The sequence below is a fragment of the Streptomyces sp. NPDC047706 genome (assembly GCF_043204795.1).
In the GTDB taxonomy this organism is placed as follows: Bacteria; Actinomycetota; Actinomycetes; order Streptomycetales; family Streptomycetaceae; genus Streptomyces.
The window spans coordinates 1-55168 of record NZ_JBIDCW010000028.1 but is presented as its reverse complement, the minus strand read 5'-3'; the positions used below and the strand labels follow the sequence as shown (position 1 = coordinate 55168).

General features: G+C 70.8%; 59 protein-coding genes and 1 pseudogene (1 of these 60 cut by a window edge). 32 read left to right on the top strand and 28 right to left on the bottom strand.

What is annotated here, in order from left to right; translation table 11 throughout:
* Positions 1-410: the 5' portion of a GNAT family N-acetyltransferase gene (locus ACGF8A_RS28230; protein WP_393112963.1), read on the bottom strand. The gene continues 841 nt to the left of window position 1, outside the view; 410 of the gene's 1251 nt are visible here — the first part of the coding sequence; its start codon is at positions 408-410; its stop codon lies off the left edge, out of view.
* A 230-nt stretch (positions 411-640) separates the two neighbouring features.
* Entirely contained in the window at positions 641-1264 is a 624-nt protein-coding gene (locus ACGF8A_RS28225) for an aerial mycelium formation protein (protein ID WP_393112961.1), read from the bottom strand.
* Between the two features lie 169 nt (positions 1265-1433).
* Here ACGF8A_RS28225 and dtd point away from each other — a divergent pair, with 169 nt between their 5' ends.
* On the top strand, positions 1434-1859 hold the full coding sequence (dtd, locus tag ACGF8A_RS28220; RefSeq protein WP_393112959.1) for a D-aminoacyl-tRNA deacylase: 426 nt from the start codon (positions 1434-1436) through the stop codon (positions 1857-1859).
* 3 nt (positions 1860-1862) lie between these two features.
* Here dtd and ACGF8A_RS28215 read toward each other — a convergent pair whose 3' ends face one another.
* The 5 genes and pseudogenes from ACGF8A_RS28215 to ACGF8A_RS28195 all read right to left on the bottom strand — a co-directional run.
* Positions 1863-2828 carry a YgfZ/GcvT domain-containing protein gene (locus ACGF8A_RS28215; protein WP_393112957.1) on the bottom strand — a complete coding sequence of 322 codons (966 nt, stop codon included), beginning with the start codon at positions 2826-2828 and terminating at the stop codon, positions 1863-1865.
* A gap of 9 nt (positions 2829-2837) precedes the next feature.
* Entirely contained in the window at positions 2838-3308 is a 471-nt protein-coding gene (locus ACGF8A_RS28210) for a Fur family transcriptional regulator (protein WP_393112955.1), read from the bottom strand.
* A gap of 16 nt (positions 3309-3324) precedes the next feature.
* Complete coding sequence (locus ACGF8A_RS28205) at positions 3325-3900, bottom strand: FABP family protein (protein WP_393112953.1); 576 nt, start codon at positions 3898-3900, stop codon at positions 3325-3327.
* A gap of 226 nt (positions 3901-4126) precedes the next feature.
* The gene (locus ACGF8A_RS28200) at positions 4127-4984 is read right to left on the bottom strand and encodes a hypothetical protein (RefSeq protein WP_393112951.1); all 858 of its coding nucleotides are present in this window, start codon (positions 4982-4984) and stop codon (positions 4127-4129) included.
* Positions 4985-4995: 11 nt separating this feature from the next.
* Positions 4996-5298: pseudogene (locus ACGF8A_RS28195) on the bottom strand (hypothetical protein); the annotation flags it as partial.
* A gap of 150 nt (positions 5299-5448) precedes the next feature.
* Here ACGF8A_RS28195 and ACGF8A_RS28190 point away from each other — a divergent pair.
* Positions 5449-5811: a DsrE family protein gene (locus tag ACGF8A_RS28190; RefSeq protein WP_365444633.1), complete on the top strand. Its 363-nt coding sequence runs from the start codon at positions 5449-5451 to the stop codon at positions 5809-5811.
* Between the two features lie 13 nt (positions 5812-5824).
* On the opposite strand, the gene ACGF8A_RS28185 is transcribed toward ACGF8A_RS28190, so the two are convergent.
* From ACGF8A_RS28185 to ACGF8A_RS28145, 9 genes are all read right to left on the bottom strand, one after another.
* Positions 5825-6208, bottom strand: a complete 384-nt coding sequence (locus ACGF8A_RS28185; protein ID WP_393112949.1) for a VOC family protein — start codon at positions 6206-6208, stop codon at positions 5825-5827.
* Between the two features lie 10 nt (positions 6209-6218).
* Positions 6219-6479 (bottom strand): DUF3099 domain-containing protein, encoded by a 261-nt coding sequence (locus tag ACGF8A_RS28180; protein WP_393112947.1) that lies wholly within the window; start codon positions 6477-6479, stop codon positions 6219-6221.
* Positions 6480-6578: 99 nt separating this feature from the next.
* Positions 6579-6869 (bottom strand): DUF1416 domain-containing protein, encoded by a 291-nt coding sequence (locus ACGF8A_RS28175; protein ID WP_365444639.1) that lies wholly within the window; start codon positions 6867-6869, stop codon positions 6579-6581.
* A 34-nt stretch (positions 6870-6903) separates the two neighbouring features.
* The gene (locus ACGF8A_RS28170; RefSeq protein WP_393112945.1) at positions 6904-7743 is read right to left on the bottom strand and encodes a sulfurtransferase; all 840 of its coding nucleotides are present in this window, start codon (positions 7741-7743) and stop codon (positions 6904-6906) included.
* A 122-nt stretch (positions 7744-7865) separates the two neighbouring features.
* A complete protein-coding gene (locus ACGF8A_RS28165; RefSeq protein ID WP_350310325.1) occupies positions 7866-7946 on the bottom strand; it encodes a putative leader peptide in 81 nt (26 codons plus the stop codon).
* Positions 7947-8177: 231 nt separating this feature from the next.
* Positions 8178-8909, bottom strand: coding sequence for a DUF2993 domain-containing protein (locus tag ACGF8A_RS28160; RefSeq protein ID WP_393112943.1), 732 nt, complete (start codon positions 8907-8909; stop codon positions 8178-8180).
* A 97-nt stretch (positions 8910-9006) separates the two neighbouring features.
* Positions 9007-10278, bottom strand: a complete 1272-nt coding sequence (locus ACGF8A_RS28155; RefSeq protein ID WP_393112941.1) for a hypothetical protein — start codon at positions 10276-10278, stop codon at positions 9007-9009.
* Between the two features lie 8 nt (positions 10279-10286).
* Entirely contained in the window at positions 10287-10541 is a 255-nt protein-coding gene (locus tag ACGF8A_RS28150; protein WP_393112939.1) for a MoaD/ThiS family protein, read from the bottom strand.
* Between the two features lie 47 nt (positions 10542-10588).
* Positions 10589-11440, bottom strand: coding sequence for an alpha/beta hydrolase (locus ACGF8A_RS28145; protein WP_393112937.1), 852 nt, complete (start codon positions 11438-11440; stop codon positions 10589-10591).
* 180 nt (positions 11441-11620) lie between these two features.
* On the opposite strand from ACGF8A_RS28145, the gene ACGF8A_RS28140 reads away from it, so the two are divergent.
* The 5 genes from ACGF8A_RS28140 (at position 11621) to ACGF8A_RS28120 (ending at position 16923) form a co-directional block, all read left to right on the top strand.
* Positions 11621-12400 carry a winged-helix domain-containing protein gene (locus ACGF8A_RS28140; protein WP_393112935.1) on the top strand — a complete coding sequence of 260 codons (780 nt, stop codon included), beginning with the start codon at positions 11621-11623 and terminating at the stop codon, positions 12398-12400.
* A 105-nt stretch (positions 12401-12505) separates the two neighbouring features.
* The gene (locus ACGF8A_RS28135) at positions 12506-13525 is read left to right on the top strand and encodes a LacI family DNA-binding transcriptional regulator (RefSeq protein WP_393112933.1); all 1020 of its coding nucleotides are present in this window, start codon (positions 12506-12508) and stop codon (positions 13523-13525) included.
* A gap of 91 nt (positions 13526-13616) precedes the next feature.
* On the top strand, positions 13617-14639 hold the full coding sequence (locus ACGF8A_RS28130) for a S1C family serine protease (RefSeq protein WP_393112931.1): 1023 nt from the start codon (positions 13617-13619) through the stop codon (positions 14637-14639).
* An 86-nt stretch (positions 14640-14725) separates the two neighbouring features.
* Positions 14726-15460, top strand: a complete 735-nt coding sequence (locus ACGF8A_RS28125; protein ID WP_393112929.1) for a response regulator transcription factor — start codon at positions 14726-14728, stop codon at positions 15458-15460.
* Entirely contained in the window at positions 15457-16923 is a 1467-nt protein-coding gene (locus ACGF8A_RS28120; RefSeq protein WP_393112927.1) for a sensor histidine kinase, read from the top strand. Before ACGF8A_RS28125 ends, ACGF8A_RS28120 begins: the two co-directional genes overlap by 4 nt.
* A 535-nt stretch (positions 16924-17458) precedes the next feature.
* Here ACGF8A_RS28120 and ACGF8A_RS28115 read toward each other — a convergent pair.
* Complete coding sequence (locus tag ACGF8A_RS28115; protein ID WP_393112925.1) at positions 17459-19258, bottom strand: bifunctional metallophosphatase/5'-nucleotidase; 1800 nt, start codon at positions 19256-19258, stop codon at positions 17459-17461.
* A gap of 179 nt (positions 19259-19437) precedes the next feature.
* On the opposite strand from ACGF8A_RS28115, the gene mshD reads away from it, so the two are divergent.
* The 7 genes from mshD (at position 19438) to ACGF8A_RS28080 (ending at position 26862) form a co-directional block, all read left to right on the top strand.
* Positions 19438-20370 carry a mycothiol synthase gene (gene mshD / locus ACGF8A_RS28110; protein WP_393112923.1) on the top strand — a complete coding sequence of 311 codons (933 nt, stop codon included), beginning with the start codon at positions 19438-19440 and terminating at the stop codon, positions 20368-20370.
* A gap of 103 nt (positions 20371-20473) precedes the next feature.
* On the top strand, positions 20474-20878 hold the full coding sequence (locus tag ACGF8A_RS28105) for a GntR family transcriptional regulator (RefSeq protein WP_393112921.1): 405 nt from the start codon (positions 20474-20476) through the stop codon (positions 20876-20878).
* Positions 20875-21762: an ABC transporter ATP-binding protein gene (locus tag ACGF8A_RS28100; protein WP_393112919.1), complete on the top strand. Its 888-nt coding sequence runs from the start codon at positions 20875-20877 to the stop codon at positions 21760-21762. Before ACGF8A_RS28105 ends, ACGF8A_RS28100 begins: the two co-directional genes overlap by 4 nt.
* Complete coding sequence (locus ACGF8A_RS28095; protein ID WP_393112917.1) at positions 21759-22724, top strand: ABC transporter permease; 966 nt, start codon at positions 21759-21761, stop codon at positions 22722-22724. The genes ACGF8A_RS28100 and ACGF8A_RS28095 overlap by 4 nt, the downstream gene beginning before the upstream one ends.
* A gap of 360 nt (positions 22725-23084) precedes the next feature.
* Positions 23085-25316 (top strand): RNA degradosome polyphosphate kinase, encoded by a 2232-nt coding sequence (locus ACGF8A_RS28090; protein WP_393112915.1) that lies wholly within the window; start codon positions 23085-23087, stop codon positions 25314-25316.
* Positions 25297-26406: a CHAD domain-containing protein gene (locus ACGF8A_RS28085; RefSeq protein ID WP_393112913.1), complete on the top strand. Its 1110-nt coding sequence runs from the start codon at positions 25297-25299 to the stop codon at positions 26404-26406. The genes ACGF8A_RS28090 and ACGF8A_RS28085 overlap by 20 nt, the downstream gene beginning before the upstream one ends.
* Before the next feature lie 24 nt (positions 26407-26430).
* Complete coding sequence (locus ACGF8A_RS28080) at positions 26431-26862, top strand: NUDIX hydrolase (protein WP_393112911.1); 432 nt, start codon at positions 26431-26433, stop codon at positions 26860-26862.
* 17 nt (positions 26863-26879) lie between these two features.
* Here the strand turns inward: ACGF8A_RS28080 and ACGF8A_RS28075 are convergent, their stop codons facing one another.
* The gene (locus ACGF8A_RS28075; protein ID WP_393112909.1) at positions 26880-27053 is read right to left on the bottom strand and encodes a hypothetical protein; all 174 of its coding nucleotides are present in this window, start codon (positions 27051-27053) and stop codon (positions 26880-26882) included.
* 207 nt (positions 27054-27260) lie between these two features.
* Here ACGF8A_RS28075 and ACGF8A_RS28070 point away from each other — a divergent pair, with 207 nt between their 5' ends.
* Both ACGF8A_RS28070 and ACGF8A_RS28065 read left to right on the top strand, forming a co-directional pair.
* Complete coding sequence (locus ACGF8A_RS28070) at positions 27261-28097, top strand: hypothetical protein (RefSeq protein WP_393112907.1); 837 nt, start codon at positions 27261-27263, stop codon at positions 28095-28097.
* 85 nt (positions 28098-28182) lie between these two features.
* On the top strand, positions 28183-28365 hold the full coding sequence (locus ACGF8A_RS28065; RefSeq protein WP_393112905.1) for a hypothetical protein: 183 nt from the start codon (positions 28183-28185) through the stop codon (positions 28363-28365).
* 35 nt (positions 28366-28400) lie between these two features.
* Here ACGF8A_RS28065 and ACGF8A_RS28060 read toward each other — a convergent pair whose 3' ends face one another.
* Positions 28401-28733: a metal-sensitive transcriptional regulator gene (locus tag ACGF8A_RS28060; protein WP_230885534.1), complete on the bottom strand. Its 333-nt coding sequence runs from the start codon at positions 28731-28733 to the stop codon at positions 28401-28403.
* A 214-nt stretch (positions 28734-28947) separates the two neighbouring features.
* On the opposite strand from ACGF8A_RS28060, the gene ACGF8A_RS28055 reads away from it, so the two are divergent.
* Both ACGF8A_RS28055 and ACGF8A_RS28050 read left to right on the top strand, forming a co-directional pair.
* Positions 28948-29568 carry a DUF47 domain-containing protein gene (locus ACGF8A_RS28055; RefSeq protein ID WP_393112903.1) on the top strand — a complete coding sequence of 207 codons (621 nt, stop codon included), beginning with the start codon at positions 28948-28950 and terminating at the stop codon, positions 29566-29568.
* Between the two features lie 7 nt (positions 29569-29575).
* Positions 29576-30574, top strand: coding sequence for an anion permease (locus ACGF8A_RS28050; protein WP_393112901.1), 999 nt, complete (start codon positions 29576-29578; stop codon positions 30572-30574).
* 619 nt (positions 30575-31193) lie between these two features.
* Here the strand turns inward: ACGF8A_RS28050 and pstB are convergent.
* The 4 genes from pstB to pstS form a co-directional block, all read right to left on the bottom strand.
* On the bottom strand, positions 31194-31970 hold the full coding sequence (pstB, locus tag ACGF8A_RS28045; RefSeq protein ID WP_393112899.1) for a phosphate ABC transporter ATP-binding protein PstB: 777 nt from the start codon (positions 31968-31970) through the stop codon (positions 31194-31196).
* Positions 31971-32015: 45 nt separating this feature from the next.
* Positions 32016-33074 carry a phosphate ABC transporter permease PstA gene (gene pstA / locus ACGF8A_RS28040; RefSeq protein WP_393112897.1) on the bottom strand — a complete coding sequence of 353 codons (1059 nt, stop codon included), beginning with the start codon at positions 33072-33074 and terminating at the stop codon, positions 32016-32018.
* Positions 33071-34078, bottom strand: a complete 1008-nt coding sequence (pstC, locus tag ACGF8A_RS28035) for a phosphate ABC transporter permease subunit PstC (RefSeq protein ID WP_393112895.1) — start codon at positions 34076-34078, stop codon at positions 33071-33073. The genes pstA and pstC overlap by 4 nt, the downstream gene beginning before the upstream one ends.
* A 111-nt stretch (positions 34079-34189) precedes the next feature.
* Positions 34190-35311 carry a phosphate ABC transporter substrate-binding protein PstS gene (pstS, locus tag ACGF8A_RS28030; RefSeq protein ID WP_393112893.1) on the bottom strand — a complete coding sequence of 374 codons (1122 nt, stop codon included), beginning with the start codon at positions 35309-35311 and terminating at the stop codon, positions 34190-34192.
* A gap of 457 nt (positions 35312-35768) precedes the next feature.
* On the opposite strand from pstS, the gene ACGF8A_RS28025 reads away from it, so the two are divergent.
* Positions 35769-37361: an FAD-binding oxidoreductase gene (locus tag ACGF8A_RS28025; RefSeq protein WP_393112891.1), complete on the top strand. Its 1593-nt coding sequence runs from the start codon at positions 35769-35771 to the stop codon at positions 37359-37361.
* A 269-nt stretch (positions 37362-37630) separates the two neighbouring features.
* On the opposite strand, the gene ACGF8A_RS28020 is transcribed toward ACGF8A_RS28025, so the two are convergent.
* The 3 genes from ACGF8A_RS28020 to ACGF8A_RS28010 form a co-directional block, all read right to left on the bottom strand.
* Positions 37631-38344 (bottom strand): phosphatase PAP2 family protein, encoded by a 714-nt coding sequence (locus ACGF8A_RS28020; protein WP_393112889.1) that lies wholly within the window; start codon positions 38342-38344, stop codon positions 37631-37633.
* Positions 38345-38625: 281 nt separating this feature from the next.
* Positions 38626-39633: an NlpC/P60 family protein gene (locus ACGF8A_RS28015; protein WP_393112887.1), complete on the bottom strand. Its 1008-nt coding sequence runs from the start codon at positions 39631-39633 to the stop codon at positions 38626-38628.
* Between the two features lie 178 nt (positions 39634-39811).
* Positions 39812-40246 (bottom strand): hypothetical protein, encoded by a 435-nt coding sequence (locus ACGF8A_RS28010; protein WP_393113056.1) that lies wholly within the window; start codon positions 40244-40246, stop codon positions 39812-39814.
* Positions 40247-40828: 582 nt separating this feature from the next.
* Between ACGF8A_RS28010 and ACGF8A_RS28005 the strand changes: the two genes are divergently transcribed.
* Genes ACGF8A_RS28005 through ACGF8A_RS27980 form a run of 6 tightly spaced genes read left to right on the top strand, consistent with a single transcriptional unit; the run spans position 40829 to position 45298 of the window.
* Entirely contained in the window at positions 40829-41227 is a 399-nt protein-coding gene (locus tag ACGF8A_RS28005) for a DUF6507 family protein (protein ID WP_393112885.1), read from the top strand.
* 5 nt (positions 41228-41232) lie between these two features.
* Positions 41233-42009, top strand: coding sequence for a hypothetical protein (locus tag ACGF8A_RS28000; RefSeq protein WP_393112883.1), 777 nt, complete (start codon positions 41233-41235; stop codon positions 42007-42009).
* Between the two features lie 3 nt (positions 42010-42012).
* On the top strand, positions 42013-43578 hold the full coding sequence (locus ACGF8A_RS27995; RefSeq protein ID WP_393112881.1) for a hypothetical protein: 1566 nt from the start codon (positions 42013-42015) through the stop codon (positions 43576-43578).
* 8 nt (positions 43579-43586) lie between these two features.
* Positions 43587-44231: a hypothetical protein gene (locus ACGF8A_RS27990; protein WP_393112879.1), complete on the top strand. Its 645-nt coding sequence runs from the start codon at positions 43587-43589 to the stop codon at positions 44229-44231.
* Positions 44232-44247: 16 nt separating this feature from the next.
* Entirely contained in the window at positions 44248-44997 is a 750-nt protein-coding gene (locus ACGF8A_RS27985; RefSeq protein WP_393112877.1) for a DUF6177 family protein, read from the top strand.
* A 52-nt stretch (positions 44998-45049) separates the two neighbouring features.
* A complete protein-coding gene (locus ACGF8A_RS27980) occupies positions 45050-45298 on the top strand; it encodes a hypothetical protein (protein ID WP_393112875.1) in 249 nt (82 codons plus the stop codon).
* Positions 45299-45343: 45 nt separating this feature from the next.
* On the opposite strand, the gene ACGF8A_RS27975 is transcribed toward ACGF8A_RS27980, so the two are convergent.
* Entirely contained in the window at positions 45344-46264 is a 921-nt protein-coding gene (locus ACGF8A_RS27975; RefSeq protein ID WP_393112873.1) for an oxidoreductase, read from the bottom strand.
* A gap of 89 nt (positions 46265-46353) precedes the next feature.
* On the opposite strand from ACGF8A_RS27975, the gene ACGF8A_RS27970 reads away from it, so the two are divergent.
* From ACGF8A_RS27970 to ACGF8A_RS27940, 7 genes are all read left to right on the top strand, one after another.
* The gene (locus ACGF8A_RS27970; RefSeq protein ID WP_393112871.1) at positions 46354-46956 is read left to right on the top strand and encodes a TetR/AcrR family transcriptional regulator; all 603 of its coding nucleotides are present in this window, start codon (positions 46354-46356) and stop codon (positions 46954-46956) included.
* A gap of 297 nt (positions 46957-47253) precedes the next feature.
* A complete protein-coding gene (locus tag ACGF8A_RS27965) occupies positions 47254-47562 on the top strand; it encodes a hypothetical protein (protein WP_006136301.1) in 309 nt (102 codons plus the stop codon).
* A 209-nt stretch (positions 47563-47771) separates the two neighbouring features.
* Complete coding sequence (locus ACGF8A_RS27960) at positions 47772-48596, top strand: hypothetical protein (protein ID WP_393112869.1); 825 nt, start codon at positions 47772-47774, stop codon at positions 48594-48596.
* Positions 48586-49914, top strand: a complete 1329-nt coding sequence (locus ACGF8A_RS27955) for a hypothetical protein (RefSeq protein ID WP_393112867.1) — start codon at positions 48586-48588, stop codon at positions 49912-49914. The genes ACGF8A_RS27960 and ACGF8A_RS27955 overlap by 11 nt, the downstream gene beginning before the upstream one ends.
* The gene (locus ACGF8A_RS27950; RefSeq protein WP_393112865.1) at positions 49911-51467 is read left to right on the top strand and encodes an SCO6880 family protein; all 1557 of its coding nucleotides are present in this window, start codon (positions 49911-49913) and stop codon (positions 51465-51467) included. The genes ACGF8A_RS27955 and ACGF8A_RS27950 overlap by 4 nt, the downstream gene beginning before the upstream one ends.
* A 14-nt stretch (positions 51468-51481) precedes the next feature.
* Complete coding sequence (locus ACGF8A_RS27945; RefSeq protein ID WP_393112863.1) at positions 51482-52891, top strand: ATP-binding protein; 1410 nt, start codon at positions 51482-51484, stop codon at positions 52889-52891.
* 22 nt (positions 52892-52913) lie between these two features.
* Entirely contained in the window at positions 52914-54458 is a 1545-nt protein-coding gene (locus tag ACGF8A_RS27940) for a type VI secretion protein (protein ID WP_393112861.1), read from the top strand.
* A 2-nt stretch (positions 54459-54460) separates the two neighbouring features.
* Here the strand turns inward: ACGF8A_RS27940 and ACGF8A_RS27935 are convergent, their stop codons facing one another.
* Positions 54461-55024 carry a GNAT family N-acetyltransferase gene (locus ACGF8A_RS27935; protein WP_393112859.1) on the bottom strand — a complete coding sequence of 188 codons (564 nt, stop codon included), beginning with the start codon at positions 55022-55024 and terminating at the stop codon, positions 54461-54463.
* Between the last annotated feature and the right edge of the window lie 144 nt (positions 55025-55168).

The following is a 55168-nucleotide window of genomic DNA, read 5'->3' as shown; positions in this document are numbered from 1 at the left end:
GTGGCGGGGCCGAAGCCGTAGCGGCCGTAGATCGGGTACTCCGCGGCGACGAGCGTCGCGACGACGTCCCCGCGCTCCTTGGCCGCCGTCAGGTCCTCGGTCATCATGCGGCTGAGCAGGCCACGGCGGCGGTGCGTCGGGCTGACGGTGACGTTCGAGACGGCGTCGGCCGGCACGAAGGCGCCGCCCACGGCCGTGACCTCCTGCGCGAAGGAGCGGAACGTCGCCACGCACCGGTCCCCGTCGAACGCCCCGAGCAGCCGCCCCGGCACGAACTGGGCACGCCGTGCCTGAAGCTGTTCCTCGGCCAGCGTGGGCCGTTGCAGGAAGCCGACGCTCATGGCGCGATGCCAGTCCGCCAGCTCCTCTTCGGTGATCGGACGTATGGGCAGCTCGTCGCGGCGCGTCATGAGTGCACCGTAGGCATACGAGGGCGCGGGTGTCGCGGAGTTTTCCGGCGGGGAGGCGCGGCGGGGCACCGCCCGGCGCGCCCACCGCAGCCGCACCGGGCCCACCGCAGCGCACCCGGCCCACCGTAGCCGCACCGCGCCCACCGCAGCGCGCCCGGCCCACCGGAGCCCGCACCGGGCGCAAGCCCGCCCTGACGGGACCGGGCGCCCCGCCCGAGCGGGGCCCCGCGTCACATCAGCAGGTCGTCCACCTGCGCCTCCCCCTCCCGGTACCGCCGCGCGATCTCCGCGCTGCACTCGTCGGCCGTCCGCTGCAACCGCTGCCGGCGCCGGGACACCTGCTGCTCGTAGCGCACGAGCCGTCCCATGGCGGTGGTCAGTTCCACGTCGGTGCGGGCGTCCAGCGCGGACAGTTCGACCTCGGCCAGCATCTCCGCCGCCAGCCGCCGGTACTCCTCGTTGTGCGGCGTCCCCAGCGTGACGTGGCGCGCGGAGGAGCGGTGCCGGGCCGGGGCGTCCTTGAGGATCTCCGGCAGCCGCTGGACGACGGACGCCTCGGCGGGGCCGGGGTCCACCAGGGACGCCGGCCCCCGGCGCGCCAGCTCGGCGCGCAGGATGTCGATACGGCCCTGGAGCAGGCGTCGTACGTAACTGAGGTCCGCCTCGTCGCGCTGGGAGTCCCGGCGCAGGGAGCGCAATTCGGCCAGGCTCAGCGTGGTCAGATCGTGCGCGGGCGGATCCGGCGGCAGCTGTGGACTGTCCGTGCGTTGCACGGGTGGCCGGAGTGACTCCCCGGCTCCCGCTCGGGTCAACGAGACAGCCCCGGGCGGCTGCCCGGTACTCGGTGTTCTCATGTGCCTCTACCGTCCCCTCGACCGGCGTGTGGCGCCATCGTGCCACCCCAAGTGGCCCGTATGTGACCGAGTGCCCCCGAACGGCCCCAGATGGGGGGTTAGGGATCAAAAAGAGCGCCGGTACGGACCACCCGCGAAGCCCGGCGACGCGGCCCGGCATGATGGCCGTATGCGTGCAGTGGTGCAGAGGGTGGACGGCGCGAGCGTCGTCGTCGACGGCGAGACCGTGGGGGAGATCACCGGCGAGGGGCTGTGCGTCCTGGTCGGGGTGACGCACGAGGACACCGCGGAGAAGGCGGCCCAGCTCGCCCGCAAGCTGTGGTCGCTGCGGATGCTGCACGACGAGAAGTCGTGCAGCGACACCGGCGCCCCGCTCCTGGTGATCAGCCAGTTCACCCTTTACGGCGACGCCCGCAAGGGCCGCCGTCCCACCTGGAACGCCGCCGCGCCCGGTGACGTGGCCGAGCCGCTGGTCGACGAGGTGGTCGCGCGGCTGCGCGCGCTGGGCGCGACGGTGGGGACGGGCCGGTTCGGCGCCCGGATGCGGGTGGGGCTGACGAACGACGGCCCGTTCACGGTCCTGCTGGAGATCTGAGCCTCAGGGCTCGACGACGACTTCCTGGGCCGCGGCCGTCGAGTCCGCCACCAGGCGGGCGTCCACCGGCACGTTCCGCTTCACCAGCGCCAGCGCCACCGGACCGAGCTCGTGGTGGCGCACGGACGTCGTCACGAAGCCGACCCTGCGGCCGTCGGGGCCCTCGTCGGCGAGCCGGAGCTCGGTGCCGTGCGGCGGCAGGTGCACCTCGCTGCCGTCGAGGTGGAGGAAGACCAGCCGGCGCGGCGGCTTGCCCAGGTTCTGCACCCGGGCGACCGTCTCCTGCCCCCGGTAACAGCCCTTCTGCAGATGCACCGCGGTGCCGATCCAGCCCAGCTCGTGCGGGATGGTGCGGTGGTCGGTCTCGAAGCCGAGCCGGGGCCGGTGCTGCTCGACGCGCAGCGCCTCGTACGCCAGAATCCCGGCCGCGGGTCCCGACTTCGCTGTGAATGCCTCCAGCTCGGCACGCGGCAGGAAGAGATCACGGCCGTGCGCCGTCTCCCTGACGACGGCCTTGTCGGGCACCTCGGCGATGGAACCGGCCGGGAGGTGGACGACGGCGATGTCGGCGGTGCGGTCGGCGACCTCGACCCGGTAGAAGAACTTCATCGACTCCAGGTACGCGATCAGGGCGCCCTGGGTGCCGGGTTCGACGTGCGCCCAGACGGTCGTGCCGTCGTCCACCAGATAGAGCGCGTGCTCGATGTGCCCGTTCGCGGAGAGGACCAGCGCCTCGGTGGCCTCACCCACGGGCAGTTCGCTGACGTGCTGGGTGAGCAGCAGGTGCAGCCAGCTCAGCCGGTCGTCGCCGGTGACGGTGACGACCCCGCGGTGCGAGAGGTCGACGAAACCGGTGCCGTCGGCGAGGGCGCGCTGCTCGCGGAACAGGTCGCCGTAGTGAGCGGCGACTCCTTCGTCCAGCCCTTCGGCGGGGACGGCGCCGGGCAGGGACAGCAGAGGGCTCTTCATACGCTAAGCCTACGACCCGGTACTTGAACCCTTGCCGGTCGCGCTGCCGCCTTCCGGGGCCCCGCTCGCCGCGCAGTCCGCGCACCGGCCGAAGATCGCGAAGTGCTTCATGTCGGTGTCGAAACCGAAGGTCTCGCGCAGCTTGGCGGTGAACTCGGCGGCCACGGAGACGTCCGCCTCGATCACGTCGGTGCAGTCACGGCAGACCAGGTGGAGATGGTGGTGCCGGTCGGCGAGGTGGTACGTGGGCGCGCCGTGCCCCAGGTGGGCATGGCTGACCAGGCCCAGTTCCTCCAGGAGCTCCAGCGTCCGGTAGACGGTGGAGATGTTGACCCCCGACGCCGTCTTCCGCACTTCCGCGAGGATGTCGTCGGGGGTCGCGTGCTCCAGGGTGTCCACGGCTTCGAGCACGAGTTGCCGCTGCGGCGTCAGCCGGTAGCCGCGCTGCCTGAGGTCGCTCTTCCAGTCGGTGCTCACCACACCCACGAGTCTATGGCTACTTGAAGAAAGCGATCCCGTCGTCGGGCAGGTCGCCAGGCAGGGCCTTCGCCCAGCGCTCGACGTCCTCCGGGGTGACGACCTTCTTCAGCTGCGCCGACATGTACGGGCGCAGCTCGACCTCCGGGGTCTGCTTCTCGCCGACCCACATCAGGTCGCTCCTGACGTAGCCGTACAACCGCTTTCCGCCGCTGTACGGGCGGGAGGCCGCGGTGCGCGCGACGGCGTCCGTGACCAGGTCGATCTGCGGCTTCTGGTCGGCCAGCTCGCCGTACCAGATCTCGATGACGCCGTCGTCGCGGGTCATCGTGACCTCGACCTTGCGGGCGGCGTCGATGCGCCAGAAGCCGTGCTCGGACTCCAGCGGCCCGACCTTGTTGCCGTCCTGGTCGAGCACCCAGCTGTGGGAGTGGTACTCCAGGAAGTCCCGGCCGTCGTGCGTGAAGGTGACCTCCTGCCCGAAGTTGCACTTCTGCGCACCGGGGAAGTCGTGCACGCCCGCGCCCGCCCAGTTGCCGAGCAGGAAGGCGAGGGGGACGAGGTCCTTGTGGAGGTCGGACGGGATCTCGATCATGAGCAGCTCAGACGTCTCGTACGGGTAGGGGGAAAATCAGCGCTGGCCCTGGTACAGCTTCTTCACGACCAGACCGGTGAAGGCGAGGACACCGACGCAGACCAGGATCAGCAGGATTTCGAAGAAGAGGATCACGGGATGCTCCTTGGTGAGCGGGGTGCGTGGTACACAAGGCCGGGCCCCAGCTTACGCGGCTGCGACCCGGCCCTCCTTGTGAGGTACGCCCTCAGCCCAGCAGCTGGCTCTGCAGGATCACGGTCTGCTGGAAGGGCACGTCCGGCACCCCGCCCTTGCGGGACTGCACGATCACCGCGTAGACGTCGCCGGCCGCGAGATAGGCCTGGCGGACCTGCTCGGCGCCGTACGGCTTCGGTTCGGCGTAGGCGGTGCGGGCGATCCCGCGGACCGTGGCCGACTCGGGGAACGTCTCGTCGTACTCGGTGTCGGGGGCGCCACGCAGCGGGTACGTGGGCCAGGCGAACGCCAGGGCCTCGGGTGCCATCTCGGTGTCCACGACCTGTGCGGTGTCGAACCGGAGCAGGTAGATCCGGGTCCGGATGCCGTCCGGCGTCGTCCAGCCGCGGGCGGCGATGTGCCGCAGGCCGGTGTCGACGAGTTTCTGCCGCAGCAGTTCCCGGTTCTCCTCGGCGTACTCCGCCAGGTAGTCCTTCGTCGCCAGCCAGCCGTCCGCGCCGCGCAGCGCCGTGGCCTCCCGCGCACCGGCGGGGGCGGGCAGCACGAGGGCGCGCAGGTCGGCGTGGTGGGCGCCGGCCGTGTTGCCGTCGGCGAAGGGGCCCGGGCTGCCGGCGGGCAGCGGCGGCCTGGTCAGCTCGGGGTAGTCCCAGCGGCCGTCAGCCTCCGTGGCGAGGCCGGGAACGTCCGTGCGCGCCAGGGTGGTGATCCCGTACGCCGTGCCGGTGCCGACGGCCGCGAACACGGTCACGGCGGCGGTCCAGCGCGAGACAGCGCGCAGGACGCGGCGGTCCCGGGGCGCGGGGGCCGGAGCCGCGGGGGGAGCCGCCGGCTGCGGCGGTTCGGTGACCCGCTGGTCGAGCGGCGGGGCCTGCGTGGTGCTGTCGGTCATATCGCCTTCCCGGCCTCCTTCGCCCCGGCCGGCTTCTTCAGCAGCAGCTTGCGCAGGTCGCCATCGGTGCGCACCCTGCGGTCCTGCGCGGCCGACAGCGGCTCCGGGGCCGGCCCGGTCGCCTGCGGCAGCACCGGCTGGGACAGCGGCGGCAGCGGTTCGGGCGCGCGGCCGGCCTGTACCTGGTATCCGGCGCAGGTGCCCGCGACGACGCCGAGAACGGCCGCGCCGGTGATCAGAAGGGCGGTACGGCCACGACGGCGGGGCCGGGTCCGAGGCGGCTCCGGCGAGGCCGCCGCGGCCTCAGGGGTCACGTCCGTATCGGCGGTGTCCGGTGTTCCCGGTCTTTCAGAGTCTTCCACTACGTCCCCCACAGGACATGAAGCGCGGATTCCGTTGCCGCGCCCCACAGGAGACCCATGACCGGGGCACCCGGTTGTAGCGATCTTGATTACGATTCAGCCATGGCGAAGAAGCTGGTGATCAAGGTGACGGCGGGAGCCGACGCTCCCGAGCGCTGTTCGCAGGCGTTCACGGTCGCGGCCGTGGCCGTGGCCAGTGGGGTGGATGTATCCGTCTGGCTGACCGGTGAGTCCGCGTGGTTCGCGCTGCCGGGGCGGGCCGCCGAGTTCGAGCTGCCGCACGCCGCACCGCTGCCCGACCTGATCGACTCCGTGCTGGCCGCCGGGCGTCTCACGCTGTGCACGCAGTGCGCCGCCCGCCGGGACATCACGGAGAAGGACGTCATCGAGGGCGTGCGGATCGCGGGGGCGCAGGTCTTTGTGCAGGAGGCGCTCGCGGAGGACACGCAGGCGCTGGTCTACTGACGCACGCCTATCGTCAAGGGGTCTCGGTCCAGAGGCAGAACGGGTGGCCCGCCGGGTCGAACAGGACGCGCACATCGGCCTGGGGCTGGTACCCGGCGATCGTGGCGCCCTCGGCGACCGCCCGCGCCGTCTCCGCCTCCAGATCGTCGACCTCGACATCGAGGTGGAGCATCATCTGCTGGTCACCGGGGTGCCGGGAGGGCCAGACCGGGCGTACGTACCCGGGCTCGGTCTCGAACGCCAGGGCCGTGCCCTCCGTGCCGGGCGGCGGGCCGATCAGCACCCAGTGAGGCTCCTCGCGGCGCACCTCGTAACCCAGCAGGCGCCGGTAGAAGCCGGCCAGTTCATGCGCGTCGTGCGCGTCCAGCACCACGGTGGACAGTCTCGCGGGCGACATGGCCGCCTTCCTACCGCGGCTTCTTCCTGCCGTCCAGTTCGTCCCACCACTCGTCGGACTGCGGATCGCCGGACGGGTCGTCCCACCAGCGGTCGTCCGGGCCACGGCGGTTGGCGACCATCGCGGCGACGGGAGGGATCACCATGGCGACCACGCACATGCCCACGGCCGCCGCCGTCGACCACAGACGCACGACCGCCCAGGCCAGGACGAAGAGCCCGACGCAGATGCCCATCATGGCGAAGTAGACGTGCCGCCGGCGCGCGTACATACCTCCAGCGTAGGTCCGTGTCCGGGATGCGCACGCGAAAGGGCCGCGCCCCAGGTGTCCAACCCACGGGACGCGGCCCCTGCGCTCGGCGCCGGGTCGTCAGACCGCGATCGCGACCTCCGCGAGGCCGCCCTGCTGGGCGACGACCGTACGGTCGGCAGTGGCACCGCCGGGCACGAGGGCGCGGAGCGTCCAGGTGCCCTCGGCCGCGTAGAAGCGGAACTGACCCGTCGCGGAGGTCGGCACCTCTGCCGTGAACTCACCGGTCGAGTCCAGCAGACGGACGTAGCCCGTCACCGGCTCGCCGTCGCGGGTCACCTGACCCTGGATCGTGGTCTCACCGGGCTTGATCGTCGAGGCGTCGGGGCCGCCGGCCTTCGCTCCGCACATGTCGAATCTCCTGAGGGGTCTTGAAGGCCGGGGCTTACTTGTTGGCGCCGAGCTCGATCGGCACGCCGACGAGGGAGCCGTACTCGGTCCAGGAGCCGTCGTAGTTCTTGACGTTCTCCACGCCGAGCAGCTCGTGCAGGACGAACCAGGTCAGCGCGGAGCGCTCACCGATACGGCAGTAGGCGATGGTGTCCTTGGCGAGGTCCACCTGCTCCTCGGCGTAGAGCTCCTTGAGCTCCTCGTCAGACTTGAAGGTGCCGTCGTCGTTGGCGTTCTTCGACCACGGGATGTTGCGGGCGGTCGGGACGTGGCCCGGGCGCTGCGACTGCTCCTGCGGCAGGTGCGCGGGGGCGAGCAGCTTGCCCGAGAACTCGTCGGGCGAGCGGACGTCGACCAGGTTCTGCGCGCCGATGGCGGCGACCACGTCGTCGCGGAAGGCGCGGATCGAGGTGTCCTGCGGCTTGGCCGTGTAGGCGGTGGCCGTGCGCTCCGGCACCTCCTCGACCAGCTCGCGGGCGTCCAGCTCCCACTTCTTGCGGCCACCGTCGAGAAGCTTGACGTTGTCGTGGCCGTAGAGCTTGAAGTACCAGTAGGCGTACGAGGCGAACCAGTTGTTGTTGCCGCCGTAGAGGATCACCAGCGTGTCGTTGGCGATGCCCTTCGCCGACAGGAGCTTCTCGAAGCCCTCCTGGTCGATGAAGTCACGGCGGACCGGGTCCTGGAGGTCCTTGGTCCAGTCGATCCGGATGGCGTTCCTGATGTGGTTCTTCTCGTACGCGGAGGTGTCCTCGTCGACCTCGACAACGGCGATGTTCGGGTCGTCCAGGTGCTCCTGCAGCCAGTCGGCGTCTACCAGGACGTCGCTGCGGCTCATGCTTTCTCCTCCGGGGCAGTTGCGGCGGGGCGTGCGAGTGCGAAGGGGTGCGCGTGCCGGGTGCGGCGTGGCGCACGAGTGCCCTGAGCAGGGCAGGGGAACGCGGAAGTCGGAGCTTCCGCTCAGAAGGTGCGACAGAGCATGGCGGCAACGCGGCACAGGTCTACTGCCCGCCGCTTCGTGAGGTCCGCCTGTCGCTTCATGCCGTCGAGCTTAGGGACGGACCGGCGGGCGTGTCACCGGTGTGTCGTATCGTGAGACACGATCGTCCGGCATACGGGAATACAGAGGCGCCCGGCCAGCCGCGGGACGACTTCCGGGCGCCTGCGCACGTTCTCTCATCTGCGGTACGGACGAGGCGTCTCGCCTGTCGGACCACCGACCGTCCCCCGCCGTCCGGCCCGGCCCGCCACCCGCTCGAACCCCGCCTCGTCCTAGCCGGCCAGCCGCACGTCCGAACCCCTCACCGAGATCTCCACGCCGTTGCGCGCCGCCTCGACCTTGTCGAGCTTGACGCCGCCGGGCAGGTCGTCGATGGCCTGCTGGAAGTCGGTGATCTCACGGACCGAGTTCTCGGCGAGATCGAGGCCCGCCAGGTCCGGCAGGGAATCGGTGCGCACCTCGACGTTGTCGCCCTTGACGCTGACCGTGCTGAGCACGGAGAGCTGCCTGGTGCCGATCACCGGGGCCTCCACCTCCACCCCGACCTCGATCTTTCCGTCGCCACCGTCGGAGAGGCTCACCACGCGGGCCGTGATGCCGGGGGCGACCTGCGTGGGCTCCGACTTGGCGGCCTTGAGCAGCTCGTCGTACGCGATGGTCGCCGTGCCGGTCGCGGAGGCGGCCGTGGCGGAGCTGAAGTCGCCGGAGAAGCCGACGCCCTTCAGGTTCGCCCGCAGGTCGTCGATGCGGATCCGCTCACCGTCGCCCGCGGCCGCCTCGTAGTCCTGGATGCCGATCTCGACGTCGTCCAGCGTGCCGCCGGCCACCTGGGTGAGGAACGGGAAACCGTTGATCGCCACCTCGGGGGTGCCGGTCAGGCCCTCGTTCGTCCGCATCCGGTCCGCGACCTCGCCCTCGGCGAAGTTCACCGCGAGCCGGTCGGCGGCCACGAACAGGCCGCCCAGGATCACGACGACGATCAGAAGTATTCGCAGCGCGCGCATTTTTCCCTACCCAGGCGGTCGGTCTCGGACGACGGTCACCGTAACCCCAAAGGCGACACCGGCCGCGCAATTGTCGATCACCTGTGACAGGCGAACCTCAGACCAGCGCGCGTCCCAGCACCCACACCACCGGCGCCGCGGCGCTCAGCGGCAGGGCCACACCGGCGGTGAAGTGGACGAACCGGGAGGGATAGTCGTAGCTCGCCGCCCGGTGGCCGATCAGGGCGCACACCCCGGCCGCCACGCCGAGCAGGGCGCCCCCGCCGTTCCCCACGCCGGTCATCTGACCGGCCGCGATGCCGGCCCCCGCCGCCGCGAGCAGCGCGACGACCACGGAGGCGGGTGTCGGCAGCGGCAGCGCGCGCGCCGGCACGGCCACGGCCACCGCGACGGCGCCGAGGACGACCGCGTCCGGCTCGGCGGCCAGATAGCCGGTCGCGACGACGGCCAGCGCGGCCGAGACGACGGTCGCCGTCAGGCCGTACATCCGGGTGTCCGGGTCGGCGTGCGAGCGCAGCTGAAGCACGAGGGTGAGCAGGACCCACACCCCGAGCGTGCCGAGGATCGCGGCGGGCGCCTGCTCGCGGCCCGCGACCAGCAGCGCCACGTCCGCGGTCAGCGCGCCCGCGAACGCGAGCGCGATGCCCTGGCGGGCCGGCCACATGCCGTTCAGCCGGAACCAGCCCGCCGCAGTGACGGCCTGGAGCAGGATCAGCGGCACGAGCAGGCCCCACGCGCCGAGCGCGGCGCCGCCGGCCATCAGCAGTCCGAGCACCGCGGTGAGCGCGGCCGGCTGCGACCCGGGCTCGATGATGGGCGAGCGCCCCTCCAGCCGGGCCCGCTGCGCGGCCGTGAGCGGCGCTTCGGGGGCCGCGGGGGGCTGGTGGGGCTGCCCGTGCGGCTCCTGCGCCCACTGCCCGTTCTCCGGCTGCTGCTGCGGAACGTACGCCGGGGTGGCCTGCTGGGCCTGCGTGTCCCAGGTCCGGCCCTCCCACTCCTGGGTGTACGGACCGCCCCCGTACGGCTCCTGCCGGTACTGGGGCTGCTGGTGCTGGGTCTGCTGGTGCTGCGCGGACTGCTGGTACTGGGCGGCCTGCTGGTACTGGGCGGCCTGCTGGTACCGGGGTCGGCCCTGCTGGTGCGAGGTCTGTCCCTGCTCGTAGTGGCTCCGCCCCTGCTGGTACTGCGGGGGCTGTCCCTGCTGGTACTGCGGGGGCTGTCCCTGCTGGTACTGCGGGGGCTGTCCCTGATCGTGCCGCGGTTCCCCCTGCTGCTGGCGGGGAGCCCGTCCCTGCTGGTACTCGGGCTGCCCCTGCCGGTAGGGGTCGTACCCGGCGTCGTACGCGCCCTCGTACGGCTGGTTGCTCATCGGTGTGGTCACCCTCCTGCGAACGGCGGGAGCACCTCGACCGTGCCGCCCTCGGCCAGCCGTACCGTCTCATGCCCGCGGGTGCCCACGGGATCACCGTCGACGAGGAACGAGCATCGCTGCAGCACGCGCACCAGTTCACCGGGGTGTCGCCCGCGCACCGCGTCGAGCGCCTCGGCGAGCGTCGCCGCGTCGAGGCGCTCCTCGGCGATCCCGGCCGCGGCCTTCGCGGCCGCCCAGTAGCGCACCGTGACCTCTGCCATCTCGTCCTCAAGTCGGTCGGCGGAACCTGGCTGTGAATACCGTCAGGCTAGCCCGCCGCGCGAGCGGCCCAGCCGCCGATACGGGCCAGGAGGCCGTCGGTGGCCGCGTGCTCGGCATGGCCCATGCCGGGCTCCAGCCAGAGTTCGCCGTGGTCACCGGCGGCCTCGGCCAGCATGCGGGGGTGGTCGACCGGGAAGTAGCCGTCGCGGTCGCCGTGGACGATGAGCAGCGGCGTCGGCGCGATCCGGGGTACTGCCTCGACCGGCGAGAGCGGGACGGGGTTCCAGCCGCGGTGGTGGATGCGGGTGCGCAGGCCGTAGCGGCCGAGGAGCCGGCCCTCGGGCCGGGTGACCAGCCAGTGGACGCGACGCATGGGTGCCGTACCCCGGTAGTACCAGCGGGCCGGGGCGCTGACCGACACCACCGCCTCGGTCTGCCGGGCGTTGAGCGCGGCGTGCCGGAGCACCACCGAGCCGCCCATGGAGAAGCCGACGGTCACCACGCGCGCGTGCCCCTGTTCACGCGCCCACGCCACCGCCGCCGCCAGGTCGAAGACCTCGCGGTCGCCGACGGTCGAACGCCCGCCGGAGGCCCCGTGGCCCCGGAAGGAGAACGTGATCACGGCGCCGTACCGCCCGAACGCCGTGGCGACCCGTCGCACGTGCGGCTTGTCGACATCGCCGGTGAAGCCGTGGGCGACGACGAACACCGGGTGGCCAGCAGGTGGCGGCGGCGTTTCGTATACGACCCCGCCCGGTTCGTACAGCGCGTCGACGCGCACACCGTCGGCGGTCTGCAGAAACGTCCGCGACGGCGCGGGTCTGCCCGCCCCCGGCGTCTCACACTGCGGACGGACGGTGGTGGAACGTGCCACTTGGCCTGCCGGACCGTTGCTCATGTGGGCTATTCTGCTGTGCAGAGGACTCGGGCAGCGTTGCCCCCGGGTCCTTTTGTGCTTTCGGAAGCGTTGTATACGAGGCGGAGAACCACAGGTGACCGCCGGTGTACGGGCCCCGGGATCGCAGAGCGGTGCCGCATCGCACAACGTCCTCGCAGGGACCGAGGAGGAACCAGACGTATGAGTTCTCTGCTGCTCCTGACCAACGCCCTCCAGCCGTCGGCGGAAGTACTGCCCGCGCTCGGCCTGCTGCTGCACAACGTGCGTGTGGCTCCGGCGGAGGGCCCCGCCCTCGTCGACACCCCCGGTGCCGACGTCATCCTCGTCGACGGCCGGCGCGACCTCCCCCAGGTCCGCAGCCTCTGCCAGCTGCTCCGCTCCACCGGGCCCGGCTGCCCGCTCGTCCTCGTGGTGACCGAGGGCGGGCTCGCCGCCGTCACCGCCGACTGGGGCATCGACGACGTCCTGCTCGACACCGCGGGGCCCGCCGAGGTCGAGGCCCGCCTGCGGCTCGCGATGGGCCGGCAGCAGATCGTCAACGACGACTCCCCGATGGAGATCCGCAACGGCGACCTGTCGGTGGACGAGGCCACGTACAGCGCCAAGCTCAAGGGGCGCGTGCTCGACCTCACGTTCAAGGAGTTCGAGCTCCTGAAGTACCTCGCGCAGCACCCGGGCCGGGTCTTCACCCGCGCCCAGCTGCTCCAGGAGGTCTGGGGCTACGACTACTTCGGCGGCACCCGCACGGTCGACGTCCACGTACGGCGGCTGCGCGCCAAGCTCGGACCCGAGCACGAGTCGCTGATCGGGACCGTCCGGAACGTCGGTTACCGATTCGTTACGCCGGAGAAGGTGGACCGCGCCGCGGACGAGACGAAGGCCGGGGCGGCCCGGCCGAAGCCGGAGGATGCGGGCGAGACGGCCTCGCCGGCCGTCGCCGAGGTTCCCGCGGACGCGTAGCGGGGGCGTGGGCGCGCCCCCGGCGGTGCGCCCCGCCCGCGCCCGGGTTCGCACAACGCTCCGTACGCCCTGCCCAGCGGGGGTCCATCCGCGTAGACTCCGCGCGTGGCCAAGGTGACTCGGGATGATGTGGCGCGGCTGGCGGGAACCTCCACCGCCGTGGTCAGTTACGTCATCAACAACGGACCCCGGCCGGTCGCCCCGGCCACGCGCGAGCGTGTCCTCGCCGCCATCAAGGAGCTGGGCTACCGGCCCGACCGGGTGGCCCAGGCGATGGCCTCACGGCGCACCGACCTCATAGGCCTGATCGTCCCCGACGCCCGCCAGCCCTTCTTCGGGGAGATGGCGCACGCGGTGGAGTGGGCGGCAGCCGAGCGCGGAAAGATGGTCCTGGTCGGGAACTCCGACTACGTCGGCGAGCGCGAGGTCCACTATCTGCGGGCCTTCCTCGGGATGCGGGTCTCCGGGCTGATCCTGGTCAGCCACGCGCTGAACGACCTGGCCGCCGCCGAGATCGAGGCCTGGGACGCCCGGGTCGTCCTTCTCCACGAGCGCCCCGAGGCCATCGACGACGTCGCCGTCGTCACGGACGACCTGGGCGGCGCCCAGCTCGCCGTACGCCATCTGCTGGAGCACGGCTACGAATACGTCGCCTGTATGGGCGGCACCGCCGAGACGCCCGCCGTCGGCGACCCGGTCTCCGACCACGTCGAGGGCTGGCGGCGCGCCATGGCCGAGGCCGGGCTGCCCACGGAGGGACGTCTCTTCGAGGCGCCGTACAACCGCTACGACGCCTACCGCGTCGCCCTGGAGTTCCTCTCCGGCCCCGACCGGCCGCCCGCCGTCTTCTGCTCCACCGACGACCAGGCCATCGGCCTGCTGCGGGCGGCGCGCGAGCTGCGGATCGACGTGCCCGGGAAGCTGGCGGTGGCCGGCTTCGACGACATCAAGGAGGCGGCGCTCGCGGACCCGCCGCTGACCACGATCGCCTCCGACCGCTCGGCGATGGCGCGGGCGGCGGTGGACCTCGTCCTCGACGACGGGCTGCGGGTGGCGGGCTCGCGCCGGGAGCGGCTGAAGGTGTTCCCCTCGCGGCTGGTGGTGCGCAGCTCCTGCGGCTGCTAGCACCTGGCCTTATATCGGGCATACAAGGTTCTGCCGGGCTTCTCAGGCAGCACTCAGGGTGCTCTCATGGTCGGGCGACAGGCTCATGGACATGACCGAGAGCTTCCGCCGCGACGGCGAGTACGAGAACCACGGGAACCCGTACCAGGGCGGGCATCAGCACGCCTCCTCTCCTGTCGACCCCCAGTGGCCACCGCCGCCCGCCCACCAGCCGACGGCGCTGCAGGCCGAGCCCTTCGCCGCGCCGCGCGGGCGCGGGAAGCGCACCCGCGGGAGCGTCGCCCTGCTGGCCGCCGTGGCGATCGTCGCCGCGGCCGTCGGCGGCGGCACGGCCTACGGCTTCCAGGAGCTCGCCGGTGGCGGCACGGTGGCCTCGGCCGGCACCGGCACCAACGTCGTGCCGTCGAGTCAGCGGGGCACCGTCGCCGGCGTGGCCAAGGCGGTCAGCCCGAGCATCGTCGAGATCAGCGCCGCCACGAACGCCGGGTCGTCCACCGGCTCCGGCGTGATCATCACCGGTGACGGCGAGATCGTCACCAACAACCACGTGGTCTCCGGCGCCTCCCAGGTCAAGGTGACCACCAGCGACGGCAAGGAGTACACCGCGCAGGTCGTCGGCACCGACAGCAGCAAGGACCTCGCCCTGATCAAACTGGACGACGCCGCCGGACTGAAGGCGGCGACCCTGGGCGACTCCGACGGTGTGCAGGTCGGTGACGAGGTCGTGGCGATCGGCTCGCCCGAGGGTCTGACCGGCACGGTGACGAGCGGCATCGTCTCCGCGCTCGACCGTGACGTGACCGTGTCCACCGAGGAGGGCCGGCAGCAGCCGGGCGGCGGCTGGCCGTTCGAGTTCGACGGCAGGGAGTTCAACGGCGACACCGGGTCGTCCACGACGACGTACAAGGCGCTCCAGACCGACGCGTCCCTCAATCCCGGCAACTCCGGCGGCGCGCTGATCGACATGAACGGCGACATCATCGGGATCAATTCCGCGATGTACTCGGCGGCGGGCTCGTCGTCCGACGCGGGCAGCGTGGGCCTCGGATTCGCGATCCCGGTCAACACCGTCAAGGCCGACCTGGCCGAGCTGCGGGCGGGTGCGACGGACTGAGGCCGGCGGACCGGCGGCCGTCCGCAGACATGCGAGGCTGGCAGCGTCAGCCTCCGCCTCCCCATCGCACCCGAGGAATCCGAGCCATGAGCCCCGCCGAAGGCGACCGTGACCCCCAGCGCATCCTCATCGTCGACGACGAGCCGGCGGTGCGCGAAGCACTCCAGCGCAGCCTCGCCTTCGAGGGGTACGACACGCAGGTCGCGGTCGACGGCGCGGACGCCCTGGAGAAGGCGGCCGCGTACCGGCCCGACCTGGTCGTCCTCGACATCCAGATGCCCCGCATGGACGGCCTGACCGCCGCACGCCGCATCCGGGGCACCGGGGACACGACCCCCATCCTGATGCTGACGGCCCGCGACACGGTCGGTGACCGGGTGACGGGACTGGACGCCGGGGCGGACGACTACCTGGTCAAGCCCTTCGAGCTGGACGAGCTGTTCGCCCGTATCCGCGCCCTGCTGCGGCGCAGCTCCTACGCGGCCGCGCAGGCGGCGGCCGGTGCCCAGGACGAGGCACTGGCCTTCGCCGACCTGCGCATGGACGTCGGGACGCGGGAAGTGACGCGGGGCGGGCGGCCGGTGGAGCTGACGCGCACCGAGTTCACGCTCCTGGAGATGTTCATGGCCCATCCGCGGCAGGTCCTCACCCGGGAGCAGATCCTGAAGGCGGTGTGGGGCTTCGACTTCGAGCCGTCGTCCAACTCCCTGGACGTGTACGTGATGTACCTGCGCCGCAAGACGGAGGCCGGGGGCGAGCCGCGGCTGGTGCACACGGTGCGGGGCGTGGGGTACGTGCTGCGGCAGGGCGGCGCGGAGTGAACAGGGTGACCCGCCGCTTCCGTGCCCTGCCCCTCCGCTCCCGGCTGGCGCTGCTGGTGGCGGCGGCGGTGGCGTTCGCGGTGGCGGCGGTGTCCGTGAGCTGCTGGTTCGTGGTGCGCAACAAGCTGTACGACGAGATCGACGACGACCTGCAGGCGTCCATCGGCTCCGTGTCACGCATCGAGGTCGCGGCCGCGCTCGGTGCCTGCGGCCAGGCACCGGCGACCGGTCCGCTCGGGCCCCGGTCGGACAGCTACGTCCAGATCGTGCGGTCGGACGGCGAGGCCTGCCCGTTCGCCGGTTCGGCGGGCACGATCAAGGTCGCCGACGCCGACACGGCCATGGCCAAGGCTCCGCAGGAACGCAACGGCACGCTGCGCACCGGCCAGGACAGCGACGGCGACCCGGTGCGCGTACTGACCACGGCGCTCGTGGTCAAGGTCAGCCCCGGCGAGCAGTACGTCGCCGGGGACTCCGCGCTGGTCCTCGGCATCTCCCTCAACGGCACCCGGCGCACCCTCAACGAACTCGCCCTGCTGCTGCTCATCGTCTCCGGCGTCGGAGTCGTGGGTGCCGGGGCCGCCGGTCTGGCGGTGGCGCGCGCGGGTCTGCGCCCCGTCGACAAGCTCACCGAGGCCGTGGAGCACGTCGCCCGCACCGAGGACCTCCGCATCCGCATCCCCGTGGAGGACGACAACGAGGACGAGGTCGCCCGGCTCTCGCGGTCGTTCAACTCCATGACCTCCGCCCTGGCCAGCTCCCGCGACCTGCAACAGCAGCTCATCGCCGACGCCGGTCACGAGCTGCGGACGCCGCTGACCTCGCTGCGCACCAACATCGAGCTGCTCACGCGCAGCGAGGAGACCGGCCGCCCCCTGCCCGAGGGGGACCGCAAGGCGCTGCTGGCCTCGGTGAAGGCCCAGATGACGGAGCTGGCCGCGCTGATCGGCGACCTCCAGGAACTGTCCCGGCCGGACGTCGACCAGCACGCCGGCAGGGCGCAGGTGATCGCCCTGCACGACACCGTCGGGTCCGCACTGCGCCGCGCCCGCCTGCGTGGCCCGGAGCTGACCATCACGGCCGACCTGCGGCCGTGGTACGTACGCGCGGAGCCGTCGGCGCTGGAGCGGGCGGTGGTCAACATCCTCGACAACGCGGTGAAGTTCAGCCCCGGCGGCGGCGCCGTCGAGGTCGTGCTGAACGACGGGATCCTCACCGTCCGCGACCACGGCCCCGGCATCCCCGCCGACGAACTCCCCCACGTCTTCGACCGCTTCTGGCGTTCACCCACCGCACGCGCACTGCCCGGCTCCGGGCTCGGCCTGTCCATCGTGGCCCGCACGGTGCAGCAGTCGGGCGGCGAGGTGACCCTGAGCCCGGCGGAGGGCGGCGGCACGGTGGTGACCGTACGGCTGCCGGGGGCACCGACGCCACCGCCGGAGGCCGTGCAGGCCTCCCGCTGAGTACCCTGGCCGGCCCTCTCCTCGAAGCTGCGTCTCCCGGCGGGCCCTGCCGTGATCGGCCGCCCTTCTCGTGGAGCGACCGGTTCGCCGAACACCCGAACACCGGCCCGGCCGCCGGCCCCGCGCGCGCCGGCCGGCCGCCGGCTCACCGACGCATGGGCCACCGGCCAAGAGGTGGCCGGCCGGCTGGACGCCTACGGAGTCCCGACAGATCCGTCCGCCGGGCGCAGGTGATCGACAAGTGCCCGGAACCGGCCCCACACCTCAGCAGGCGTCCCGTCGCCCCACCGGTAGTGCAGCGCGGGGCCGGCGGCGTGGGCCGCGGCGGCGGTGGCTGGGCGGGGCCCACGGCTCGTCCTCATCGGTCCGGCCGGGACCGAGGGGGCCCGTCGGGGGATGCGTCAAGGTGTGGTGGGGGGCTACGCATCGATCCATCCGAACATGCGTACCAGCCCCACCCGCAACCTGAATCGGAGGTATGCGATCCAGTTCACTGCGGACTCCCGCCGCAGTGAACTGGTCGCGGTCCTTGCCGCTACCGCACGACCGTGATGCGGTTCGCCGCAGGCGGCGCCATCGGGTCGGCCGCGGAGGAGTTGGCCGTCAGGTACTTCTCCAGGGCCGTCAGGTCGTCCTCGCCGACGAGGTCGTCGGTGCCCTGGGCGAGCGTCGGGAAGCCGTCGCCGCCGCCCGCGAGGAAGCTGTTGCTCGCGACACGGTAGACGGCCGTCGGGTCGATCGCCGCGCCGTTCAGCCTGATGGAGTCCGTGACCACCCGGTCGGCGCCGCTCTTGGTCAGGTCCAGGGTGTACGTCAGTCCGGCGGACGGCTGGAGCACCTTCGGGGCGGCCTCGTTGGCGCCGCTCACCTGCTCCTTGAGGACCTGGATCAGCTGGGCGCCGGTGAGGTCCTGGAGGTTGACGGTGTTGGCGAACGGCTGGACCGTGAAGCCCTCCGCGTACGTCACCACGCCGTCGCCCTCACCGGCCTTCGCCGCGTAGGTGAGCGGCGCGCGGATACCGCCGGGGTTCATCAGTGCCAGGTCGGTCTCCGGGTCCAGTTCCTTGCCGTAGGCGAGCTGGGCGTCGGCGATCAGGTCGCCGAGCGGGGACTCGGTGCCCGTGTTCGTGATGTCGGCGGAGATGTGGCCGACGGCCCGGCTGCCGATGGGCGCGGCGAGGGTGTTCCACCTGTCGATCAGGCGGGTCATGTCCGGCGCCTTGGGGACGTCCCGGGTGACCACGTGGTTGGCCGACTTCACGGCCGTACGGGCGATGTCACCCGTCCACCGGTCGTAGGTGAGGGTGGTGTCCGTGTACAGCCGGCCGAACGAGGCGGCCGAGGTGACCATGCGGGGCTTGCCCGCCGGGTCGTCGATGGTGCACACGTACGGCGCGTGGGTGTGGCCGGTGACGAGCGCGTCGACCTGCGGGGTGACGTTCTTGGCGATGTCGACGATCGGGCCGGAGATGCCGTCGCCCGCGCCCGGGGAGTCGCAGTCGTGGTTGTACGCGGTCCCGGCCGGGAAGCCGCCCTCGTGGATCAGGGCGACGATGGACTTCACGCCCTGCCGCTGGAGGACCTTCGCGTACTTGTCGATCGTCTCGACCTCGTCCTTGAAGACGAGGCCCTTGACGCCCTCGGCGGAGACGATGTCCGGGGTGGCCTCCAGTGTCACGCCGATGAAGCCGACCTTGACGCCGTTCTTCTTCCAGACCCAGTAGGGCTTGAGGAGAGGCTTCCCGGTCTTCTCCTTGAGGACGTTCGCGGCGAGGTAGGGGAAGTCGGCGCCCTTGAACTTCTTGTCCGTGTAGCAGCCGTCGGTGGGGTGGCAGCCGCCGTTCTGGAGGCGGGCCAGCTCCTTGGCGCCCTCGTCGAACTCGTGGTTGCCGACGCTCGTCACATCCAGGTCGAGCTTGTTCAGCGCCTCGATGGTGGGCTCGTCGTGGAAGAGACCGGAGATCAGCGGGGAGGCGCCGACCATGTCGCCGCCGGCCGCGGTGATCGAGTACCGGTTGCCCTCGCGGGCCTCGCGCAGATGCGTGGCCAGGTACTCGACGCCGCCCGCGTCGATGGTCTTCGTGGTGCCGTCGGGCTGGAGTTCGGTGACGCGGCCGGAGGAGCCGGCCGGCGGTTCCAGGTTGCCGTGCAGATCGTTGAAGGACAGCAGCTGCACATCCTGGTAGCGACTCGGCCGGTGGCCGCCGTGGCTGTCGTGCGCGCTCGCGTTCGACGGCATCGCGGCGGCCAGCGCGCCGACGGTGGTGAGTCCGGCGGCCGCGGCGAGCAGTCGGGGGGTACGGCGTCTGCGGTGCGGCTCGGGTGTGACCGGCATGTGCTCCCCTGTGGGTCGTCTCAGGCCTTTGTTCGATCGCCCGAAGCCTAGAGTCAACGCGCGTAGCGGCACAGGGGGTTCATGGTTACATCCTGGTATCCACAGGCGTTTTCCGATGCTTTTCCCCCCGCCCTTCCCGTGCCGCCACTTTGCCCCGCCCGCCCCTTACCCTCGTAGGCATGACCAGCGACGACAGCGCACGGACCGGCGGCCCCCTCTCCCGTTCCCTGGAGACCCGTGCCGCGCTCACCCCGGAGCAGAGCGAGGCCGTACTCGACCTGCTCGCCACGGCCGCGCGGGGTGACGGTCAGCAGGCGGTGTCCGAGCAGGGCCGGCTGCGGATCCGCGGCGGTGCCCGCGAGGGCGTCTCCCATCTGCTGCTCACCGCGGGCGGCCAACTCGTCGGCTACGCCCAGCTGGAGGACACCGACCCGGTGGAGGCGCCGGCCGCCGAACTCGTCGTCCACCCCGCGCACCGCGGCCACGGGCACGGCCGTGCCCTCGGTTCCGCCCTGCTCGCCGCGTCCGGCAAGCGGCTGCGAGTGTGGGCGCACGGCGGCCATGCCGCCGCCCGGCACCTGGCGCAGGTGCTCGGTCTCACACTGTTCCGCGAACTGCGCCAGATGCGGCGCCCGTTGGCGGGCCTGGACCTGCCCGAGCCGGTCCTGCCGCAGGACGTGACCGTGCGCACCTTCGTGCCCGGCCAGGACGACGCGGCCTGGCTGGCCGTCAACGCCGCCGCTTTCGCCCACCACCCCGAGCAGGGCTCGCTCACCCAGCGGGACCTCGACGACCGCAGGGCCGAGCCGTGGTTCGACCCGGAGGGCTTCTTCCTCGCCTTCCGCGGCGGCGAACTCGTCGGCTTCCACTGGACGAAGGTGCACGCCGAGGAGCAGCTGGGCGAGGTGTACGTGCTCGGTGTCGCCCCGGGCGCGCAGGGGACCGGGCTGGGCAAGGCGCTCACCTCGATCGGCCTGCGGCATCTGGCGGCGCAGGCACTGCCGACGGCGATGCTGTACGTCGACGCCGACAACAAGGCGGCGGTGAGCGTGTACGAGCGGATGGGCTTCACGACGTACGAGACGGACCTGATGTACCGCACCGAGACGTGAGACATTCCGGTGCATAATCCCCTGATGCGGGCGGCAATCTTGACGCCGCCCGCATTCATACACCACCCTTTCACTACTCAATTAGTGAAAGGGTGGTGTATGAGTGGTCGAGTACCGGATCGACCGGCGCAGCGGCGTCGCCACCTACGTCCAGATCGTCCAGCAGACCAAACAGGCGCTGCGGCTCGGCCTGTTGCAGCCCGGCGACAAACTGCCCACGGCACGCGAGGTCGTCGAGGCCACCGCCATCAACCCCAACACCGTCCTCAAGGCCTATCGCGAACTGGAGCGCGACGGCCTCGTCGAGGCACGGCGCGGACTCGGCACGTTCGTCCGGCGGTCACTCGGGGCCGCGCCGGCCGACTCGCCGCTGCGGGCGGAGCTGGCGCTGTGGGCGCAGCGCGCACGCGCGGCGGGGCTGGAACGGGAGGACGTGGCCGCGCTCTTCGCCGCCGTCCTCGACGAGCAGTTCACGGCACATCAGCGGCACGAGGGGGACCAGGCATGACCGACATCGCCGTCGAGGCGGCCTCGCTGGGCAAGAGGTTCCGGCGCCGGGGGCGGCAGGCGCTGGACTCCTGCACCTTCCGGCTGCCCGCCGGCGCCGTCTGCGCCGTCATGGGACCCAACGGCGCCGGCAAGTCGACCCTGCTCGCCCTCGCCGCCGCACTGGCCGCCCCCACCGAGGGCACACTCACGGTGCTCGGCGGCACCCCGGCCCAGGCTCGCGAGCGTCTGGCGTACGTCGCCCAGGACAAGCCCCTGTACCCGCAGCTCACCGTCGGCGAGACCCTGCGCCTGGGCCACGAACTCAACCCCCGCGTATGGGACGCGGCCGTCGCCGAGCGGGTCGTCGCGGACGGCGACCTGGACCCGGACGACCCGATCCGCGTGCTGTCCGGCGGACAGCGCAGCCGGGTCGCACTCGCCCTCGCGCTCGGCAAACGGCCCGAACTGCTGCTGCTGGACGAGCCGATGGCCGACCTCGACCCGCTCGCCCGGCACCAGCTGATGGGCACCCTGATGGCCGACGCCGCCGAGCGCGGCACCACGGTCGTGATGTCCTCGCACGTCGTCGCCGACCTCGAGGGCTCCTGCGACCACCTGCTCCTGCTGGGCGCGGGCCGGGTCCGGCTCTCCGGGCCCCTGGACGACCTGCTCGCCGCGCACACCCTCGTCACCGGCCCGGCCAGCGGCGACCTCGGCCCGCACACCGTCGTCGAGTCCCGCACGACCGGCCGCCAGCTCACCGCCCTGATACGCGCCCGGGGCCCGGTCGGCGCCGGCTGGGAGACGGCCGAGCCGTCCCTGGAGGAAGTGGTCCTGTCCCATCTGCGCTCAGCCGAGGCACCGGCACTCCGCCTCGACGCCCCCGAGGAGGCCGCCGCATGACCGCCGTGACCGCCCCCGCGCGCCATGGCCGTGTGCACGGCATGACCTGGGCGCTGCTCCGCCTGCACCGCTCGGCGCTGTGGTTCTGGCTGATGCTGCTGACCGTGGCGGCGGGGGCCCTGCTGTGGGCGTACGGCCCCGGTGTGGCCGCGGCCGAGAAGGTGTACCGGAAGCTGGACTGCGGACCCGGGTACTGCGACACGAGCGTCACCGCGTTCGAGCGCTACGACCTCGCCGTCGCCGTCGGCAGCGGCCTGCTCACCGTGGCACCCGTCCTCATCGCCGCCTGGGCGGGCGGCTCACTGATCGGCCGCGAGCTGGAGCAGGGCACCGCCCGGCTGGCCTGGACACAGTCCGTGACACCGGTCCGCTGGCTGGCGGCGAAGCTCGCCGTCCCCGCCGCCCTCGTCACCGCGGGCACCCTGCTCCTGACCCTGCTGCACCGGCTGCCGTGGTCGGCGGACGGTCCCCTGCGCGCGGCAACCGGCACGCGCGACTGGTACGACGGCGTCACCTTCGCCGCCAACGGCACCCTCGCCACCGCCTACGCCCTGCTCGCGCTGGCCGTCGGCGCGCTCGCCGGTCTGCTCACGCGCCGCAGCACGGCCGGACTCGGTCTCGGCGTCCTCGCACTGCTGGCCCTGGCGGGGATGGTGTCCGAGCTGCGCCCGCGGCTGTGGCCGGCCGAGACGGTAACCGGCGCCCACGGCTACCCCGACATCGGCGACGGAGCGCTCGTCACCGAGGGCGCCCTCACCGCGACGGGCGCCCGCGTGCAGGACCCGCTGTGCGTCGACGACGCCAAGTGCCTCGCCGAGCACGACGTCGTCGCCTTCTACCGCGACCACCACCCCACGTCCCACTTCTGGCCACTGCAACTGGTGGAGACGGGCATCGTCCTCGCCCTGACCGCCTTGGCGACGCTGACCGCCTTCCGGCTGCTGAAGCGCCGCACCACCTGACCGGGAACGGGGGCGGCCGAGGACGAGAACTCCGCGTCGCGGCCGCCCACGTGACGGGCGTCAGGGCCACCACGGGCACAGGGCCCGGCGCGGACGCACAGGGCCGCCCCCGCCGGGCCCTGCCCGGGGCCCACGAGTCCGCCGAGGCCCGCGAGACCCCCGGGGAGCCGCCCCCCGCTATCCCGCACGTCATGTCGCCGTAACCATCGATTCAGCCAGGCTTGCGACGCTCAGCCAATGACGCCCGCTGTGCCAGAGCCTTCGCCACCCCCCGGGGGTCGCGCGGGAAACGGGGCCCCGGTGATCCGGCCCGCCCGCTCCGACGCGCCCGTTTCGTCCCAGGCGCGGAAGAATGGGTTCATGAGCCAGCAGAACGCCCAGGCAGAGGTCCAGCACGTACAGCCCTCCGTGGGCTCCATCGCCGCGCACCGCCCCCACACGGTCTCGGCCACCGTCTCCGACCTGGAACCCGACCTCGACGCCGACCTCGATGTCTACGAGGAGACGACGGTCGACGGGATCCAGCTGCCCCAGGGCCGTTTCCTGGACCGGGAGCGCAGCTGGCTCGCGTTCAACGAGCGGGTCCTGGAACTCGCCGAGGACCCGAACACGCCCCTTCTGGAGCGTGCCAACTTCCTCGCGATCTTCGCCAGCAACCTCGACGAGTTCTTCATGGTCCGGGTCGCGGGACTGAAGCGCCGGATCGCCACCGGCGTCGCCACCCGCTCCGCCTCCGGCCTGCAGCCGATGCAGGTCCTGGAGATGATCTGGGCCCGCTCCCGCGAGCTGATGGCCCGGCACGCCGCCTGCTACCACGAGGACGTCGCCCCCGCGCTGGCCGAGGAGGGCATCCACCTGGTCCGCTGGAGCGAGCTGACCGAGAAGGAACAGGCCCGCCTGTTCACCCTCTTCCGGCACCAGATCTTCCCGGTCCTGACCCCGCTGGCCGTGGACCCCGCACACCCGTTCCCGTACATCTCCGGCCTGTCCCTGAACCTGGCCGTCGTCGTACGCAACCCGGTCAGCGGCCACAAGCACTTCGCCCGCGTCAAGGTGCCCCCGCTGCTCTCCCGCTTCCTGGAGGCCGCCCCCGGCCGGTACGTCCCGCTGGAGGACGTCATCGCCGCGCACCTCGAGGAGCTCTTCCCCGGCATGGAGGTGCTGGAGCACCACGCCTTCCGGCTGACCAGGAACGAGGACCTGGAGGTCGAGGAGGACGACGCCGAGAACCTGCTCCAGGCCCTGGAGAAGGAGCTCATGCGCCGCCGGTTCGGCCCGCCGGTCCGCCTGGAGGTCGAGGAGTCCATCGACCGCGAGGTGCTGGACCTGCTGGTGCGCGAGCTGAAGATCGGCGAGGCCGAGGTCTACCCGCTGCCCGGCCCACTCGACCTCACCGGCCTGTTCCGCATCCACCGCCTGGACCGGCCCGAGCTGAAGTACCCGAAGTTCGTCGCCGGCACCCACCGTGACCTGGCCGAGGTCGAGTCCGCGTCCGCGCCCGACATCTTCGCCGCGCTGCGCGCCAGGGACGTGCTGCTGCACCACCCGTACGACTCCTTCTCCACCTCCGTGCAGGCGTTCCTGGAGCAGGCCGCGTCCGACCCGGACGTCCTCGCCATCAAGCAGACGCTGTACCGGACCTCCGGCGACTCGCCCATCGTGGACGCGCTGATAGACGCCGCCGAGTCCGGCAAACAGGTGCTCGTCCTGGTCGAGATCAAGGCCCGCTTCGACGAGCACGCCAACATCAAGTGGGCGCGCAAGCTGGAGGAGGCCGGCTGCCACGTGGTCTACGGCCTGGTCGGCCTGAAGACCCACTGCAAGCTGTCGCTGGTGGTCCGCCAGGAGGGCGACACCCTGCGGCGCTACAGCCACGTCGGCACCGGCAACTACCACCCGAAGACGGCCCGCCTCTACGAGGACCTCGGCCTGCTCACCGCCGACCCGCAGGTCGGCGCGGACCTGTCCGACCTGTTCAACCGGCTCTCCGGCTACTCGCGCCGGGAGACCTACCGCCGGCTGCTGGTCGCGCCCAAGTCGCTGCGCGACGGCCTGATAGCGCGGATCAACAAGGAGGTCCAGCACCACCGGGCCGGACGTCCCGCCTCCGTCCGTATCAAGGTCAACTCGATGGTCGACGAGGCCGTCATCGACGCCCTGTACCGCGCGTCCATGGCAGGCGTCCCGGTCGACATCTGGGTACGCGGCATCTGTGCGATCCGGCCGGGCGTGACGGGCCTGTCGGAGAACGTGCGGGTCCGCTCGATCCTCGGCCGCTTCCTCGAACACTCCCGGGTCTTCGCCTTCGGCAACGGCGGCGAACCCGAGGTGTGGCTCGGCAGCGCCGACATGATGCACCGCAATCTCGACCGCCGCATCGAGGCCCTGGTGCGCGTCGTCGACCCGGCGCACCGCGCCGCGCTCAACCGGCTCCTCGAAACCGGTATGTCCGACTCCACCTCCTCCTGGCACCTGGGCCCGGACGGCGAGTGGACCAGGCACGCGGTGGACGCGGACGGCGGGCCCCTGCGGAACATCCAGGAGATGCTCATAGACGCGCGGAGGCGCCGGCGTGGCACAGCAACACCTTGACCCGACCGACCCGATGGCCGGGCCGGTGACAGGAGACGCCCTCGGGGGCTACCTGCGCGCCCAGGCCACGGAGTTCCTGCGTGCGCTCCGGCAGCACCGGGAGACCGGTGCCGCCTCCGCGCACAACGGCACGGAGGAGACCGTCGACGCGGCGCGGGCCCTGCGCCGCTCGGCCCGCCGCATCAGCGGCACCCTGCACACCTTCCGTCCACTGCTGGACAGCGACTGGTCGGAGGGCATGCGTCCGGAGCTGGCCTGGCTCTCCGGCACGCTGGCCCTGGAGCACGCGTACGCGGCCCGTCTGGAGAGGCTGCTGCAGGCCCTGCACCGGCTGTCGGGGGCGACGTTCCCGGCACAGTCGGTCAACGCGGGCGCGGCGATGGCGGCGGGCGGTCGCGCCGCCGGCACGGCACGGGTGGCCGCGGGTGCGCCGCCCGCCGCGGGTCCCCCGATGGCTCCGGAACGCGGCAACCTCACCGTCGGCGCGGCCAAGGCGGGCGCCCTGCTCGAACGCCAGCTCACCCTGGCCCGGACCCGGGCCCACTCCAGCGCCCTGCAGGCCCTCGGCTCCTCCCGCTTCCACGCGGTCGCCGACAAGGTCGCCGTACTGGCCAGCGAGGTTCCGCTGACCCCCGCGGCGCTCACCGCCGACCTGCGTCCGCACGCGGCGGCGGCCGAGGAGCGCCTCACGGCAGCGGTGGCCGTCCTGCCCCTGGTCACCGCGGGTCACCCGTACAACGCGCAGGCCCTGATCCACGGCCTCTCCCCGGACCCCGCCCCGCACCCCCAGGACGCCCCCTGGCACCAGGTCCGCCTCCTGCTGCGGCTGCACCGCTACGCCCGCGAGGTCCTGCGGGGCGCGGACGCCCCGGTCGACGTCCGCCTGCTGACCGCGGGACAGGCCCTCAACCGGCACCGCGACGCCGCCGAGGCGGCAGCGGCCGCCGCCGCCGCGGCCCGTACGCCCCGCATCGCCCCGGCGACGGCGTACGCACTGGGCGTGCTGCACGCCGACCAGCGGCACGAGGTGGAGGCGGCGCGGTTCGAGTTCCAGCAGTCCTGGCAGAAGCACACAGTCGGCACTTCCTGAGCACGAGGGGGCGGTGAACAGCCGTTGAGCGATACGAGAGACACCCCGGTCCAGGCTGCCGGCTGCGTGCTGTGGCGCCGCTCCGCCACCGCCGGGGAACCTGAGATCTGTCTGGTCCACCGGCCGAAGTACGACGACTGGTCCCACCCCAAGGGCAAGCTGAAGCGCGGTGAGGACCCGCTGGCGGGCGCGCTGCGGGAGGTCGAGGAGGAGACCGGCCACGCCGCGGTGCCGGGCGCCGAACTCCCCACCGTGCACTACCTGGCGAACGGCCGCCCCAAGCAGGTCCACTACTGGGCGGCCGAGGTCACCACCGGTTGCTTCATCCCCAGCGACGAGGTCGACCGCATCCTGTGGCTGCCGCCCGCGGCGGCCCGGCTGCGGCTGACCCAGCCCCGTGACCGCGAACTGGTCGACGAACTCCTGGCGACCCTGCGCCCCGCCCACGACGCCTGACGTTCCCGCCGGGACCATCAGGATCCGGCCACATGTCCGGCCGCGTCCGTCCGTGCCTGGCTCCGCGCCCGGCGCGCGGGCCCGCGCCAGCCGCAGACGCAGCGGGCCACGCAGAACGGCCCCTGCTCGACCGTGCTCGCGCGATGCTCCGGACGGTCCTGACCTGGGGCGAACCGATCCTGCTCTGTCACGCCGGCAACGTTACCGAGCCAAGGTGAACAGCCGGTCAGGCGGGAGCAAGCCGCTTGCGGATCCGCTCCCCGGCCCCGCGCACCCGGTCCGCATACGCCCCGCGCACGCCTCCACCACGCCGGGCCCGGCGTGACGGCTCAACCTACCCGTCGTTAACCGGAACAAAGGGGGGCCGAGACGGACGTACGGCTGGGGGTAGGCAGACGATGGCGGAGCAGTACGGCAGGACGGGCGGGACGGTCGTGGCAGCGGGGCTGACGGCCTGCGCCTGCCTCCTCGCCTCCGGATGCACGAGCAGCGGTGCCGCCGCCGACGACGCCCGCCCCGCCGACCCGGTCGGCACCCTGCACCGCGCCGCCGACGCGCTGGTCGACGCGGGCACGTCCAAGGCCCGTACGTCGATGGAGATGGCGACCGGCGGCACCCGCGTCACCATCCGCGGCGAGGGCGTCTACGACTTCGGCCACCGGCGCGGCCGGCTGAAGGTGCTGCTCCCCCAGGACCCGGCCGGCCAGAGCGAGCGCCGCCCGATCACCGAGCTCCTCGCCCCCGGCGCCCTCTACATGAAGAACCGCGGCGCCGGGGTCCCGGCGGACAAGTGGGTACGGGTCGACACGACGACCCTCTCGGACGGAAACCTGGTCACCGGCGGGGCCACCGACCCCTACGCCGCCGCCGAGGTGCTGCGCGGCACCCGCACGGCGACGTACGTCGGCCGGACCGAGGTCGCCGGCACCGAGGTGCACCACTACCGGGGCACCGCCGATCTCGCCAAGGCCGCCAGGACGGCGTCCCCCGGGGGCCGGGCGTCGCTCGCCGCGGCGGCGAAAGGGTTCGCCACCGCCGAGGTCCCGTTCGACGTGTTCCTCGACGACGAGGGCCGGATCCGCAAGGTCAGACACCGCTTCAGCTTCGTCAACGGACGGCAGGAGGGCACCGTGGCGGTCGCCTCCACGACCCTGCTCTACGACTTCGGCGCCCCCGTCGACGTGCGCCTGCCGCCCGAGAAGGACATCTACGCGGGCCGGATCGCCGAGGAGTGACCGGCGTGAACTAGCCCGTCCGTGCCATGCGCGTTGTGTAGGCCACTCCCTACTCTAGGAAGCCGATGACGGCAGAGAAGAGGTGATGCACGTGGCTCCGGTCGGCGGTACGGCAGTTCAGGACCACGTGGCCCTCGCCGAGATCGAGCTGTGCGGAGAGCTGATCATCGCGGCCTCCACGGCGGACGAGGACCGGCTGAGCCTGGAGAGCATCGACGAGGTCCTGAGGGTGGCCGAAGAACGCGGGGACGGCTCCCGCGCACAGTGAGCGCCGGAAGGTGAGCGCCGGAAGGTGAGCGAACCTCACGTCCGCAGCAGCCGCCCGATGGCCTTGGTGGCCTCCTCGACCTTGGCGTCGATCTCGTCCCCGCCCTTCAGCGCGGCGTCGGCGACGCAGTGCCGCAGATGCTCCTCGAGCAACTGCAGGGCGAAGGACTGCAGGGCCTTCGTGGACGCCGAGACCTGCGTGAGTATGTCGATGCAGTAGACGTCCTCGTCGACCATCCTCTGCAGCCCCCGGATCTGCCCCTCGATCCGCCGAAGCCGCTTAAGATGCTCGTCCTTCTGCTTGTGGTAGCCGTGGATGCCCCGGTCATGGTCGGTCACCACGCCCTCGCCGGCCTCGGTGGTCGTCATCACGCACCCTCCATCCACATACCCCTACTGGGTATATCGTACCGAACTCTGCTGGGTATAGGCCCCTTGGTCACTGCCCGGAGCCGGCCGCCGAACCGCCCCCGTACAGATGCACGGAATTCATGGGCGACACTGGAGGGCGGCCCGTTAGCCGTGGCCGGATGATGCGCCTAGCATCAGCCTGTCCGAAACCGAAGCACCCCGAGGACCCCACGTGCGCTTTCGTCTGACCCCCAGGGAGACGAGCTTCTATGACATGTTCGCCGCGTCCGCGGACAACATCGTCACGGGCTCGAAACTCCTGATGGAACTGCTCGGGGCGGACGCTTCCGCCCGGGCCGAGATCGCAGAGCGCATGCGGGCAGCGGAACACGCCGGTGACGATGCCACTCACGCGATCTTCCACCAGCTGAACTCCTCGTTCATCACGCCCTTCGACCGCGAGGACATCTACTCCCTCGCGTCCTCCCTCGACGACATCATGGACTTCATGGAGGAGGCCGTCGACCTGGTCGTCCTCTACAACATCGAGGAACTCCCCAAGGGAGTCGACCAGCAGATCGAGGTCCTCGCCCGCGCCGCCGAACTGACGGCCGAAGCCATGCCCCACCTGCGCACGCTGGAGAACCTCACCGAGTACTGGATCGAGGTCAACCGCCTCGAGAACCAGGCCGACCAGATCCACCGCAAGCTTCTGGCCCACCTCTTCAACGGCAAGTACGACGCCATAGAGGTGCTGAAGCTCAAGCAGATCGTCGACGTCCTCGAAGAGGCCGCCGACGCGTTCGAGCACGTGGCGAACACGGTGGAGACCATCGCCGTCAAGGAGTCCTGACCGGTCCATGGACACCTTCGCCCTGGTCGTGACCATCCTGGTCGCCCTCTTCTTCACCTACACCAACGGCTTCCACGACTCGGCGAACGCGATCGCCACGTCCGTGTCGACGCGCGCCCTGACGCCGAAGGCCGCCCTGGCCATGGCCGCGGTCATGAACCTGGCCGGCGCGTTCCTCGGCAGCGGCGTCGCGAAGACGGTCAGCGAAGGCCTGATCGAAACGCCCGAGGGCTCCACGGGCATGGGCATCCTCTTCGCCGCCCTCCTCGGCGCCATCACCTGGAACCTGATCACCTGGTACTACGGCCTCCCGTCCTCCTCCTCCCACGCCCTCTTCGGCGGCATGGTCGGCGCGGCGCTGGCCGGCGGCACGCAGGTCTACTGGCACGGCGTGCTGGACAAGATCATCATCCCCATGTTCGTCTCCCCCGTGGTCGGCCTGATCGTCGGCTACCTGGTCATGACGGCGATCATGTGGATCTTCCGCAACTCCAACCCGCACAAGACCAAGCGCGGCTTCCGCATAGCGCAGACCGTCTCGGCGGCGGGCATGGCCCTCGGCCACGGCCTCCAGGACGCCCAGAAGACCATGGGCATCGTCGTGATGGCCCTGGTCATCGCCGACGTCGAGGACTACGGCGACCCCATTCCCCTCTGGGTCAAGATCGCCTGCGCCCTGATGCTCTCCCTCGGCACCTACGCCGGCGGCTGGCGCATCATGCGCACCCTCGGCCGCAAGATCATCGAACTCGACCCCCCGCAGGGCTTCGCCGCCGAAACCACGGGCGCGTCGATCATGTTCACCACGGCCTTCCTCTTCAAGGCCCCCATCTCGACCACCCACGTCATCACCTCGGCCATCATGGGCGTCGGCGCGACGAAGCGCGTGAACGCCGTCCGCTGGGGCGTCGCCAAGAACATCGTCCTGGGCTGGTTCATCACGATGCCCGCGGCGGCCGTCGTCGCGGCCTGCGCCTACGGCGTCGTACACCTGGCCTTCCTCTAGGCCGCGCGGGGGCGACGGACACCGCACGTCGGCAAGCCCCCACCCCCACCCCCATCAAGGCACGGCGAGAAGACGACCTGCCCCGGGCGTAGCCCCGCGGACCCGCAGTCGCGTACGGCGGGAAGGGGCCGTGTCGGGGGGCTGCCCGCAGCGGTTGGCGCGTCGACACGAGCGCGTCCGTAAGAGACCGACTCCGCGCCGTTCCGAGGACGGACACCCCCCGGCGCGGCCCCGACACGACTCGCACCGCGGGCGCTCCAGCACACCCCACCGGACAGCAACAGCCCGCCGCAGGCACCGGCACGGCGGACCCGACCCACCCGCCGCCACCACCCGCCGCTACAGCACCCCCACCAGACAGCAACACCCCGCCGCAGGCACCGGCACGGCGGACCCGACCCACCCGCCGCTGCAGCACCCCGCACCGGACAACCGCAAGCACCCGCGCGCCCCGCCCCACCCCCACCCCCACCCCCACCCACCGGCGCTACAGCGACCCACACCGCACAGCCCAGGCACCGCCGGAGGCAGGAAACGGCGGGGCCCGCCCCCGGGAGCCAGGGGCGGGCCCTTTTCGTCCTCGCGGTGGCACCGCCATGCAGCACCGCGAGGGGCTTGATCAGCCGAAACGCCCGGAGATGTAGTCCTCCGTGGCCTGGACCGACGGGTTGGAGAAGATCCGCTCCGTGTCGTCGATCTCGATCAGCTTGCCCGGCTGCCCCACGGCAGCCAGGTTGAAGAACGCCGTCCGGTCCGACACACGCGCGGCCTGCTGCATGTTGTGCGTCACGATGACGATCGTGAAGCGCTCCTTCAGCTCCCCGATCAGGTCCTCGATCGCCAGCGTGGAGATCGGGTCGAGCGCGGAACACGGCTCGTCCATGAGCAGCACGTTCGGCTCGACGGCGATCGCCCGCGCGATGCACAGCCGCTGCTGCTGACCACCCGACAGCCCCGACCCCGGCTTGTTCAGCCGGTCCTTGACCTCGTTCCAGAGGTTCGCTCCCCTGAGCGACTTCTCCACGATGTCGTCCAGCTGGGACTTCTTGTACGACCCCAGCAGCTTCAGCCCCGCCGCCACGTTGTCGTACACCGACATCGTCGGGAACGGGTTCGGCCGCTGGAACACCATGCCGACCTCACGCCGCACGGCCACGGGGTCGACCCCGGTCCCGTACAGGTTCTCGTCGTCGAGCATGACCTTGCCCTCGACCCGCCCGCCCGGAGTCACCTCGTGCATCCGGTTGAGCGTACGCAGGAAGGTGGACTTGCCGCATCCGGACGGCCCGATGAAGGCCGTGACCGAACGGGGCTCGATGGTCATCGAGATGTCCTCGATGGCACGGAACGAGCCGTAGTAGGCGCTGAGGCCGCTGACATCAATGCGCTTGGCCATGTGAAATCACTGCTTCTTTCAGAATTCGGTCGCTGTGTGGCCGCGTCAGCGACCGGTCTTGGGGGCCTTCCAGCGGGCGATGCCGCGGGCCAGCAGGTTCAGGATCATCACGAAGGCGATCAGCGTCAGCGACGCCGCCCACGCACGGTCGTACGCAGGTTCGGCACCGGCGCTCTGAGAGTACTGCTGGTAGATGTACAGCGGCAGCGAGGCCTGGGCCCCTTCAAACGGGTTGTTGTTGATGTACGGGTTACCGAACACCAGCAGCAGCACGGGCGCGGTCTCACCGGCGATACGGGCGACCGCCAGCATGATGCCGGTGGTGATACCACCGATCGCCGTCGGCAGGACGATCTTCAGAATCGTCCGCCACTTCGGCACGCCCAGCGCGAGAGACGCCTCACGCAACTCGTTCGGCACGAGCTTGAGCATCTCCTCCGTCGAGCGCACCACGACCGGCATCATCAGGATCGCGAGCGCCAGCGAGCCGGCGAAGCCGAAGGGCTGCATCTCGAAGATCAGCATGATGCTGAGGATGAACAGACCGGCGACGATCGACGGGATGCCCGTCATGACGTCGACGAAGAAGGTGACCGCGCGCGCGAGATTGCCCCGGCCGTACTCGACGAGGTAGATCGCGGTGAGCACACCGATCGGCGCGGCGATCAGCGTGGCGAGGCCGACCTGCTCCAGGGTGCCGATGATGGCGTGGTAGATACCGCCACCGACCTCGCGGTCGCCGACGACGCCCATCGAGTGGGTCAGGAAGTAGACGTCCAGGACCTTGATGCCGCGCTGCACCGTCGCCCAGACCAGCGAGGCGAGCGGCACCACGGCGAGCAGGAAGGCGACCCAGACCAGCGAGGTGGCGATGCGGTCCTTGGCCTGCCGCTTGCCCTCGACGGCCGTGGCGATCGCGAAGGTGCCGAGGATGTAGACGATCGAGGCGATCAGGCCCCACTGGATACGGCTGTCCAGTCCGGCCGCCATGCCGATGGCCACGGCGACGGCGACGGAGCCCGCGGCGATCGCCCAGGGTGCCCACTTGGGCAGGTTGGCGCCGCGCAACGAGCTGGGGCGCTTGGTGAGGACGGCGTGGCTCATGCGTTGGCCCCCGAGTACTCCTTGCGGCGGGCGATGATCGCGCGGGCCGCGCCGTTGACCAGCAGGGTGATGACGAACAGGACCAGACCGGAGGCGATGAGCGCGTCACGGCCGAAGGTGTCCGCCTCACCGAACTTGCTGGCGATGTTCTGGGCGAACGTACCGCCGCCCGGGTCGAGCAGGCTGGCCTGGATCTCGAAGGAGGGGGAGAGCACGGTCGCGACGGCCATCGTCTCGCCGAGCGCGCGGCCGAGACCGAGCATCGACGCGGAGATCACGCCGGAGCGGCCGAACGGCAGCACCGACATCCGGATGACCTCCCAGCGCGTGGCGCCGAGGGCCAGGGCCGCCTCCTCCTGCATCTGCGGAACCTGGCGGAAGACCTCGCGGCTGACGTTGGTGATGATCGGCAGGATCATGATCGCCAGCAGGATGCCGACCGTGAGCATCGAGCGGGGCGTGCCGCCCTGCCACTCGAAGATGCCGGTCCAGCCGAAGTACGCGTCGAGCCAGCCGAAGAGGCCGTCGAGATGCGGTACGAGGATCAGGGCGCCCCAGAGGCCGTACACGATGGACGGCACGGCGGCGAGCAGGTCGATCACGTAGGCGATCGGGCCGCTCAGCCGGCGCGGGGCGTAGTGGGTCAGGAACAGCGCGATGGCGACCGCGATCGGGACCGCGATGACCATGGCGATGATCGAGGAGACCACGGTGCCGAAGGCCAGCACGGCGATACCGAAGACCGGCGGCTGGCTGCCCGTGTTCCACTCGAACGTGGTGAGGAAGTTGCCCTCGTCCTTGCTGATGGCGAGGACGGCGCGGTAGGTGAGGAAGACCGCTATCGCGGCCATGATCACCAGCAGCAGGATGCCCGACCCACGGGAAAGACCGAGGAAGATCCGGTCACCGGGCCGGGTGGCGCCGCGGGCGGCGCGCTTGCGCTCGTCCTCCGTCGGCTGGGGCATGGGTGGAGGCGCGTCAGTGTTCTTGGTCGTTATGTCCATCAGGTTCTCCGGTCTGCGGAGCCGGACTCGTGGTACGGCTCCTGGCGGCGGTGCACCGGACGATGCGGGGCCCGGCCCCCCGGGTCGGGGGGGCCGGGCCCCGCACTCAGGTCAGCTCAGGCCCTCGATGGTGGTGCGGACCTTGGCGATGATCTCGTCGGGGATCGGCGCGTAGCCGGCGTCGGCCAGCAGGCCCTGGCCGTCCTCGCTCGCGATGTAGTTCAGGAACGCCTTCGTGGCGGGCAGGCTGTCGGCCTTGTTGCCCTTGTCGCAGACGATCTCGTAGGTGACCAGGGTGATCGGGTACGCACCGTCGGCCTTGGTCTTGTAGTTGATCTCCAGGGCGAGGTCCTTGCCCTGGCCGACGACCTCGGCGTCCGCGATGGCGGCGGTGGCACCGTCGGTGGAGGCCTTGACCGGCTCGGCGGCGCCCGTGTCGATGGCGACGACGTCCATGCCCTCGGCGTAGGACAGCTCCATGTAGCTGATGGCGCCGGAGACCTGGGAGACCTGCTGCGCGACACCGGAGGAGCCGGACGCGGACTGGCCGCCCTTGGCCTGCCAGGCCTTACCGCCCTCGTACTTCCAGTTGTCGGGGGTGGTGGCGATCAGGTACTTGGTGAAGTTGTCCGTGGTGCCGGACTCGTCCGAGCGGTGGAAGGCCTGGATCTTCAGGTCGGGAAGGTCGGCCTCGGGGTTCAGCTTCTTGATCGCCGGGTCGTTCCACTTGGTGATCTTGCTGTCGAAGATCTGGGCGATCGTCTCGGCGTCCAGCACCAGGTTGTCGACACCCGGGACGTTGTAGGAGAGGGCGATCGGGCCGCCGACCATCGGGAGGTCGATGCCCTGGCCGCCCTGGCAGACCTCCTTGGAGGCCGCGATCTCTTCCTCGTCCAGCGCGGAGTCGGAGCCGGCGAAGGCGACCTGACCCTGGTTGAACGCGGTGATACCGGCGCCGGAGCCGGAACCCTTGTAGTTGATCTGGACGTCCTTGCAGGCAGCGGTGAACTGCTTGACCCAGGCGTCGATGGCGTTCTTCTGCGCGGAGGAGCCGTCGGCCAGCAGCTGACCCTTGGCGTCACCGCAGTCGATCGCACCGGCGGCGGGGGCACTCGCGGACGCGTCGCCACCGTTGCCGGTGTCGTCGGAGCCGCACGCCGTGAGGGCCAGGGCGCCGGAGACGGCGAGAGCACCGAGGGTGAGGGCCCGCCGGTTCATGCGCTGAAGCTTCACTTTCGGGAGTTCCTTCCAGGAGCCGCCGTCCTGTTCGGCGGCGTGCGAAGTGTGTTCGATGCGGACGCGTTTTCGAGCACCCCGTCATCGGTAAGGCCGAAATTAGGCAGAACAGGTGAAGCCGCCTATGGCCGTAAGTGAACGGAGGGTGAACCCCTGCGGTCGGTGCGGTTAGGTCACGGAATGCTCACGGGGAGAACACGTGAAGGTCCCAACCGGACCCGTACCAGCGCAAACGCCCCTCATCGACCTCCTTCAGCGCACCTGGGTGCGGACATAACCGGAATTGCTGAGAAAGCTACCTGAACCCCCGCACCCCAGGTCAAGACCTTCCCGGCTGCGGTTACCGTGCGTGACCGGCACAGGTAAGAGCTGGTTCGGAAACGCCGCCGGGCGCAACCCCCGCCCCGCTGGGCCGTCTCGTCCCCCGTAAGCGGTGGGAGCGGAAGGCAGGCGCATGGAACGGCGTTCGTTGATCGGGGGCGGGGCCGCCGCGGTCGTGGGTATCGCGTCGGCGGTGGCGTGCAGCGGCGGTTCCGGCACCGCCACGGCCACGCCCACCACGAGCCGGGCCCCCACCCCGGCGGAGACCGGGCTCCGCACCCCCGCCACCACGACAGCCCCGGCGACCGCCACCACGGCCGCCGCGAACTGGCAGGCGCTGGCCCGCGATCTGGACGGCACGCTGGTCCGCCCCGGCGACGCCTCCTGGACGGCCGCCCACCAGCTCTACAACACCCGCTTCGACACGCTGAAGCCCGCCGCCGTCGCCTACGTCGCCCACCGGGAAGACATAGGCACGGCCCTCGCCTACGCCCGCGCCCGCGGCATACGCGTGGCGATCCGCAACAGCGGCCACTCCTACGCCGGTTGGTCGTCCGGCAACGGCCGTCTGATCATCGACGTGTCCCGGCTCGACCGCGTCCGCGCGAGCGTCGGCACCGCAGTCGTCGGAGCGGGCGCCAAGCTGATCGACGTCTACCGCTCCCTCGCCGCCAAGGGCGTCACCATCCCCGCCGGCTCCTGCCCCACCGTCGGCGTCTCCGGCCTGGTGCTCGGCGGCGGGCACGGCGTCGTCTCCCGGGCGTACGGCCTGACCTGCGACAGCCTCACCGCCGCGACCCTGGTCACGGCCGGCGGCAAGCAGATCACCACCGACGCCTCCCACCACAGCGACCTCTTCTGGGCCCTGCGCGGCGCGGGCAACGGCAACTTCGGCGTCGTCACGGAACTGCACTTCCGTACCCACCCGGCCCCGCAGGCGCTCTCGGCGTATCCCACCTGGCCGTGGAGCAGGGCGGCCGCGGTCGTGGAGGCCTGGCAGGAGTGGGGCCCGGACCAGCCCGACGAGATCTGGTCGTCCCCCCACCTGGCGAACGCCTCCGGCGGCAACCCCACCGTCTCCGTCGCCGCCTTCTCCCTCGGCACCTACGGCGAACTCCAGAACGCCGTGGACCGCCTGGCCGCCCGGATCGGCGCCTCCGCCTCCCACGTCTCGCTCAAGCGCCGTTCGTACGAGGAGTCGATGGAGGTCTACGCCGGCTGCTCCTCCTTCACCACCGACGCCCAGTGCCACCTTCCCGGCAGCACGCCCGGCCGCTCCCCGCAGGGCGCCCTGGGCCGCGAGACGTACGCCGCCCGGTCCGACTTCTACGACCGTTCGCTCTCGGCGGCGGGCATCCGCACGCTGCTCGCCCAGGTGACGGCGGTACGCGGCGGCGCGGGCAGCATCGCGTTCACGGCACTGGGCGGCGAGATCAACCGCGTCTCACCGACGGCGACGGCCTTCGTCCACCGCCGCTCACGGATGCTGGCCCAGTACATAGCCTCCTGGCGGGCGGGCACGTCCGGCACCACGGCCCGGTCCTGGCTGACCTCGGCCCACGGCGCGATGCACCCCTACGCATCGGGAGCGGCGTACCAGAACTACCCGGACCCGACGCTGAAGAACTGGCGGGAGGCGTACTACGGGGCCGCGGCCCCACGCCTGACAGAACTGAAGCGGACCTACGACCCGAGCAGGATGTTCACGCACCCCCAGGCTCTGTAGCGCCCCGCCCCAGGCACGGAGCGGCCCACCTCAGACTCCTCCTCCTCGGCGACCCGCCCCAGGCGCCGGAACGACCCCGGGCTCAGGCGCGCAACGGCCCGTCCACCTGCCATACCAGCCGAGATCCAACGTGCGATCCCAGCCGGAGATCCCAGCCGGAGATCCGGCCCGCGATGCGGCCTGCGAGCCGGCGCCCGCCGCACACCGCACGCGGGCGCAACGCGGGCGCACCACGGACGCAACGCAGGCGCAACGGCGCACCGCGGGCGCTACGCGGCGAGGTCCCGCTCCCCCGCCTCCGTGGCTTCCCTCCGCGCCTCCGGAATCACAGCCTCCCGCTCCTCCGCCACGGACCGGCGCCGCACCAGCCGGCCCGCCCGGGGCGACCTCTCCACGGCCGTCATCACCGGCGTGAGCATGGCCATGGCCAACGGCGACAGCAACAGCGCGACGGCTGTCCCCAGCGCGAACCCGCCGACGACATCCGTCGGATAGTGCACGCCCATGTACACCCGGCAGAAACCTTCGAGCAGCGCGAGCCCGATCCCGGCGAGGCCGAACCTCCGGTGCGCGACGAACAACCCGACCCCGAGCGCCATCGCGATGGTCGCGTGATCGCTCACGAACGAGAAGTCGGACTTCCCGGCGACCAGGACCTCCAGCCCCTCGTGGTCGAGGAAGGGCCGGGGCCGCTCCACGAACCCCCGTATCGGCACGTTCACCAGCACCGCGATGCCCGCGGCCAGCGGCGCCCACACCAGCGCGGCCGCGGAACCCGCCGCGTCCTCGCCTGAGATCCCGGGGCGCCGCCGCACGGTCCACCAGCAGCACACCACCAGCAGCACCATCGCCAGCAGCAGCCCGTACTCACCGACGAACTCCATGGTCCGGTCGAACCACCGCGGTGCGTCCTTGGCCAGGCCGTTGATGTCGTAGAGCAGCTCGACGTCAGGGTTCGACCCGGATTGCGCGAGTCCAGCCATGGTGCAGCGGCCCCTTCGTCGTCGTCTGTCGGGCGCATCCGTGCATGCGCCGCTCCGGCCACCCCCGTGGTCAGTAGATCCGCGTCGATCCGCTGTGTGGATCCGTCCCGCCGGCACCCGTTGACACGTGCCCCGGCCGACGTCCGCTCGGCTACGTCAACAGGAACGCACGAGTTCCACGACTGCGTTCCACACTCCACGGAATGATCACGCAGACGTTATCGAAGAGAGATACATCGCCGCAGCTCAGGGGTGCGCTTCACGCTCTGTCTCGCCTCGTTTCAGACCGCGGAGGGGAGCGCTTTCGCGCCATCCTCGGTCACCCGCGTCGCGCCGAAGTAGTCGGGGGTGTCGATCGGATCGAACCGGATCACCGTGTTCCGGCGCGGCGCGTTGATCATGTACCCGCCGCCGACATAGATCCCCACGTGCCTGATGGCCCGGGAGTTCGTGAGGTCGTCCGAGAAGAACACCAGGTCTCCGGGCAGCAGTTCGTCGCGCTCCGGATGCGGCCCGGCGTTGTACTGGTCGTTGGCCACCCGGGGCAGGGTGATCCCCACACTCTCGTACGCCGCCTTGGTCAGCCCCGAGCAGTCGAACCGTCCGCCCTGCTCAGGCGTGCCGTTGCCGCCCCACAGATACAGCGTGCCGAGCTTCTTCTGCGCGTAGTGGATGGCTCCGGCGGCCTGCTCCGACGGATCGACCCGCCCGACGGGCGCGGCGAAGCTCTCCTGGAGCGTCGTGATGACCCGGACGTAGTTCTGGGTCTCCTTGTACGGCGGCACGCCCCCGTACTTGATGACGGCGTAGGCCCCGGCGTTGTACGCGGCGAGCATGTTCTTCGTCGCGTCGCCCGGCACGTCCTTCACGTACTTCGCGAGCGTGCAGTCGTACGACGCGGCCGACGGAATCGCGTCATTGGGGTCCCACACGTCGCGGTCCCCGTCCCCGTCCCCGTCGATGCCGTGCGACGCCCAGGTCCCCGGGATGAACTGCGCTATCCCCTGCGCCTGCGCCGGACTCTGCGCGGTCGGATCGAACCCGCTCTCCTGGTACAACTGCGCGGCCAGCAGCGCCGGATTGATGGCCGGGCACAGATTGCCCCACTTCTGCACCAGCGTCTGATAGGCGGCGGGCACGGACCCTTTGGCCAGCTTCCGTCCGGCACCGCTGAGACCGTTGACAAGATCCCCGGCGACGACGTACACCCCGACGACCAGCAGCATCACGAAGGAAACCCCGGCGCCCGCTGCGGCGATCGCCACGACCCACGCCTTACGCACCGTCAACCGCTCCTCACCGCCTGGGATTACGCCCAGGTCAGTGTAGAGGCGAGTGGTCGGTTGCGGAGGTAGTCACGCGGAAGGAGAAACGGAGGTCGTCCGGTGCCCGGTTGTCCCCGTCACCCGATGTCGTCGCCCCTCCGGCCCACACGGGGCGAAGGGCCGTAGGCCGGGAGACCATCGGTCAGAATCTCGACGTCCCACGGCTGTGGCAACCGCACAGACTCCCCGAACTTCCCCACAAGTACATCCCGGTAGGCGCCGTTGTCCGGGTGGGTGTGCAGGGCCCACGTGCCCTTGCGAGGGTCGATGACGAGGAGCAGGGGGACACGAGCGACCGCGTACCAGTCGGCCTTGTCCCGGATTTCGCGGGACTTCTCCGACTGGGAATGACCTCGACGGCCAGCGCGGCGTCCTCCGGCGAGGCGAGCCAGTCGTCGTCCTCCTCCCATTCCGCGGGCAGGACGACGAGGTCCGGGGTCACGTAAACGTCCGCGTCTTCAGGCAGCGCGATCGAGGACACCTCGTACATGTCCAGCCCTTCGGGCACAGCCACCTCGAGCTGCCGCCACAAGCGCTTCACAACGCCTGCGTGCTTCCCACGCAGAGTCGGGGACATCACGAGCTTTCCCCCCACGATCTGCGCACGCAGACCCGTCACAGCCTTGAGCTTCTCGGCGACCTCGGGCAGATTCCCCGGGCGGGGACGCGGATGCATCCAGGCACTGGGCGACACGGACATGGCTCGCCTCCGTCCCTCCGTCTCGCCGACTGCGCGAGCGGGACGCTGGGAGGCCCGACATCCCGCTCGGCGTCGAATCCACCGTATTGTGCGCTCCGCTCACCAGCCTCCAGGTCCAGCTCCGCGTCCGTGCACCGCGACCTTCCGAGCCGCTGATCAAGCTTGGCCATGACACCCACCCCTCACGCTTCGAGCACGTTCCGTTACGGTAGGCCACTGCACTGACATTCGGCCCAGAGCAACTTCCCGCCCTTCGACGCGCCCAGCTCACGCAACGCGGACACACCCCTACTGCACGGAGGGGACGGCGACTCCGACCGAATGAACGCACCTTGGCCGGAACTGCGTTGCTGCTGCAACGAGCGGGCTGGTACAGATGAACAGCCTGTTGTCAGTGGCGTATGTGATGCTGAGACGGACTGAGGAAACGTATCGGCATGGGGAGTAACGGGGGTTGGCGTGACGGGGTGGGACATCTCCCCCAGTGGCGTGGAGTCGATCCTGTCGCTGGTGGGCCTTTCGGCTGAGGACCTGAGCAAGGGCATCAAGGGCTACGGCGGGAGCGCGGCGGAGGCCGCGCGGTTCGCGGGCACGATCAGTGGGCCGTACTGCGGTGACGCGCCCGTCGGGCCGGTGGGCCTCGCGGTGGCGAACTTCGTGTCCGACAACGAACGCAGCATCAGGTTCATGGCCGCGCGCGCCAGGAAGACGATGGACGGCACGGTCAAGGCCACCACCGAGTACGTCGAGGGAGACCTGACCATGGCCGCCGAGGCCCAGCGCCAGGCGGCCAAGGCGCCCACTCCGGCCGAGCTTCGCGCCGTCGGGGAGAAGACCGACGGCAGGGGCGGGAAGTAGCCGACGTGATCAGTCCGGGCGGGATACCGCAGTACACCGGTGACTTCGAGCAGCTGGGGACGGCCGCAGCCGACCTGCGCACGCACGCCTCAGGCATTCGGGACGGGGGCAAGGGCGTCCATTCCCGATTTCAGGCCACGGCCGCGTACTACCAGGCCCCGGAGGCGGAGCAGCTCTTCTCCTCCACCCAGCCGGTGATGGACACGGCGGACAACTTCGCTGCCGACATCGAGACTCTCGCCGACGCCCTGGACACGTTCGTCGCCGAGGCCAAGCCCCACGCCGACCGCCTGAAGCAGCTGAAGCAGGACGCCATCGCCTTCGTCGACAGTGTCGAGGGCGATGACGACTGGACCGAGGACCAGGACAAGGTCAACACGCACCAAGCCCTGATGGACGACGTGGCGGCGGCGGTCGAGGGTTTCCAGGAGGCCGAGCGCAACGCCGCCAACAAGATCAACGCGATCAGCATGACCCTGTGCCGGCCGGCGTGGGTCCCGGCCGACGGCACACACGCCCCAGGCACGTACGGCCTGGACGCCGACATGCTCAAGGGCGTGCAGGACCTGCCGTGGGGGAGCCCCGAGGGGCTCACCTATGAGCGGTGGAGCCTGGACTGGTGGGGGCACGGAGTCAAGAGCTGGGCGTGGGACGGCATCGCCAAGGACAGCGTCTGGGGTGGCATCGACGGGCTCGGCACGCTCATGGGCTACCACGGCGCGGAGGCCCGTGACGAAGCCTGGGACGGACTGCGGCGCACCTTCGTGGGCGCCTACGCCTAGGGCATGGACCTCGTCGGGCAAGAGGAGCGTCTGTCCGACTGGCAGGCGGAGAGCAAGGCGTACGCGAAGGAGTTCGGCAAGCAGTTCATCGCGTACGACATGTGGGAGGAGGACCCGGCCCGCGCCCACGCCGTGGTCACCTTCAACCTCCTCACGCTGGGCGCCGGACCCGCCGCCGGCATAGCGAAGCTCAGCAAGGGCGGCACGCTGGGGAAAACGGCCGGCACCCTGGCGAAGATCGGCGACGCGCTCGATCCGATCTCCGGCGGCCTGAAGGCGGCCGACGCGCTCTCGACCTTGCCCAAGGTCTCCCAGGTGCTGGCCAACGTCGGCGACCACCTTCGGTTCCCGAGAACCAGGTTCCCCGACGGCGCCCTCGACCTCAGCGACCGCTACCGGGTCGACAAGAGCGGCAACCTCATCCCCCTGAACCAGGACGGCACCCCCAACACGACACCAGCGCCACACGAGCCCGCCGCAGCCGACCGAGCGATCGGCACCCGGCCCGACGACCGTGAACTGGTCGGCGCCGGTGCCCGCACGGCGGAGAGCACGGCCCGCACCGGCGACGACATGTCGCCTCAGGCCCGTCACGACGCCGATGGGGCAAGCAGCCAGGGGGCCGCGTCAGCGCAGGGAGGGCCTGGTCACACCAGTGAACCCGGAGGCGGACACGCTGCTGACCAGCCGGGTGCGGACCACGACGGCGGACACGACGCCAGAACCGGCACATCGCCCGCCGCCCCTACCCATGAGCACGGTTCCCACGAACCGCCTTCTGATTCGTCACCCGATCTGTACCCGACAGATCCCGCCCATGGCGACGCACCCAGCCACGATGAACAGGTGCCAGTCAAGTCTCGTCCGGCACCTGACACCAGTTCCGACGGGCCTCCCGGCATCGACCCGGCCAAGTACAGCAGGGACGTCGATGACCTGGCACAGGCCCACACGGGCCGAATGCAGCCGGAGCAGGAGGCCGGTGTCGTTGAGGAACTGACCCGCGCCAAGCTGCCGGAGCCGGATCAGCAGAAAGTGCTTCGGGCTCTGCGCAAGGACCCGTATGGGGCAGGCGTCGCCGAGATGATCTCGCGGGGGCACCTGCGTGACGTCGAGGGGTACAAGAAGCTACTGGAGATGTGTAAACAGGGGCCGACCAAGGCCGACCCGAAGGGCATGGTTCCGGCCGCATACATGGCCATGCGCCTCGTTTCCGACCTACAGGAGCACGGCGTCACACGGGTCGGGGTAGAGCTCGATACGCACACGTTCGATCTCGATGTCTACACACGACACGCTGACGGTTCCGTCGACTACGGCTACCAGCTCAAGGATGTCACCAGTATCCAGGGCATCAAGAGTGCTTCCGCCAAGGCGGCAAAACAGCTGAAGTACCCAGGGATGACCCACCGCGTCGCTGTTCTGGATGTTCATCAGTCAATGCGGGACCTGACACCCAGGATGTTCGACGAGGCAGAATATCGAGCGAGGGACGCTGGCGCGACATTCCTCCTGCGCTTCACTGACGGCTCCATCACTGTCCCGCCGAACGGACCCACGTTCCCGTAAGGAAAACCATGTCGACTCTGATGCGTGCGCCGCAGGAACGCGGCTCCTGGTACTGGGATCTCTACGACTTTGGCCCGCCGGGCTTGGAGTCGGCCCTTTCACTCGCAGGACGGTTGTGTGAAGTGCTGGCCCAGCATGAACTTCTCAGGCCCTTCCAACTGGAGTATGTCTGGAGCGTCCTGGACGTAGGGACAACTGGCGTCAAAAGCACCCTTGAACTCACCGAGCCGCTGAGCCATCCGGGTCTGCCGGAACGAGTTATTGGCAGCCGACCCGCCGCATTCCCCACGGCCACCATGAGCGATTTCAACGTAATCGGCTCAGGAACTTGGATCGACGCGGAACGGCAACCGCACACTGAGCCTCGATTGGTCGACCTCTGCCTCTCCACGGCTCCCACAGGTCTCTCGGCCGAACTGTCCGTGCACCACGACATCTGGGGCTGGTACGACTTCGCGGGTCGCCCCCACCCCGAGGTCTACCAGAACAACGCCCCGCGACTTGCCGCCGCGTTGAAAGACCTCACTGCCTTGCTCGGGATGCCACCCGAGCCTGGCGAGCCAACCATTTTCGGGAGAGCCACCGTCGACGGGCTCGCCAATCCGGACGCGGATGAGAACGGCCTGGGACCCGATCTGACCAGCAGGCTCTGACAACCGAAAGCACCACATGACCCAGGACGTCATCGCCCTCACCCCGCAGATGCCGGACATCAAATCCCTGCTGGCCGCACTGCACGCCGGAGGCCCCGACCTGGGCGTGAACCAGGCAGGCGGCGGGGCCGTCGCACAGCTGTGCACGGACGACGGGCAGCCCCTGGTGTCGGTCGAGGCACCCCGCTACCTCCAGGTCCCCGGCGAGGCGGAGCGGTTGCTCGGGCCTACTGCCCGGCTGAACGGGCCGGTGTGGTGGACCGAGGCGAGGGCGATCACAGGGACCGAGGAGGCCCGACGGCTGGCCGGGTCCATAGCCGGGCGGCTGGCGACCGTACTCGGCGGCACCACGTGGCCACGCGAGGCCGCCCACACCGATGTCGTTTCCGTCCCAGCCGGAGGTGACGCAGCCGCCGCGCCGGCCGACGTGGACGTGCTCACCGGCAAGGCCGCCGTCATCCTCCAGGACCGCCCGCTCGTGGCCGCCACGACCTGGCTGACCGACGTGGTGCGCACCGCCCTCCAGACCGGGCGTGAACTCCACATCGTCACCCCGCCCGGCACCCGGCTCACCCTGCCCGCACGCACCGTTCTGGAGCGCATTCCCGCACGCTGGGTCATGCGCGACCTCGACTGCGGCTACTACGACGGACTCACCGGAGCCGTACTGCACTGGCACGACGGGCACTTCACCCCCGTGGGGGCCCAGCGGCTGGCTGCCGCCGGCTATCGACCGGACCTGGACGGGGACGGCGACGCGTGGTGACGAGGGGGGACATCTGACAGGTCAAGGGTGCCAAGGTGAACGCACAGTCTGTGTGATCAGTCTCGACGGGCTCGACGAGGCCTTCGGCGCCTGCCTGGCCGTCGTGCTGCATCCGCCCGGCGCCCATCCGGACACCATCATGTCCGTGCACCTCCACGCTCCCGTCGAAGCCGTCGCCGTAGCCCTCAACATGACGCGGCTCAAGACGACGCGCTTCCCTGACGGCACCTGCCTGGGAAACATCGGCCCGGTCTCCCTCGCGCGCATCGACCGGGCCCTGCGCGCAGTTCTCGACCTCTGAGGAACACGCCGGCGACCAGGGGGCCAACCGCCCGGCGCAGTGTCCTCACGCCCGCGCCGCATCCGCCAGCGGAAACCTCACCCCCGTAAGCTCCTCCGACGCCGCCCAAAGTCGCCGCGCCGCCCCCGGATCGCTCGCCGCCGCCGAGCGGCCCACCAGCGTCGGCGCGCCCCGCATCTCGCCGAGGCCGTCCGGGCCCACGTAGCTCGCGCCCGGCAGGTCCATGACCGCCGCGTACAGGGTCGGCAGGGCGCCCGCCTTGTCGTCCTGGGCGAAGACCCTGTTGCCGAGCTGCATGGCGACGCGGGAGACCGGGTTGGACGCGTGGCTCTGGAGGTTGGTGGCCGCGTAGCCGGGGTGGGCGGCGACGGCGCGGACGCGTGAGCCGGCCTCCGTCAACCGACGCTGGAGTTCCAGGGTGAACAGCAGGTTCGCCAGCTTGGACCGGGCGTAGGCGCGGACCGGCGTGTAGCCCTTCGTCAGGTTCAGGTCGTGGAAGTCCATGACGGCACCGCCCCAGCGATGCGCTCCCGACGACACGGTCACGACGCGGTCGGTGACGTACGGCAGCAGCAGGTTCGTCAGCGCGAAGTGCCCGAGATGGTTCGTGCCGAACTGCATCTCGAAGCCGTCCTTGGTCCGCAGTTCGGGCAGCATCATCACGCCCGCGTTGTTGACCAGCAGGTCCAGCGGACGGTCACCCCACTCCTGCGCGAACTCCCGCACCGACACCAGATCCGCGAGGTCGAGCCGCCGGACCTCCGTACTGCCGCGCACGGTCGCGGCCGCCGCCCGCCCGCGCTGCGGATCCCGCACCGCGAGGACGACATGCGCGCCCGCACCCGCCAGCGCGTCGGCGGCCGCGAGGCCGATACCGCTGTTGGCGCCCGTGACGACCGCCGTCCGTCCGGGGAGGCCGGGCATCCGGTCGAGGTTCCACTTGCTTGAGTTCTTCGCAGTAGCCATGCCCTCAATGTAGGCATCGCCAACAATGCTGTCAACGACAACAAAGGTGACGGCGCCAACAATGCTGACGTCGTCAACATCGAGATACGATGAGCGGCATGCCCGCGACCCGCCCCTACCACCACGGAGACCTGCGCTCCGCCCTGCTCGCCGGCGCGGAACGCACCCTGCGGGACAAGGGCGCCGCCGCACTGTCCCTGCGCGAACTCGCCCGCGAGACCGGCGTCAGCCACGCCGCCCCCGGCCGCCACTTCAGGGACAAGCAGGCCCTGCTCGACGCCCTCGCCCTCACCGGCTTCGAACGCATGACCAGGACCCTGGAGGCCGCGGACCACCCCGAACTCCCCATGGAGGAACGGCTCACCACGCTCGCCCGCGCCTACCTCGGGTTCGCCATCGACAACGCCGAGCTGCTGGAGCTGATGTACGCCCGCAAGCACGACCCGGACGTCTCCGAGCAGCTCGCCGCCGCCGTGGAGCGCACGATCTCGCCCTTCCTCCGCCTGATCTCGCAAGCCCAGCAGCGCGGCGAGATCGTCGAGGGCGACCCCGAGCGCATCACCCTGCACGCGGGCGCCACCCTGCACGGCATCGCGGCGTTCACCGCCAACGGCACGTTCCCGCCCCAGGCCGCCCTCGACAGCGTCGGCGAGGTCGTCCACCACCTGCTGCACGGACTGCGGCCCCGCTGACCCCGCGTCACCGCCCGCACCGTTCGCGGCGATAGCCTTCACCCGGAGAACATCGACGCGAGCGCTCCGGTCGTAAAGAGGCTCAACGACGGCACCACATCCCAGGTTCCGCACCCACCTCGTTGCCCGGCGTTACCTGCCGTGATACACAGAGTGACCATACGAGCTATTCGTAGGAAACCCGCCAAGCAATGACGCCAAGTCGACATCCGGCAGCGTCATTGTCAGCGAGAATGAGGCCTGACCTCTGCGCACCGCAGGGGACTGCGGAACTACCCAACAGGGGCGGTGACTTACATGCTCTTTGCGGCCGACGAGGGAGACATCAACACCATCATCGGCGGGATCGCTCCGGACTGGGGCCCCTTCGGCAGCCTGGGCAACGAGGCGAAGGTGATGATCGAGGTGGTGATGGCGGTCGCCATCCTCATCTGCCTCGGCATCGCCATCTGGGGGGCGGCCAAACAGCGCATCGGTGCGACGGCCCTCCGGGACACCTTCAGCGCGGAACAGGGCAAGGGCCTCATCATCGCCGGCCTCACCGGAGTCTTCATCATCGGTTCCCTCGGCACGCTGTTCACCATCGTGTACGGCATGGCGGTGTAAGCGCCCACCACGTCCTCCCCGGGCGCGCCCGGTCCCCAACTACCCCACCCGCCCGTCGTGCCCACCGGCTGAGGTTGCGTTTCCCTGATGTCCCTGAAGTCGAGTCACCACACCGCGCCCGCGCGGGAACCAGCGCGGCTACCGTCGTACACCGACGCGGCCATTCGCTGCGGCGGTCTCCGCTACGACATCGAGGGGGCGGACGCGGCATGAGTCCCGGGGACGAGCACGAGCCTCCCGGCGGTTACGCCGGCACCGGGCACACGCGTACCCGGCTGCCCGACGGCGAACCCTACGGCGGCGCGCCCCGCCGCCCCCGCAGCTCCTCCCGGAGCCTAGTCACAGTGGTCGGCGTGGTGGTCCTCCTGATCGCCGCGATCGCTTTCGCCAACCGCGGCGGAGACGAGCCGGCGTCGACGGAGGGCAGCGCGTCGGGCCCGCAGACGTCCTCGACGGCAGCGAGCGGCGAACGCCCGGTGCAGACGGAGGCGGGCGGGATCCCGACGGGGTTCGCGCATGACCGGCAGGGGGCGGAGTCTGCGGCGGCGAACTACGCGGTGGCACTGGTCTCTGCCGACATCCTCAAGCCGGCTCGGCGTACCGAGATCGTCCAGCAGGTCTTCGTCACCGACAAACAGGCTGCGCTGGAGGAGCAGTTCAAGCAGGCCTATTCCAAGCAGTTCCTGAGCAGCATCGGACTGGACGCGAACGGCAACGCCAAAGCGGGCAGCACCTACGTCTCGCGCACCATGCCGATCGGCACCAAGACGACGGACTACTCGGACTCCGCCAGCACGGTCGAAGTCTGGTGCAGCGGTGTGTTCGGTACCACTGGCGAGACCTCGACCAATCCGGTCACCAGTGACTGGTTCACTCTGACGCTCCAGCTGCGCTGGGCGGACGGCGGCTGGAAGGTCGCCAGCTTCGCCCAGAAGGACGGCCCAGCACCCGTTCCCGGTGATGCCAAAGCGTCCAGCGCCGACGAGATGGCCAAGGCCGTCGAGGAGTACGGAGGCTTCACTTATGCCCGGTAAGCCGCACCGCGCACTCACGGCCACTGCCGCCTTCACCGCTGTACAGACCGCCCTGGTACTGCTAGCGACCCATGCGGCCGCAGCACCCACGCCGTCGCCGACGCCGTCCGACGACAACTGCGACCTCATCGTCGGCCCCGCCAAGGACTACTGCGAACGAGGCGAGGGCGCCCGCAGCGGTGGCAACTCACCCTCCCTCGACCCCACCTCCGCCCTCGACCCCCTCTCCTCCCTCGCCAAGGGATGCGCCGACGCCGCCGCCTGGACCATCGACAAGCTCAGCGCGGCCGTGGAGGACACCGCCAACGTCGACTTCACGAACGAGAAGTTCCTCCAGCAGTACGCGGTCGTCTTCGCGGCCTCCACCATCCTCACGCTCCTCCTGTGGCTCCTGGCCGTCGCCAAGCGAGCCGTCAGAGGCGTCCCCCTCTCCACCGCCATCGGCGAAGCCATCGGCTTCCTCTGGCTCACCGTCCTGGCCTCCGCCTTCACCCCGCTGATCCTCTACACCGTCGTCTCGGCCACCGACGGCGTCTGCGAGGTCCTCGCGAAAGCCACCGGCGACCAGACCGACGCCTTCTTCGGCAACTTCTCCGGCGCCCTGGAGAAGGGCGAGGACATCGGCGGCGGCCCGATCATGCTGATCGTCGTCTCCCTGGTCAGCATCCTCGCCGCCGGCGTCCTGTGGCTGGAGCTGGTCATCCGGGCCGCCCTGCTCTACGTCGGCGCCCTCCTCGGCACCGTCGTCTACGCCGGCCTGGTCGACAAGAACCTGTGGGGCCACGTCCGCCGCTGGGCCGGCATCATGATCGCGGTCATTCTCGTGAAGCCCGTCATCGTGATCGTCCTCGGCCTCGCCGGTGCCCTCAGCGCCGACGACGGCCCCGACGCCTTCTCCGCCGTCGTCTCCGGCCTCGCGATCATCCTGCTGGCCATCTTCGCGTCCGCGATGATCTACCGTTTCGTCCCCGGCTTCGGCGACGAGATCGCGGGCTCCCGCAACAACCGCATCATGCAGAACGCCGAGGGCAAGGCCGCCGCCGTCATCAGCTCCCCCGCGACCCTGGTCGCCCAGGGCATCAAGACCCACAGCACCCGGGCGGACAACAACGGCCAGGCCCAGTCCGGCGGCGGCGCGCGCCCCGCCAACCAGGCCTCCGGCGGCGTCGCCGCGCACAGCTCGCGCCCCGCGAACGGTGGCGGCGGATCCGTCCCCTCCGCCGCACCCGCGCCGCGCTCGTCCAGCCCGGTCAACACGCCCCACGCCAGTAACACCCGCAACAGCAGCAGCAACCGCTCGGGAGGTGATGGGCGTTGACGACCGAGTCCCACCTGTCCCATCCGGTCACGCCCCGCCGTACCTATCTGATCGGCCGCGCCCGGCCGAACGCCATCGTCGGCCGGAACCGGGAGACCGGCGAGATCGCGCTGATCATCGTGGGCGCGTTCCTCGGCATGATGTGCGGGCTCCTCGTCCCGGTGCTGTCGCTGCGGATCGTGCTCCTCATGGGCTTCCCGATGCTCGCGCTGGCCGCGGTCTACGTGCCGTACAAGCACCGCACGCTCTACAAGTGGTTCGAGATCAACCGCAGCTACAAGCGCACCCTGCGCAACAGCGCGACCTACCGCTCGGCCGCCGCCGAGGCCGGCACCCGCCTCGACGGGCGCGAGGTCGAGATCGGCCCGCCGCCCGGCATCGGCCGGATCACCTGGCTCTCCGCCCCGTTCGGCCCCGACGAGATCGCGGTCCTGCTGCACGCGGACCGCAAGACCGTCACCGCCGCCATCGAGATCGAGGGCCCCGGTGTCGGACTGCGCGACAGCGAGGACCAGGAAGCCCTCGTCGACCGCTTCGGCACCCTGCTGAAGCACGTGGCGAACGGCGACGGCTTCGTCACCCGCCTGCAGATGCTCGCCCGCACCCTCCCCGCCGACCCGGACGCGCACGCCAAGGACGTCGCCGTACGCGGCGACGACCGCGCACCGACGTGGCTGCAGCAGTCGTACGACCAGCTCCAGTCGATGGTGTCCACGAGCAGCGAGCAGCACCGCGCGTACCTCGTCGCCTGCATGCACTACGGCCGTGAACTCGCCGCCGAGGCAAACGCCATGGCCCGCGCGGCCCGGCCGCACGGCGGCAAGGCCGACCGCGACGCCGGCCTCGCGGTCGTCATGGCCCGCGAGCTGACCGACATCTGCTCCCGGCTCCAGGAGGCCGACATCCGCGTACGCCAGCCCCTCGGCCAGGGCCGGCTCGCCTCGCTGATCCACTCCATGTACGACCCGGACCACCCGATCGACCACATCCAGGCCATGACGAAACGCAACGCCTGGCCGGCCGAACTGGACGCCACGGAGGCCACCTTCCTCCAGGCCAAGACCCGGGAGTCCGCCACCCGCGCGCCGTGGTGCCACGCCACGGCCTGGGTCAAGGAGTGGCCGATGACTCCCGTCGGCGTCAACTTCCTGGCCCCGCTGCTCGTCCACACCCCGGACGTGATCCGGACGGTCGCCGTCACGATGGATCTCGAACCCACCGAGATCGCCATCGAACGCATGCTCACCGAGAAGACCAACGACGAGGCCGAGGCGTCCCGTTCCGCCAAGATGAACCGCACCGTCGACCCCCGCGACATCGCCGCCCACAACCGCCTGGACCAGCGCGGCGAGGACCTCGCGAGCGGCGCCGCCGGCGTCAACCTGGTCGGCTACATCACCGTCTCCTCCCGTCACCCGGAGGCACTGGCCCGCGACAAGCGCACGATAAGAGCGTCGGCCGGAAAGTCCTATCTGAAGCTGGAGTGGTGCGACCGCGAGCACCACCGGGCCTTCGTGAACACGCTCCCGTTCGCCACCGGAATCCGAAGGTAGGGGTTGATGCCCTGATGCGGGACCCGCTCTCCGTCATCACCGAAGCCTTCACGTCCTTCCTGTTCGGGAAGGTGGAGACCACCCGGCTGCCGGTGCGCACCTCCACGGGCCAGGCCCAGGCGGTCTACCTGCCCACCGCCGCCCCCGGCCTCGGCGACTCCGGCGTCATCATCGGCCGCGAGGTCTACTCCGGGAAGGGCTACATCTACGACCCCTTCCAGCTGTACGGCCAGCAGCTCCCCGCCCCCCACTGGCTGGTCCTCGGCGAGTCCGGCAACGGCAAGTCGGCGCTGGAGAAGACGTACGTCCTGCGCCAGCTGCGCTTCAAGGACCGCCAGGTCGTCGTCCTCGACGCCCAGGGCGAGGACGGCGTCGGCGAGTGGAACCTCATCGCGCAGGAGCTGGGGATAACTCCCATCCGTCTGGACCCGATGGCGGCCCTGGACCACGGCATCCGCCTGAACCCGCTGGACCCGGCGATCACCACCACCGGCCAGCTGGCCCTGCTGCGCACCATCATCGAGGTCGCGCTGGGCCACGGCCTGGACGAACGTTCCGGCTTCGCCCTCAAGGTGGCGCACGCCTACGTCAACGAGACGATCGTCGAGCGGCAACCGGTCCTCACCGACATCGTGGAGCAGCTACGGCACCCCGAGCCGGAGTCGGCCGAGTCGATGAACGTCGACATAGACGACGTACGGGCGTGGGGCCTGGACGTGGCGCTGGTCCTGGACCGGCTGGTCGACGGTGACCTCCGCGGCATGTTCGACGGCCCCACGACGGTCGGCATCGACCTGGACGCCCCGCTCACCGTCTTCGACCTCTCCCACATCGACCGCAACTCCATCGCCATGCCGATCCTGATGGCGATCGTCGGCGTCTGGCTGGAGCACACCTGGATCCGCCCCGACCGGAAGAAGCGCATCTTCCTGGTCGAGGAGGCCTGGCACATCATCAACAGCCCGTTCGTCGCGCAGTTGTTCCAGCGGCTGCTGAAGTTCGGCCGCCGGCTGGGTCTTTCGTTCGTCGCCGTGGTCCACCACCTGTCCGACGTCGTGGACGGGGCGGCGGCGAAGGAGGCCGCGGCCATCCTGAAGATGGCCTCGACCAGGACGATCTACGCGCAGAAGGCCGACGAGGCGCGGGCGACCGGACGGGTGCTGGGTTTGCCCAGGTGGGCGGTGGAAATCATCCCCACACTGACACCGGGCATCGCGGTGTGGGACGTCAACGGCAACGTCCAGGTCGTCAAGCACCTGGTCACGGAGACGGAACGCCCGCTGGTCTTCACCGACCGTGCCATGACCGAGTCCTCCGCCGACCTCACCGACGACGCCCTGCGCGCCGCCGAGCGGGAGGCGGAGGAGCGGGCGGCGGCGTTCATGGAACAGCACCTCGGCGACTCCGAGTCGACGGTGGCGTAAGACGGTGGCGTAAGGGGACGGCGTGAGAGCGGACGACCACCGGCGGGAAGCCCAGGGCGGAATCCCCGACGGCCTGCTGGTCGGCATACTCGGGTTCCTGCTCGGGATGACCCTGCTGGTCTGGTCGGCGACCGGCCTTGCGGGCTGGTTCACGCACGGGGCGTGGCCGCGGGGCGTGACGTTCACCCGGACACCGCTGGCCATGCGTCACCTCGTCGCCCAGCCGCACGACATCACCGGCGCCTGGCCGGGCACCCCGGGAGCACAGCTCTCGGGGTACGGGCTGTTCTGGGGCCTGTTCATCGGCCAGATGATGGTGCTGCTCGTACTGACGATCTTCGTGATGGGCACGATGGCCCGCTGGAGAGCGGGCAAGGTGAGCCGCCGTGCGGCCACGCAGCAGTCACCGGTCCCCGAACCGGCGGCCTTCCACGACGTCCCGGCCCCGAGGCCCGCGGCGCCCGCGGCCGTCCCCACAGTGGTGGCACCCACGCCGGTGGCACCCACGGCCGTGGCAGCAGGGCCTGGCGCCGCAGATCCCGCCGCGACGGCACCGGAACCGGAACCGGCGGAATCGCTCCCCACGAGCGAGCCGGAGAAGGTGCCCCGCACCGCCCTGTTCGGCGGCCCGGCAATCAGCAGGTGGGAGAAGATCCACGCGACCACGCGGGAGACCCGCCGGGCAACCGCGATCGAGGCGATCCGCGAAGCGGACGGCCCCACCGTCGTCGTCACCTCCAACCCGGCCCTGTGGCAGGACACCAAGGACGCCAGATCCAAGCTCGGCCCCACCCTCCTTTACGACCCCACCCACACGTGCGACACCCCGGCCCGCCTGCACTGGTCCCCCATCACCCACTGCGAGGACAAGCAGACGGCCACCGCGAGAGCCGCCGCCCTCCTGACGCCGGTCAGCCCCACCTCACGGCTCGACCAGGCGGTAGGCGACACCGCACAGACCCTCCTGCGCAGCTACCTGCACGCCGCCGCCCTGGACAACCGCACCGTCCGCCACGTCCACCGCTGGTCCCAGGGCACCCAGATGCAGGAGGCGGTACGCACCCTCCGTACCCACCCCAAGGCAGCCCCGGGCGCCGCCGGCGAACTCGAGGCCGCCCTCACCGCACACCCCGAACGCCGCGACGTGGCGCACGAGTTGACCGCCCGTGCGCTCTCCTCGCTGTTCACGCTCAACATCCGCGAGTCGTGCACACCCAACCGAGCCGACGCCCTCGCCCTGGATTCCTTCGTCGCAGAAGGGGGCACGCTTTATGTGGTCGGTGAATCCATCGAGGACCCCCGCACCAACCCGGGCGCGATGCCCCTGCTCACCGCGCTCGTGTCCAGCGTGGTCGAGCACGGCCGGCGCATGGCCGAACGGTCATCCTCCGGTCGGCTCGACCCACCACTGACCCTCGTCCTCGACGACGTCGCGGCGGTGGCCCCCCTCTCCCAGCTCCCGTGGCTGCTCGCCTCCGGCGCCGACCGGGGCCTGCCTACCCTCGCCCTCGTCCGATCCCGTGAACAGGCCCGCACCCGCTGGCCCCACGACGAGCTCCCGGTCTGACGTCAGCTCCGCTCCAGCACGAACTCCCGCTCACAGGCAACCGCCTGTCCGGGCAGCGGCATGGTCAGCCCACTGGCCTCGAACCCCACCTTCCGGTAGAAGGCCTGCGCGCGCCCGTTCTCCTCGTGCACGATGAGCCGCACGCGCTCCAGGCCCCGCCCCCAGCACCACTCCAGGGCCTCGTCGAAGAGCAACTCGGTCAACCCGCAGCCCCGATGCTCGGGCCGCATGTACACACCCACGACATGCCCCTGCCGACGCTCGACGGGGAACCCGGCCCAGTCAGTCGTCCCCGGCTCCTCCACAAGCACGGTCACCGTCCCGACCAACTCCCCGTCCGGCCCCTCGGCGACGACCTGCTGTGTCCCGGCATCCCCCTCCGCGGCCCGCTCCGCCCGCTCCCGCCAGAACGCCTCCGGCCGGGCCAGCGCCTCCTCGTACGTCTCCAGGAAGGCGATCCGCGCGACCGGATCCCGTAGCGCGGCAAGCCGCAACTCCCGCATCGCCGGCCACTCCCCGGCTCGCAACGACCGGACCACATACCGCTCTTCGGCGCTGGTGCTCATGGGCCCACCGTAGTACCCGGGCACCAGTTCCATCTCTGACTTCCCCAACCCCCTGAACGCAGAAAACCCCGCATCCGAAGATGCGGGGTTTCCCTCAATAATTGTTCGGCGGCGTCCTACTCTCCCACAGGGTCCCCCCTGCAG

Excerpts from the sequence above, each read along its gene's own strand:
- ACGF8A_RS28225 (WP_393112961.1), bottom strand. The coding sequence starts at position 1,264 with ATGAGAACACCGAGTACCGGGCAGCCGCCCGGGGCTGTCTCGTTGACC.
- dtd (WP_393112959.1), top strand. The coding sequence starts at position 1,434 with ATGCGTGCAGTGGTGCAGAGGGTGGACGGCGCGAGCGTCGTCGTCGAC.
- ACGF8A_RS28215 (WP_393112957.1), bottom strand. The coding sequence starts at position 2,828 with ATGAAGAGCCCTCTGCTGTCCCTGCCCGGCGCCGTCCCCGCCGAAGGG.
- ACGF8A_RS28205 (WP_393112953.1), bottom strand. The coding sequence starts at position 3,900 with ATGATCGAGATCCCGTCCGACCTCCACAAGGACCTCGTCCCCCTCGCC.
- ACGF8A_RS28200 (WP_393112951.1), bottom strand. The coding sequence starts at position 4,984 with ATGACCGACAGCACCACGCAGGCCCCGCCGCTCGACCAGCGGGTCACC.
- ACGF8A_RS28190 (WP_365444633.1), top strand. The coding sequence starts at position 5,449 with ATGGCGAAGAAGCTGGTGATCAAGGTGACGGCGGGAGCCGACGCTCCC.
- ACGF8A_RS28185 (WP_393112949.1), bottom strand. The coding sequence starts at position 6,208 with ATGTCGCCCGCGAGACTGTCCACCGTGGTGCTGGACGCGCACGACGCG.
- ACGF8A_RS28180 (WP_393112947.1), bottom strand. The coding sequence starts at position 6,479 with ATGTACGCGCGCCGGCGGCACGTCTACTTCGCCATGATGGGCATCTGC.
- ACGF8A_RS28175 (WP_365444639.1), bottom strand. The coding sequence starts at position 6,869 with ATGTGCGGAGCGAAGGCCGGCGGCCCCGACGCCTCGACGATCAAGCCC.
- ACGF8A_RS28170 (WP_393112945.1), bottom strand. The coding sequence starts at position 7,743 with ATGAGCCGCAGCGACGTCCTGGTAGACGCCGACTGGCTGCAGGAGCAC.
- ACGF8A_RS28165 (WP_350310325.1), bottom strand. The coding sequence starts at position 7,946 with ATGAAGCGACAGGCGGACCTCACGAAGCGGCGGGCAGTAGACCTGTGC.
- ACGF8A_RS28160 (WP_393112943.1), bottom strand. The coding sequence starts at position 8,909 with ATGCGCGCGCTGCGAATACTTCTGATCGTCGTCGTGATCCTGGGCGGC.
- ACGF8A_RS28155 (WP_393112941.1), bottom strand. The coding sequence starts at position 10,278 with ATGAGCAACCAGCCGTACGAGGGCGCGTACGACGCCGGGTACGACCCC.
- ACGF8A_RS28150 (WP_393112939.1), bottom strand. The coding sequence starts at position 10,541 with ATGGCAGAGGTCACGGTGCGCTACTGGGCGGCCGCGAAGGCCGCGGCC.
- ACGF8A_RS28145 (WP_393112937.1), bottom strand. The coding sequence starts at position 11,440 with ATGAGCAACGGTCCGGCAGGCCAAGTGGCACGTTCCACCACCGTCCGT.
- ACGF8A_RS28140 (WP_393112935.1), top strand. The coding sequence starts at position 11,621 with ATGAGTTCTCTGCTGCTCCTGACCAACGCCCTCCAGCCGTCGGCGGAA.
- ACGF8A_RS28130 (WP_393112931.1), top strand. The coding sequence starts at position 13,617 with ATGACCGAGAGCTTCCGCCGCGACGGCGAGTACGAGAACCACGGGAAC.
- ACGF8A_RS28125 (WP_393112929.1), top strand. The coding sequence starts at position 14,726 with ATGAGCCCCGCCGAAGGCGACCGTGACCCCCAGCGCATCCTCATCGTC.
- ACGF8A_RS28115 (WP_393112925.1), bottom strand. The coding sequence starts at position 19,258 with ATGCCGGTCACACCCGAGCCGCACCGCAGACGCCGTACCCCCCGACTG.
- mshD (WP_393112923.1), top strand. The coding sequence starts at position 19,438 with ATGACCAGCGACGACAGCGCACGGACCGGCGGCCCCCTCTCCCGTTCC.
- ACGF8A_RS28100 (WP_393112919.1), top strand. The coding sequence starts at position 20,875 with ATGACCGACATCGCCGTCGAGGCGGCCTCGCTGGGCAAGAGGTTCCGG.
- ACGF8A_RS28095 (WP_393112917.1), top strand. The coding sequence starts at position 21,759 with ATGACCGCCGTGACCGCCCCCGCGCGCCATGGCCGTGTGCACGGCATG.
- ACGF8A_RS28090 (WP_393112915.1), top strand. The coding sequence starts at position 23,085 with ATGAGCCAGCAGAACGCCCAGGCAGAGGTCCAGCACGTACAGCCCTCC.
- ACGF8A_RS28070 (WP_393112907.1), top strand. The coding sequence starts at position 27,261 with ATGGCGGAGCAGTACGGCAGGACGGGCGGGACGGTCGTGGCAGCGGGG.
- ACGF8A_RS28065 (WP_393112905.1), top strand. The coding sequence starts at position 28,183 with ATGCACGTGGCTCCGGTCGGCGGTACGGCAGTTCAGGACCACGTGGCC.
- ACGF8A_RS28060 (WP_230885534.1), bottom strand. The coding sequence starts at position 28,733 with ATGACGACCACCGAGGCCGGCGAGGGCGTGGTGACCGACCATGACCGG.
- ACGF8A_RS28050 (WP_393112901.1), top strand. The coding sequence starts at position 29,576 with ATGGACACCTTCGCCCTGGTCGTGACCATCCTGGTCGCCCTCTTCTTC.
- pstB (WP_393112899.1), bottom strand. The coding sequence starts at position 31,970 with ATGGCCAAGCGCATTGATGTCAGCGGCCTCAGCGCCTACTACGGCTCG.
- pstA (WP_393112897.1), bottom strand. The coding sequence starts at position 33,074 with ATGAGCCACGCCGTCCTCACCAAGCGCCCCAGCTCGTTGCGCGGCGCC.
- pstC (WP_393112895.1), bottom strand. The coding sequence starts at position 34,078 with ATGGACATAACGACCAAGAACACTGACGCGCCTCCACCCATGCCCCAG.
- ACGF8A_RS28025 (WP_393112891.1), top strand. The coding sequence starts at position 35,769 with ATGGAACGGCGTTCGTTGATCGGGGGCGGGGCCGCCGCGGTCGTGGGT.
- ACGF8A_RS28020 (WP_393112889.1), bottom strand. The coding sequence starts at position 38,344 with ATGGCTGGACTCGCGCAATCCGGGTCGAACCCTGACGTCGAGCTGCTC.
- ACGF8A_RS28010 (WP_393113056.1), bottom strand. The coding sequence starts at position 40,246 with ATGTCCCCGACTCTGCGTGGGAAGCACGCAGGCGTTGTGAAGCGCTTG.
- ACGF8A_RS27995 (WP_393112881.1), top strand. The coding sequence starts at position 42,013 with ATGGACCTCGTCGGGCAAGAGGAGCGTCTGTCCGACTGGCAGGCGGAG.
- ACGF8A_RS27990 (WP_393112879.1), top strand. The coding sequence starts at position 43,587 with ATGTCGACTCTGATGCGTGCGCCGCAGGAACGCGGCTCCTGGTACTGG.
- ACGF8A_RS27985 (WP_393112877.1), top strand. The coding sequence starts at position 44,248 with ATGACCCAGGACGTCATCGCCCTCACCCCGCAGATGCCGGACATCAAA.
- ACGF8A_RS27975 (WP_393112873.1), bottom strand. The coding sequence starts at position 46,264 with ATGGCTACTGCGAAGAACTCAAGCAAGTGGAACCTCGACCGGATGCCC.
- ACGF8A_RS27970 (WP_393112871.1), top strand. The coding sequence starts at position 46,354 with ATGAGCGGCATGCCCGCGACCCGCCCCTACCACCACGGAGACCTGCGC.
- ACGF8A_RS27965 (WP_006136301.1), top strand. The coding sequence starts at position 47,254 with ATGCTCTTTGCGGCCGACGAGGGAGACATCAACACCATCATCGGCGGG.
- ACGF8A_RS27960 (WP_393112869.1), top strand. The coding sequence starts at position 47,772 with ATGAGTCCCGGGGACGAGCACGAGCCTCCCGGCGGTTACGCCGGCACC.
- ACGF8A_RS27955 (WP_393112867.1), top strand. The coding sequence starts at position 48,586 with ATGCCCGGTAAGCCGCACCGCGCACTCACGGCCACTGCCGCCTTCACC.
- ACGF8A_RS27945 (WP_393112863.1), top strand. The coding sequence starts at position 51,482 with ATGCGGGACCCGCTCTCCGTCATCACCGAAGCCTTCACGTCCTTCCTG.
- ACGF8A_RS27935 (WP_393112859.1), bottom strand. The coding sequence starts at position 55,024 with ATGAGCACCAGCGCCGAAGAGCGGTATGTGGTCCGGTCGTTGCGAGCC.